The organism is Maribacter sp. ACAM166 (genome assembly GCF_005771495.1).
Classification (GTDB): Bacteria; Bacteroidota; Bacteroidia; order Flavobacteriales; family Flavobacteriaceae; genus Maribacter.
The window spans coordinates 1-57,671 of record NZ_VAUW01000022.1 but is presented as its reverse complement, the minus strand read 5'-3'; the positions used below and the strand labels follow the sequence as shown (position 1 = coordinate 57,671).

The 57,671-nt window shown below is 35.5% G+C and carries 52 protein-coding genes and 1 tRNA gene (1 of these 53 running past the window's edge); 25 read left to right on the top strand and 28 right to left on the bottom strand.

Going from position 1 to position 57,671, the window contains the following annotated elements; all coding sequences use genetic code 11:
* The 5 genes from ES765_RS14295 to ES765_RS14275 form a co-directional block, all read right to left on the bottom strand.
* On the bottom strand, nucleotides 1-1,108 hold the 5' portion of the coding sequence (locus ES765_RS14295; protein ID WP_138114995.1) for a glycoside hydrolase family 88 protein. It extends 83 nt beyond the left edge of the window; the window shows 1,108 of its 1,191 coding nt (coding positions 1-1,108); its start codon is at nucleotides 1,106-1,108; its stop codon lies off the left edge, out of view.
* A gap of 11 nt (nucleotides 1,109-1,119) precedes the next feature.
* The gene (locus ES765_RS14290; RefSeq protein ID WP_138114994.1) at nucleotides 1,120-2,127 is read right to left on the bottom strand and encodes a 4-hydroxyproline epimerase; all 1,008 of its coding nucleotides are present in this window, start codon (nucleotides 2,125-2,127) and stop codon (nucleotides 1,120-1,122) included.
* A gap of 8 nt (nucleotides 2,128-2,135) precedes the next feature.
* The gene (locus ES765_RS14285; RefSeq protein WP_138114993.1) at nucleotides 2,136-3,872 is read right to left on the bottom strand and encodes a DUF885 domain-containing protein; all 1,737 of its coding nucleotides are present in this window, start codon (nucleotides 3,870-3,872) and stop codon (nucleotides 2,136-2,138) included.
* Nucleotides 3,873-3,883: 11 nt separating this feature from the next.
* Nucleotides 3,884-5,458, bottom strand: coding sequence for an aldehyde dehydrogenase (NADP(+)) (locus ES765_RS14280; RefSeq protein ID WP_138114992.1), 1,575 nt, complete (start codon nucleotides 5,456-5,458; stop codon nucleotides 3,884-3,886).
* A 115-nt stretch (nucleotides 5,459-5,573) separates the two neighbouring features.
* Nucleotides 5,574-6,491 carry a dihydrodipicolinate synthase family protein gene (locus ES765_RS14275; protein WP_138114991.1) on the bottom strand — a complete coding sequence of 306 codons (918 nt, stop codon included), beginning with the start codon at nucleotides 6,489-6,491 and terminating at the stop codon, nucleotides 5,574-5,576.
* Nucleotides 6,492-6,623: 132 nt separating this feature from the next.
* On the opposite strand from ES765_RS14275, the gene ES765_RS14270 reads away from it, so the two are divergent.
* From ES765_RS14270 to ES765_RS14235, 8 genes are all read left to right on the top strand, one after another.
* The gene (locus ES765_RS14270) at nucleotides 6,624-7,469 is read left to right on the top strand and encodes a helix-turn-helix domain-containing protein (RefSeq protein WP_138114990.1); all 846 of its coding nucleotides are present in this window, start codon (nucleotides 6,624-6,626) and stop codon (nucleotides 7,467-7,469) included.
* Nucleotides 7,470-7,557: 88 nt separating this feature from the next.
* A tRNA-Leu gene (locus ES765_RS14265) sits at nucleotides 7,558-7,641 on the top strand.
* A 110-nt stretch (nucleotides 7,642-7,751) separates the two neighbouring features.
* On the top strand, nucleotides 7,752-8,651 hold the full coding sequence (locus ES765_RS14260) for a MerR family transcriptional regulator (RefSeq protein WP_138114989.1): 900 nt from the start codon (nucleotides 7,752-7,754) through the stop codon (nucleotides 8,649-8,651).
* A 14-nt stretch (nucleotides 8,652-8,665) separates the two neighbouring features.
* Entirely contained in the window at nucleotides 8,666-10,123 is a 1,458-nt protein-coding gene (locus ES765_RS14255) for a phytoene desaturase family protein (protein ID WP_138114988.1), read from the top strand.
* An 8-nt stretch (nucleotides 10,124-10,131) separates the two neighbouring features.
* On the top strand, nucleotides 10,132-10,971 hold the full coding sequence (locus tag ES765_RS14250; protein WP_138114987.1) for a phytoene/squalene synthase family protein: 840 nt from the start codon (nucleotides 10,132-10,134) through the stop codon (nucleotides 10,969-10,971).
* Nucleotides 10,971-11,417: a sterol desaturase family protein gene (locus tag ES765_RS14245; RefSeq protein ID WP_138114986.1), complete on the top strand. Its 447-nt coding sequence runs from the start codon at nucleotides 10,971-10,973 to the stop codon at nucleotides 11,415-11,417. Before ES765_RS14250 ends, ES765_RS14245 begins: the two co-directional genes overlap by 1 nt.
* A gap of 2 nt (nucleotides 11,418-11,419) precedes the next feature.
* Nucleotides 11,420-12,898 carry a 1-hydroxycarotenoid 3,4-desaturase CrtD gene (gene crtD, locus ES765_RS14240; protein ID WP_138114985.1) on the top strand — a complete coding sequence of 493 codons (1,479 nt, stop codon included), beginning with the start codon at nucleotides 11,420-11,422 and terminating at the stop codon, nucleotides 12,896-12,898.
* The gene (locus ES765_RS14235) at nucleotides 12,891-13,526 is read left to right on the top strand and encodes a carotenoid biosynthesis protein (protein WP_138114984.1); all 636 of its coding nucleotides are present in this window, start codon (nucleotides 12,891-12,893) and stop codon (nucleotides 13,524-13,526) included. Before crtD ends, ES765_RS14235 begins: the two co-directional genes overlap by 8 nt.
* A gap of 2 nt (nucleotides 13,527-13,528) precedes the next feature.
* Here ES765_RS14235 and ES765_RS14230 read toward each other — a convergent pair whose 3' ends face one another.
* The 6 genes from ES765_RS14230 to ES765_RS14205 all read right to left on the bottom strand — a co-directional run bounded on the left by ES765_RS14230 (nucleotide 13,529) and on the right by ES765_RS14205 (nucleotide 20,612).
* On the bottom strand, nucleotides 13,529-14,158 hold the full coding sequence (locus ES765_RS14230) for a DUF3291 domain-containing protein (RefSeq protein ID WP_249356453.1): 630 nt from the start codon (nucleotides 14,156-14,158) through the stop codon (nucleotides 13,529-13,531).
* Nucleotides 14,159-14,231: 73 nt separating this feature from the next.
* A complete protein-coding gene (locus tag ES765_RS14225) occupies nucleotides 14,232-14,786 on the bottom strand; it encodes a TlpA disulfide reductase family protein (RefSeq protein WP_317131419.1) in 555 nt (184 codons plus the stop codon).
* A gap of 77 nt (nucleotides 14,787-14,863) precedes the next feature.
* A complete protein-coding gene (locus tag ES765_RS14220; RefSeq protein ID WP_138114981.1) occupies nucleotides 14,864-17,137 on the bottom strand; it encodes an aconitate hydratase in 2,274 nt (757 codons plus the stop codon).
* 185 nt (nucleotides 17,138-17,322) lie between these two features.
* Nucleotides 17,323-18,276 (bottom strand): AAA family ATPase, encoded by a 954-nt coding sequence (locus ES765_RS14215; protein ID WP_138114980.1) that lies wholly within the window; start codon nucleotides 18,274-18,276, stop codon nucleotides 17,323-17,325.
* 4 nt (nucleotides 18,277-18,280) lie between these two features.
* On the bottom strand, nucleotides 18,281-19,762 hold the full coding sequence (locus ES765_RS14210) for a peptidylprolyl isomerase (protein WP_138114979.1): 1,482 nt from the start codon (nucleotides 19,760-19,762) through the stop codon (nucleotides 18,281-18,283).
* A complete protein-coding gene (locus tag ES765_RS14205) occupies nucleotides 19,713-20,612 on the bottom strand; it encodes a peptidyl-prolyl cis-trans isomerase (protein ID WP_138114978.1) in 900 nt (299 codons plus the stop codon). Before ES765_RS14205 ends, ES765_RS14210 begins: the two co-directional genes overlap by 50 nt.
* Nucleotides 20,613-20,820: 208 nt before the next feature.
* On the opposite strand from ES765_RS14205, the gene ES765_RS14200 reads away from it, so the two are divergent.
* The 4 genes from ES765_RS14200 to ES765_RS14185 all read left to right on the top strand — a co-directional run bounded on the left by ES765_RS14200 (nucleotide 20,821) and on the right by ES765_RS14185 (nucleotide 24,404).
* Nucleotides 20,821-21,060 (top strand): hypothetical protein, encoded by a 240-nt coding sequence (locus ES765_RS14200; RefSeq protein WP_138114977.1) that lies wholly within the window; start codon nucleotides 20,821-20,823, stop codon nucleotides 21,058-21,060.
* Between the two features lie 15 nt (nucleotides 21,061-21,075).
* On the top strand, nucleotides 21,076-22,203 hold the full coding sequence (locus ES765_RS14195; RefSeq protein ID WP_138114976.1) for a serine hydrolase: 1,128 nt from the start codon (nucleotides 21,076-21,078) through the stop codon (nucleotides 22,201-22,203).
* Nucleotides 22,204-22,226: 23 nt separating this feature from the next.
* Nucleotides 22,227-22,970, top strand: coding sequence for a 23S rRNA pseudouridine(2604) synthase RluF (rluF, locus tag ES765_RS14190; protein WP_138114975.1), 744 nt, complete (start codon nucleotides 22,227-22,229; stop codon nucleotides 22,968-22,970).
* Nucleotides 22,971-23,090: 120 nt separating this feature from the next.
* On the top strand, nucleotides 23,091-24,404 hold the full coding sequence (locus ES765_RS14185; protein ID WP_138114974.1) for a carboxypeptidase-like regulatory domain-containing protein: 1,314 nt from the start codon (nucleotides 23,091-23,093) through the stop codon (nucleotides 24,402-24,404).
* Between the two features lie 71 nt (nucleotides 24,405-24,475).
* On the opposite strand, the gene ES765_RS14180 is transcribed toward ES765_RS14185, so the two are convergent.
* Together ES765_RS14180 and ES765_RS14175 are read right to left on the bottom strand one after the other, a co-directional pair.
* Nucleotides 24,476-24,988 (bottom strand): fasciclin domain-containing protein, encoded by a 513-nt coding sequence (locus ES765_RS14180; protein ID WP_138114973.1) that lies wholly within the window; start codon nucleotides 24,986-24,988, stop codon nucleotides 24,476-24,478.
* Between the two features lie 599 nt (nucleotides 24,989-25,587).
* A complete protein-coding gene (locus ES765_RS14175; RefSeq protein ID WP_249356450.1) occupies nucleotides 25,588-27,798 on the bottom strand; it encodes a RecQ family ATP-dependent DNA helicase in 2,211 nt (736 codons plus the stop codon).
* 171 nt (nucleotides 27,799-27,969) lie between these two features.
* On the opposite strand from ES765_RS14175, the gene ES765_RS14170 reads away from it, so the two are divergent.
* The 4 genes from ES765_RS14170 to lptB are packed head-to-tail and all read left to right on the top strand — an operon-like array spanning nucleotide 27,970 to nucleotide 30,931.
* Nucleotides 27,970-28,947, top strand: coding sequence for an SIS domain-containing protein (locus ES765_RS14170; protein ID WP_410504630.1), 978 nt, complete (start codon nucleotides 27,970-27,972; stop codon nucleotides 28,945-28,947).
* The gene (gene tatC / locus ES765_RS14165) at nucleotides 28,947-29,786 is read left to right on the top strand and encodes a twin-arginine translocase subunit TatC (protein WP_138114971.1); all 840 of its coding nucleotides are present in this window, start codon (nucleotides 28,947-28,949) and stop codon (nucleotides 29,784-29,786) included. Before ES765_RS14170 ends, tatC begins: the two co-directional genes overlap by 1 nt.
* Nucleotides 29,787-29,788: 2 nt before the next feature.
* On the top strand, nucleotides 29,789-30,139 hold the full coding sequence (locus ES765_RS14160; RefSeq protein ID WP_138114970.1) for a carboxymuconolactone decarboxylase family protein: 351 nt from the start codon (nucleotides 29,789-29,791) through the stop codon (nucleotides 30,137-30,139).
* A gap of 51 nt (nucleotides 30,140-30,190) precedes the next feature.
* On the top strand, nucleotides 30,191-30,931 hold the full coding sequence (gene lptB / locus ES765_RS14155) for an LPS export ABC transporter ATP-binding protein (protein ID WP_138114969.1): 741 nt from the start codon (nucleotides 30,191-30,193) through the stop codon (nucleotides 30,929-30,931).
* Between the two features lie 301 nt (nucleotides 30,932-31,232).
* On the opposite strand, the gene ES765_RS14150 is transcribed toward lptB, so the two are convergent.
* The 12 genes from ES765_RS14150 to ES765_RS14095 form a co-directional block, all read right to left on the bottom strand.
* On the bottom strand, nucleotides 31,233-31,814 hold the full coding sequence (locus ES765_RS14150; RefSeq protein WP_249356447.1) for a low molecular weight phosphatase family protein: 582 nt from the start codon (nucleotides 31,812-31,814) through the stop codon (nucleotides 31,233-31,235).
* Between the two features lie 474 nt (nucleotides 31,815-32,288).
* Nucleotides 32,289-32,576, bottom strand: coding sequence for a DUF4345 domain-containing protein (locus ES765_RS14145; protein WP_138114968.1), 288 nt, complete (start codon nucleotides 32,574-32,576; stop codon nucleotides 32,289-32,291).
* 66 nt (nucleotides 32,577-32,642) lie between these two features.
* Nucleotides 32,643-33,926 (bottom strand): MFS transporter, encoded by a 1,284-nt coding sequence (locus ES765_RS14140; RefSeq protein WP_138114967.1) that lies wholly within the window; start codon nucleotides 33,924-33,926, stop codon nucleotides 32,643-32,645.
* Entirely contained in the window at nucleotides 33,923-34,318 is a 396-nt protein-coding gene (locus ES765_RS14135) for a GyrI-like domain-containing protein (RefSeq protein WP_249356444.1), read from the bottom strand. Before ES765_RS14135 ends, ES765_RS14140 begins: the two co-directional genes overlap by 4 nt.
* 87 nt (nucleotides 34,319-34,405) lie before the next feature.
* Nucleotides 34,406-34,921 carry a GNAT family N-acetyltransferase gene (locus tag ES765_RS14130; RefSeq protein ID WP_138114966.1) on the bottom strand — a complete coding sequence of 172 codons (516 nt, stop codon included), beginning with the start codon at nucleotides 34,919-34,921 and terminating at the stop codon, nucleotides 34,406-34,408.
* Between the two features lie 12 nt (nucleotides 34,922-34,933).
* Entirely contained in the window at nucleotides 34,934-37,114 is a 2,181-nt protein-coding gene (locus ES765_RS14125) for a B12-binding domain-containing radical SAM protein (RefSeq protein WP_138114965.1), read from the bottom strand.
* Between the two features lie 47 nt (nucleotides 37,115-37,161).
* Nucleotides 37,162-38,106: a tRNA dihydrouridine synthase gene (locus tag ES765_RS14120; RefSeq protein WP_138114964.1), complete on the bottom strand. Its 945-nt coding sequence runs from the start codon at nucleotides 38,104-38,106 to the stop codon at nucleotides 37,162-37,164.
* Nucleotides 38,107-38,128: 22 nt separating this feature from the next.
* Nucleotides 38,129-39,211, bottom strand: a complete 1,083-nt coding sequence (locus ES765_RS14115; protein ID WP_138114963.1) for a hypothetical protein — start codon at nucleotides 39,209-39,211, stop codon at nucleotides 38,129-38,131.
* Nucleotides 39,212-39,231: 20 nt separating this feature from the next.
* A complete protein-coding gene (locus tag ES765_RS22960) occupies nucleotides 39,232-39,522 on the bottom strand; it encodes a carboxypeptidase-like regulatory domain-containing protein (RefSeq protein ID WP_138114962.1) in 291 nt (96 codons plus the stop codon).
* A 23-nt stretch (nucleotides 39,523-39,545) separates the two neighbouring features.
* Nucleotides 39,546-40,604 carry a flavin monoamine oxidase family protein gene (locus ES765_RS14105; protein ID WP_138114961.1) on the bottom strand — a complete coding sequence of 353 codons (1,059 nt, stop codon included), beginning with the start codon at nucleotides 40,602-40,604 and terminating at the stop codon, nucleotides 39,546-39,548.
* Nucleotides 40,605-40,634: 30 nt separating this feature from the next.
* Nucleotides 40,635-41,150, bottom strand: a complete 516-nt coding sequence (locus tag ES765_RS14100; RefSeq protein ID WP_138114960.1) for a DinB family protein — start codon at nucleotides 41,148-41,150, stop codon at nucleotides 40,635-40,637.
* A gap of 20 nt (nucleotides 41,151-41,170) precedes the next feature.
* Entirely contained in the window at nucleotides 41,171-41,908 is a 738-nt protein-coding gene (locus ES765_RS14095) for a CDP-alcohol phosphatidyltransferase family protein (protein WP_138114959.1), read from the bottom strand.
* 245 nt (nucleotides 41,909-42,153) lie between these two features.
* Here ES765_RS14095 and ES765_RS14090 point away from each other — a divergent pair, with 245 nt between their 5' ends.
* The 9 genes from ES765_RS14090 to ES765_RS14055 all read left to right on the top strand — a co-directional run bounded on the left by ES765_RS14090 (nucleotide 42,154) and on the right by ES765_RS14055 (nucleotide 54,837).
* Entirely contained in the window at nucleotides 42,154-43,338 is a 1,185-nt protein-coding gene (locus ES765_RS14090; RefSeq protein WP_138114958.1) for a DUF4105 domain-containing protein, read from the top strand.
* A gap of 17 nt (nucleotides 43,339-43,355) precedes the next feature.
* Nucleotides 43,356-45,227 (top strand): ABC-F family ATP-binding cassette domain-containing protein, encoded by a 1,872-nt coding sequence (locus tag ES765_RS14085; protein ID WP_138114957.1) that lies wholly within the window; start codon nucleotides 43,356-43,358, stop codon nucleotides 45,225-45,227.
* A gap of 599 nt (nucleotides 45,228-45,826) precedes the next feature.
* The gene (locus ES765_RS14080; RefSeq protein WP_138114956.1) at nucleotides 45,827-46,264 is read left to right on the top strand and encodes a hypothetical protein; all 438 of its coding nucleotides are present in this window, start codon (nucleotides 45,827-45,829) and stop codon (nucleotides 46,262-46,264) included.
* A 30-nt stretch (nucleotides 46,265-46,294) separates the two neighbouring features.
* Nucleotides 46,295-46,441 carry a hypothetical protein gene (locus ES765_RS21780; protein ID WP_171017308.1) on the top strand — a complete coding sequence of 49 codons (147 nt, stop codon included), beginning with the start codon at nucleotides 46,295-46,297 and terminating at the stop codon, nucleotides 46,439-46,441.
* 154 nt (nucleotides 46,442-46,595) lie between these two features.
* On the top strand, nucleotides 46,596-47,171 hold the full coding sequence (locus ES765_RS14075) for a cob(I)yrinic acid a,c-diamide adenosyltransferase (RefSeq protein WP_138114955.1): 576 nt from the start codon (nucleotides 46,596-46,598) through the stop codon (nucleotides 47,169-47,171).
* A gap of 136 nt (nucleotides 47,172-47,307) precedes the next feature.
* Nucleotides 47,308-47,532, top strand: a complete 225-nt coding sequence (locus ES765_RS14070; RefSeq protein ID WP_027064442.1) for a DUF2795 domain-containing protein — start codon at nucleotides 47,308-47,310, stop codon at nucleotides 47,530-47,532.
* Between the two features lie 219 nt (nucleotides 47,533-47,751).
* Complete coding sequence (gene secA / locus ES765_RS14065) at nucleotides 47,752-51,114, top strand: preprotein translocase subunit SecA (RefSeq protein WP_138114954.1); 3,363 nt, start codon at nucleotides 47,752-47,754, stop codon at nucleotides 51,112-51,114.
* Nucleotides 51,115-51,914: 800 nt separating this feature from the next.
* Nucleotides 51,915-53,135 carry a sensor histidine kinase gene (locus ES765_RS14060; RefSeq protein ID WP_138114953.1) on the top strand — a complete coding sequence of 407 codons (1,221 nt, stop codon included), beginning with the start codon at nucleotides 51,915-51,917 and terminating at the stop codon, nucleotides 53,133-53,135.
* 112 nt (nucleotides 53,136-53,247) lie between these two features.
* Entirely contained in the window at nucleotides 53,248-54,837 is a 1,590-nt protein-coding gene (locus tag ES765_RS14055; protein WP_138114952.1) for an amidohydrolase family protein, read from the top strand.
* A 166-nt stretch (nucleotides 54,838-55,003) separates the two neighbouring features.
* Here ES765_RS14055 and ES765_RS14050 read toward each other — a convergent pair whose 3' ends face one another.
* The 3 genes from ES765_RS14050 to ES765_RS14040 all read right to left on the bottom strand — a co-directional run bounded on the left by ES765_RS14050 (nucleotide 55,004) and on the right by ES765_RS14040 (nucleotide 57,434).
* A complete protein-coding gene (locus ES765_RS14050) occupies nucleotides 55,004-55,261 on the bottom strand; it encodes a hypothetical protein (RefSeq protein WP_138114951.1) in 258 nt (85 codons plus the stop codon).
* Between the two features lie 512 nt (nucleotides 55,262-55,773).
* The gene (locus tag ES765_RS14045) at nucleotides 55,774-57,123 is read right to left on the bottom strand and encodes a DEAD/DEAH box helicase (RefSeq protein ID WP_138114950.1); all 1,350 of its coding nucleotides are present in this window, start codon (nucleotides 57,121-57,123) and stop codon (nucleotides 55,774-55,776) included.
* 155 nt (nucleotides 57,124-57,278) lie between these two features.
* On the bottom strand, nucleotides 57,279-57,434 hold the full coding sequence (locus ES765_RS14040; protein ID WP_249356456.1) for a PLDc N-terminal domain-containing protein: 156 nt from the start codon (nucleotides 57,432-57,434) through the stop codon (nucleotides 57,279-57,281).
* Nucleotides 57,435-57,671: the final 237 nt, after the last annotated feature.

Here is a 57,671-nt window from a genome sequence, read left to right as displayed (position 1 = left end):
CTTTAGGAAGATGACCTGTAGAATGTTTTAAAAGAAACCCTTCGTTCGTTCCTAATTCAGCCAAATAAGGCTCCTTACTCAACGTTTCGACTATTGTATTTGCCTCATTTTTATATACTGAATTCAAATCACCGTCAACAAAAGTACTGAGTTCATAAAGTGCCGATGCCGTTATTGCCGCTGCAGATGCGTCACGTGGTGTTAGTTTTGTAACAGGTGCATTAAAATCCCAATATGGTACTTTATTTTCAGGTAGATTTGTGTGGTTCATAATGAACCCTGCTATATTTTTTGCTTGATTCAAATATTTCAAATCCCTAGTTTCTCTAAACATCACGATATAACCATACAAACCCCAAGCTTGCCCCCTAGCCCACGCTGACTCATCTTTATACCCCTGTGCGGTATTCCGCTTTAAAACTTCTCCTGTTTCGGTATCATAGTCTAACACATGGTATGAGCTAAAATCTTTTCTATAATGATTGTCCATCGTCATATCTGCATGCGTAACGGCAATAGTGTAAAAAGTAGAATCTCCAGAAATTTTAGTTGCCTCGAATAACATTTCTAAGTTCATCATATTATCAATAATTACAGGGCACTGCCAACGGTCGTTAGATTCCCATGACTGTATGATTCCTGCCTTTGGTTTAAATCGAGAGGAAAGCGATTTAGCAGCTTGAACCATAACTTTCTCATAAGCCTTATTATCCATATACTTTAACGCATTGCCATAACTATCCCCAATCATAAAACCAAGGTCCTGGGTACCTTCCCAATATTGTAAAGTATCCAAAAGTTTGGTGTAGTATAGGGCTCTATCCCTCCATTCCTCATTTTTTGTTAGTCCGTACAAATTCCACATGGATCCTGGGTGAAATCCGCTAGTCCAATCATACCTGCCAACCCTATGTAACTTGCCGTCAACAATGGTTCTAGGCATAGGCGTATCAGAGTCCACATATTTTATGGCATTACGATATAAATGCTCGTATTGGGTCGAAACTTTATCTAATAGGGGAACAGGTTTTTCAGGGTTTACTTTTTTTTCTTGACAGCTTACAACTGCTATTAACAGCAAAACATAATATAAACTATATTTTTTCATTGGTTAATTATTTAAATTACTTGAAAGCCATAAGCATAAGGATCATCATCATCAATCGTTATCGTATTTTGACCGTAAATTTTCGCCCATCCTTTAATACTCGGAATGATAGCTGGTTTGCCTGCCAACGTAGTTTCCGCTTCAACACGACCTATAAATTGAGAACCTATAAAACTCTCATGTATAAAATCTTCCCCTAAATTCAACTTTCCCTTTGCGTGCCATTGTGCCATTCGCGCTGAGGTACCTGTACCACATGGTGACCGATCAATTGCCTTATCGCCATAAAACACAGCATTTCTTGCTGTTGCAGTATCAGATATTGTTTTACCTGTCCATAACATATGACTTACATTTCTAATAGATGAATCTTCTGGATGGATAAATACATCTGGAAATTTCTCATTGATTTTCTCCCTAATTTCTTGACTGAATTGAATCAATTTACTAGCAGAAAAATCTTGTATTCCTGAAAAATTATCTTGAGGATCTACTATAGCATAAAAATTTCCTCCATAGGAAACATCAAAAGTCAATTCACCTAAATCTGATGACACTATGGTCAAATCGGTTGCCGTTAAATATGACTTTACATTCGTTAATTTCACCCAGTCAACTTTACTACCGGTTTGCTGGTAGGTGATTTTCACCAAGCCTGCAGGTGTTTCCATCCGTACTTCACCTGGAAATTTCGGAACAATCAATCCCTCTTCAATACCAATTGTAATTGCACCAATTGTTCCGTGCCCACACATCGGTAGACAACCACTGGTTTCTATAAATAAAATACCAAAATCATTATCAGAATTACTTGGTGGATAGAATATGCCACCACTCATCATATCATGCCCACGAGGCTCAAACATCAATCCTTTACGTATCCAATCGTATTCTTTTAAGAAATGTTGTCGCTTCTCGCTCATGGTCGCTCCTATTAAATCAGGACCGCCTTGTTTAATGACCCTTACGGGATTGCCACACGTATGGGCATCAATACAAACAAATGTATTACTAGCCATAAAAAATACTATTTAGCATGATTAATATAGGCATTTACCCTGCGTTCCAATATGGGTAGGGTTACCGTACCCTGTTCCAATATAACTTCATGAAAATCTCGAATACTAAATTTATCGTTTAAAGCCTCTTGAGCTTTTATACGCAACTCCCTAATTTTCAATTCTCCCATTTTGTACGATATCGCTTGACCGGGCCAAGCGATATAACGATCAGTTTCGGTATAAATCTCGTGTTCTGATAGTGCCGTATTATTCATCATATAATCGACAACAGCATTTCTACTCCATCCCTTGGCATGAATACCAGTATCTACCACTAATCTACATGCCCGCCACATTTCATAGGTCAACTTACCAAACTCTTCATATGGCGTTCGGTAAATACCTAATTCATTACCTAAAAACTCGGTATACAATGCCCAACCCTCTCCATAGGCTGATAAATACATATCTTTTCTAAACTGCGGAATACTGTCACCTAACTCCATATTCAAACTGCCCTGTAAATGGTGTCCAGGCACTGCTTCATGAGCGGTAAGTGATGGCAAAGTGTACAAAGGCCTACTATCCAATTTATAGGTATTCACCAAATAAAATCCCGGTTGGGTTTCTGATGAAGGACCCGAATACCTGCCACCAGTATATTTCGGAGCAATGGCATCGGGAACCTTTATAACACCGTATGGTCGTCTTGGTAAGGTCTTAAAATACTTTGGTAATTCTGCATCTATGCGTTTCGCAATATCTCTTGCGTGCATTAAAAGCTCATCACCTGTTTTGACATAAAATTGAGGGTCGGTTCTCAAAAAACTCAGGAAATCAGAAAAGCTTCCTTTAAAATCAACCTCATCAATAATAGCTTCCATTTCAGACTTGATACGAGCAACTTCCGACAAGCCAATTTTATGAATATCATCTGCCGTATATTTATCTGTAGTTGTGTAGTAGTTGATTCTATTCTGATAAAATTCTCTACCATTAGGAGTTTCTGATACACCAATAGTAGTTCGTGTAGCTGGAATATATTCGGTCTCAAAAAAGATTTTAATTTTCTTGAATGCTGGTACAACCTTACTCATAATGATTTGCTGTGCAGCAACGATAGTCGAATCTTGTTGCATTTTGCTCATTACCGCAGGTAAATTCAGAATAGGCCCATAAAAACTACTTTGCGAGTAGTCTGCAACAATATGGGTATCGTAGGTTGATTCATATCCTTTGAAAATAACTTTAGGCTGTGATACCCCTTTCTCCAATCCCTTTTTTAACAATACAAGATGCTCATCGACATAAGTAGGAATTGCATTGAGCATTTTCAAATACCTCTCAGCATCCGCGAACGTCAAAATTGGTTTAATCCTGTAATTAAGGTTTAAATGAAAACCCTGATCCGCCTGTATCGGGTTTAAGTACATTTCGTACCGAAACTCATCCACTTGATTTTGAAGTTGAAACCTTAAAAGCTCAGAAGAAATCAAATCAGTTTCCGAAAAATATGCCTTGTCTAAATCATTTAATCGATTCAACTGATTTTTTGCGAATTCAGCATCTTTCTTTTCTAACGATTCTTGATAAGCACCTAATGGATATACGGTTCTATCATAAGAATGATACCCTTCTACATCTGCAATTATTTTAGACAACCACTGTTCACTTTCTTGAGCTTGGCAAAACGAAGTAAAAATTACAAACGAAAAAAAAATAGTCGTTAAAGCATCTCTGTAAACACATTCCAAGCTTCTCATAAACATCTAATTTATTTGATATAACTCCCCTCTTCCAAGCGCACTATGCCTAACGGATTTTCATCTTGCAAGGCCTGTGGAAGAAATCTATTCGGCCAGTCTTGAAAAGAAACCGGACGCACCCATCTTTTTATAGCTGAAGTACCTACTGAGGTAAATCGGGCATCAGTAGAGGCTGGAAAAGGCCCGCCATGCACCATAGAAGAACAAACCTCAACACCTGTTGGCATGCCATTAAACAAAATTCGTCCTACCCTATTTTGAAGTCCGTCTACAATCTCTTCGTAGGTTTTAAGTTCGTCTTCAGACCCTAAAATAGTTCCTGTCAATTGCCCATCTAATTGATTTAATATCTTTTCTAATTGAGAAGCATCATCACAACTAACCACTACAGAAAATGGTCCAAAAACTTCAGTATGAAGTTTTGTATTTGATAAAAAATCACTCCCTTTTACTTTTAGTATTGTCTGACTTCCAATATTCTTATCGGTAGGTTTATCATAATCCGCCACAATGGTTACACCATTTTGCTCGGATAATTCTTTTTTACCCTCTTGATATTTAGCATGAATAGTTGGATGCAACATACACGTTGGTTCCAATTTTAGAATTTCTTCTGATAAGGTAGAAATGAACGAATCTAAATTGTCACCTTTTAAACCCAAAACCAAACCAGGGTTTGTACAAAATTGACCTGCACCCATAGTTATAGATGATGCATATTTAGTTGCCCAAACATCACTATCATTTTCAAGTGCAGACGGAAGAATAACAACAGGGTTTATACTACCCATTTCTGCAAACACCGGTATTGGCTCATCACGTTCGTTAGCCAACTTATAAAGCGCCATACCTCCTTTTAAACTTCCTGTAAAACCAACAGCTTTAACCTTTGGATGTTTCACCAATTGCTGCCCAACGGCTATACCACTACTATTCAAATTAGAAAAAACACCATTAGGCATTCCTGTTTTTTCGGCAGCTTTTATAATGGCAGAAGCAACCAATTCTCCTGTTCCTGCATGCATCGGATGGCTTTTAACGATTACTGGACAACCAGCTGCTAAAGCACTTGCCGTATCACCACCAGCAGTTGAAAATGCTAATGGAAAATTACTCGCTCCAAAAACCACCACGGGACCTAATGGAAACAACATTTTTCGAATATCAGATTTTGGCATTGGCGCTCTGTTAGGCTGACCCTTTTCAATTACCGCTTCTACCCATGAGCCATCTTGTAACAATGTTGCAAATGACCGCAGTTGACCCATTGTACGACCACGTTCTCCGCGAGCTCTACCTTCTGGTAAACCAGATTCTTTACAATAGGTATGTATCAATTCATCTCCCAAAGCCTCAATTTCATCAGCTATAGCGTTCAAAAACTTGGCTTTCTTACTTCCAGAAAAGTCTTTATACTCCTTATATGCTTCTGTTGCCAAATCAACGGCTTCATCTATTTCAGCCGATGTAGCCTCAAAAAATGTCCATTCCGTATCCTTGTTTTCTTTCGGATTGAATGTTTTATACGTATGATTTCCTTTTTTTGACAACGTATTACCTATCGCATTTGTTCCACTTATCATATTCAGTTATTTACGGCATTACTCAAAAATAAAGAAAGGAGTAATACCAACATTCAATTCTTTTAGTACAGTTCAATTTTAACGTCATTAAATTGAACTATAATACTATACTTATTTAGTTAATTCCTTTGTAAGAAGGCAGTGTTGGTCTTGATGCCATACCTGCTTTAATAACAGCTTCAACTCGTTTACGTTCGGCACCGATTAAAGGTAACCTTGGGGCTCGAACAATCTCGGTACCAATACCTGTTGCTACTTCTGCCATTTTTATGTTTTGTACTAATTGCGGACTAATATCTAATTCTAATAAAGGTAAAAACCATCTGTAAATTTCCAAAGCCTCATCAATTCTTCCTGCTTTGGCTAATTCAAAAATAGCACAAGTTTCTGCTGGAAAAGCACATACCAAACCTGCAACCCATCCATCGGCACCCATCAAAACACTTTCTAATCCTAAGGTATCAACACCTGTCAAAACCTTTAAACGATTTCCGAATCTTGATTTCATACGTGTGATGTTTGAAATATCTCTTGTAGACTCTTTAACCGCTTGAATATTATCGCACGACAATAATTCATCGAACATGTCTAACGTCACCAGAATACCATAATCAATAGGATTATTATAAATCATTATTGGTAGGTCTGTACTATTGGCGGTTTCCTTAAAGTACGTAACCGTCTCATGGTCATTTGCTTTATAGCGCATTGGTGGTAACATCATTAACCCAGTTGCGCCACATTCTTCAGCCACTTCTGCAGCGTGTATAGCTCCCTTAGTTGTTTGTTCCGCTATATTTATAATTACCGGCACCTCACCCTTAACAAGCTTTACGGTCTCCTTCATTAATATTTTTTTCTCCTCATAGGTGAGCGTGCTGGCCTCTCCTAAAGTTCCACCTAAGATAATACCGCTAACACCAGCATCTAACTGGGCTTTGATATTGACTGAAAACATATCTAGATCCAATTCGTCTTTGTTGGTAAATTTTGTGGTAACTGCAGGCATAACACCTTTCCATGATATACTCATCTTACTTAATTTTTAGTGATACACAAAAATACTAGTACAACCTTAGAATCAGTATCATCATATTAGCCAAACTTGGTACTATTTTACCCTATTATTTAATTTTAGACAAAAAATATGATAACTTAGATGTAAATGAAAGTATATCCTTTTAAGATACCCAAACCTGTAGATGAACATTTAATTGTTCAAATTGATAAGGAACCTATCTTTTACAACCGACTACACCAACACGAAGAAATTCAAATAAGCCATATCGTAAATGGTACAGGAAAATTATTGGTAGGAAATAGTATTCATCAGTTTTCAGAAGGAGATACTTATGTTATAGGGAGTAATCTTCCGCATATTTTCAAAAGCATACCTGGCGAATTCGATGCTCATATGGTTACCGTTTTCTTTACTAAAAGCACATTCGGAACCGATTTTTTTAATTTGCCCTATTTCAAAGAGCTAAAGCACTTTTTCTATAACTCAAATTCGGGATTTAAGGTTTTATCCCAGAGACATGAAATCAGCAAAACTATCTTAAAGTTATCTCTCCAAGAAAAGTTGGAGCGATTTGTTTCTTTTTTAGGATTACTAGACCATTTGGGCAAGGTTGAAATGGAACCTTTGAGTAAATTTATTTATTCAAAGACCTTATCCTCAACTGAAGGAGAACGATTACAGGTCATTTTTGATTTCGTATTTAAAAATTTCCAACATCCTATTGCGTTAGAAGAGGTTTCTAAAATGGCTTTTATGACGCCGAATGCCTTTTGCCGATTCTTTAAACAACGTACCAATAAAACATTTTTTCAATTCTTGATTGAACTAAGAGTAGCACATGCTTGCCAATTACTCAGCACTAAAAAAGAGTTAAATATTAATCTAGTTTCCGATTTATCTGGGTTTAATTCCATTTCGAACTTCAATAAAAAATTTAAAAAGATTAAAGGAATCACTCCAACGCAATACCAGCAATACCATTTGATATAGAAATACACCTTTCATGTATTTATTATCACCAATAAATTTTAAAATGAAAGATAGGTTTCTATATTTGCGCTTCTATCATAATACAATGGCCCACGTGGTGAAATTGGTAGACATGCTACCTTGAGGGGGTAGTGTTCGTAAGGACGTGCTAGTTCGAGTCTAGTCGTGGGCACAAAAGGTTAGATTTTACATCTAACCTTTTTTATTTTGATAATTTTAACTTCTATCTAGTAGTACATAAATCTATAAATTGTAGATTTGTTTAATCCTTTTTTGAAAAACATGAACAATGTAAAAAAGCAATTTAGTATTAGGGATTTAGAAAACCTATCTGGTATTAAAGCGCATACTATACGGATTTGGGAAAAAAGATACAATCTTCTTAGTCCAGAACGTACAGATACCAACATAAGAAGTTACAGTCTTTTAAGTTTACAAAAACTACTTAATGTAACATTACTTTATAACAATGGGCAAAAAATATCTAAGATTGCAAAAATTTCAGATAGCGATATACCCTATGTTGTTAGAGAAATTGTAGCGAAACATAGTCATAAAAGCCATGCTATAAATGCATTTAAACTGGCTATGGTAAATTTTGACCAAACGATGTTTTTTAACACCTACAATGCACTTTTAAGTGAAAATTCATTCAGAGAAATTTTCAAGGAAACTTTTGTGCCGTTGTTGAATGAAGTAGGCCTATTATGGCAAACAGACACCATTAGTCCTGCACATGAGCACTTTATAAGTAGTTTAATAAAACAAAAAATACTTATAAACACTGAAAAATTACAACACCTAAATCCAACAAAAAAAGATAAAGTTTTCGTGGCATTTTTACCAGAAAACGAAATACATGATATTGGGCTTTTGTATCTTAACTATGAAATAATACTTAAAGGATATAAGTGTATTTATCTTGGGCCAACTATACCTATGGAAAATCTGGAAGATATTCTTAAATACTTTGACGATATTTATTTCATATCCTATTTAACTGTTTTCCCAGAAAAAGACCGTATAGATAAGTACTTAGAAGATTTTACTAAACTAGTTTCTGAATATAATAATCCAAATTTATGGTTGTTAGGAAGGCAAACTCATTTCATAAATCAAGAGACTAAACCAACGTTCTGTAGAACATTTTCGTCTATAGATAGTTTAGTAAGTAATTTATAAGTCTAATAATATTCATGGGAAAAAATTGTATCGTTATTGGTTCTGGTTTCGCATCATTGTCAGCAGCCTGTTACTTGGCAAAAGATGGGTGGAACGTTTCTATTTATGAAAAAAATGACACCATCGGTGGTCGGGCGTCACAATTTGTGAAAGACGGTTTTACTTTTGATATGGGACCAAGCTGGTATTGGATGCCAGATATATTTGACAAATTTTTTGCCGATTTCAATAAAAAAACATCAGATTATTATCAACTTGACAAACTAGACCCTGCCTATAAAATTTTCTTTTCTGACGATATTATCACTATTGGTGATTCTATGGATAAAATTTGTGCAGAATTTGAACGTATTGAACCAGGTAGTTCGAATGAACTTAAAAAATTTATTGGCGAAGCACAAGAAAATTATGACATTGCCATTAATAAGATTGTTTTACGACCAGGTCTTTCTCCATTAGAATTGGTGACGAAAGAAACGATTCTCAAAGTAGACCGGTTTTTTAAAACTATTAGTTCTCAAGTTCGTAAGCGTTTTAAAAATCCAAAGCTAATATCTACGTTAGAATTCCCTGTTTTGTTTCTTGGTGCTAAGCCCAGCAACACTCCATCATTCTATAGTTTTATGAATTTTGCTGATTTCGGATTAGGTACATGGCATCCAAAGGGAGGTATGTTCGAAGTTATAAAAGCGATGCATAGTCTAGCTTTAGAACTGGGCGTGACCTTTACAACCTCAAAACCTGTAGACAAAATTTTAGTGGAAGATGGTAAAGCTGTAGGAATTTCAGCTGGAGGAGAAACCTTTACAGCAGATGTTGTATTGAGTGGAGCCGATTATCAACATTCAGAAAGTTTGTTAGATAAGAATCAGAGACAGTATAAAGCGAACTATTGGGAGAAAAAAGTATTCGCCCCATCCTCTTTGTTATTTTATATAGGGTTCGACACCAAATTAAAAAACATAGAACATCATAATCTCTTCTTCGATACAGATTTTGAATTACACGCAAAAGAAATCTACGATGACCCTAAATGGCCGTCTAAACCTTTATTCTATGCAAACTTCCCATCTTTAACAGATGCTAGTATGGCACCACAAGGCTGTGAGACAGGTTTTTTCTTAGTTCCTATAGCACCTGGTCTTGAGGATACCGAAGAACTTAGGATGAAATATTTTGACTTGATTTTGAATAGATTTGAAAAAAGAACAGGTCATAAGATTAGAAATAATATTATATTCAAGGAAACTTTCTGTGTTAATGATTTTATTGAGCGCTATAACTCGTATAAAGGAAATGCATATGGAATGGCAAACACACTAACACAAACTGCATTTTTAAGGCCTAATTTAAGAAGTAAAAAAGTAAAGTTTTTATATTTTACAGGACAACTGACTGTACCTGGACCCGGAGTTCCACCTGCATTAATCTCCGGTAAATTAGTGTCAGAATTAATTACAAAAGATAATTAGTTTAGCACATGAAAGGAACTTTTGATCAAGTATCGTACGAATGTAGTAAAATCGTTACCGAACGATATAGCACATCGTTTGCCCTAGCCACAAAGATGCTACATTCATCTATACGAGGCCATATTTACAATATTTATGGTTTTGTTCGCTTTGCGGATGAAATTGTAGACACATTTCATGATTATGAAAAACAAGTGCTTTTTGATAAATTTGAACAGGAACTAGAGGCTGCCCTGAAAGATAGAATTAGCCTAAATCCTATCTTAAATTCTTTTCAACATACTTTTCATACTTATGACATTCCTAAGCATCTTGTAAATTCGTTTATGAAAAGTATGCGAATGGATTTAGTTAAAAATATTTACCGTACCGATACCGAATACAAGGAATACATTTATGGATCTGCAGATGTGGTAGGCTTAATGTGTTTAAAGGTCTTTGTTAAGGGCGATGTTGAAGCTTACGATCATTTAAAAGAATCGGCAATGGCCTTGGGTTCTGCTTTTCAAAAAGTAAATTTCTTGCGTGATGTAAAAGCTGATTTTGAAGAATTGAATAGATCCTATTTTCCGAACACCAATTTAAAAGAATTGGATGAAACTTCTAAAAAAAGAATTGTAGAGGAAATAAAGGCAGATTTCAAATTGGGATATAAAGGTATTATCGGCTTACCAAATGAGGCTAAATTCGGTGTATACACTGCTTATAAATATTATTATAAATTGCTGAAAAAGTTACAGAATACACCATCCTTAGAAATAAAAAATGCTCGGATACGTGTACCAAACTATCAAAAATTCGGCCTCTTGGCGAGGTCTTATGTGAAATATAAAATGAAATTAGTATAATGGATGTATTATTTTGGATTTTGATTTTTCTGGGAACATTCCTTTTTATGGAATTTATGGCGTGGTTTACCCATAAATATATCATGCACGGTTTTCTATGGAACTTACATAAGGATCACCACAATAAGGATCATGACTCTTGGTTCGAAAGAAATGATACTTTTTTTATTTTTTATGCTATTGTTAGTATGTCCTTATTTTATTCTGGTGCGAGTGGGTTCTGGTATGGTTATCCTTTAGGATTTGGGATTCTAGCGTATGGTATAGCCTATTTCTTAGTACATGATATATTTATCCACCAACGTTTTAAACTTTTTAGAAACGCCAGTAACTGGTACAGCAAAGGTGTTCGAAGAGCTCATAAAATGCATCATAAACATTTAGGCAAAGGTGATGGGGAATGTTTTGGTATGCTGTTCGTACCATTCAAATACTTTAAAAAGTAAAGATGCCAAAAGCTCTGGTTATAGGTGCCGGTATTGGGGGCATTTCCAGTGCATTACGTTTGCGTAAAAAAGGGTATCAAGTAACCGTAATTGAAGCGAATAATTATCCGGGAGGAAAAATACATGCTATCGAAAAAGATGGATATCGTTTTGACTTGGGCCCATCTTTATTTACCATGCCGCACCTAGTTACTGAACTATTTGAATTGTTTCATAAAAATCCAAACAATCATTTTCAATTCAAACGAAAAAAAACGATTTGCAATTATTTTTGGGAAGACGGTCATCGCTTTACGGCAGCATCCAATAAAAATGATTTTATAACCGAAGCCGCCCATAGTTTTAACGAACCAACACAAAATATATCTAGGTATATTAAGAAAAATAAAAAAAAGTATGATTTAACAGCCCCTATTTTTTTAGAAAAATCCCTTCACAAATTAGGAACTTATTTATCAGTTCAAACTTTAAAATCCATTTTTCAAATTGGTATTCTAGATATAAATTCTACGTTGAACGAAACTAATAAAGATTTTTTTGACAACCCAAAACTGGTACAATTATTCAATCGCTTTGCAACGTATAACGGGTCATCACCTTATAAAACACCAGGAATTATGTCCATGATTCCCCATTTAGAAATGGACTTTGGAACATTCTTTCCTAAAGGGGGAATGCATCAAATTAGTTTAAGCTTGTATAAGTTAGCACTAGATGAAGGTGTTATTTTCAAATTCAATGAAACAGTACAAGAGATTACTATAGCACATAATAGAGCAACCGGAGCAATCTCAACAAAAAACAGTTACAAAACTGATTGCGTCATTTCTAATATGGATATCTATCCAACATATAAGCGCCTATTAAAAAATCAGAAGGCTCCTGAAAAAATATTATCTCAAGAACGCTCAAGTTCAGCCCTTATTTTTTATTGGGGAATTAAAAGAGAATTTCCAGAATTAGACTTACATAATATTTTTTTTAGTGAATTCTATGAAAAGGAATTTAATGCCATTTTTAATGATAAATCATTATTTAATGACCCTACAATTTACATCAATATAACTTCAAAAGACAACCCATCAGATGCTCCTCAAGGAAGTGAAAATTGGTTTGTAATGATAAACGTGCCAGGAAATTATGGCCAAGATTGGGGAGTTTTAAAAACACAAGCTCGTCGAAATATTATATCAAAAATTAATAGGATTCTAAAAGTTGATTTAGAAAGTTTAATCACTACAGAACATATACTAGACCCTGTAGGTATCGAGAAAAATACAAGTTCGTACCGAGGGGCATTGTACGGGTCAGCCAGTAATAACAGATTTTCTGCGTTCTTAAGGCATCCTAATTTCTCAAATTCGATTAAAAATTTATACTTCTGCGGGGGATCTGTTCACCCAGGTGGGGGTATCCCCTTATGTTTGCTATCTGCAAAAATTGTCGCTGACCTAGTACCTAAATCAGAGAAATATGATTGAGGTCATTAGAAAAAATAAGGTGTGGTTAAGTGTTGGTATAATATGGTTATTTCATATTTCTGCAATTATCGGAATTTCATTAGGGAATTTAGACTGGTTTATTGAAAAAACTCCCATAAATCTCGGACTCTCGTTTTTTCTATTTTTAGTTGTATATCCAATAAACAATATAAAAAAGCTAAGTGCTCTTAGTTTATTTTTTATCGGTGGTATGCTTGCAGAATGGCTTGGTGTAAATTATCAAATCTTATTTGGGGACTATGAATATGGCCGAAATTTCGGGCCAAAACTAGATGGAGTACCCTATTTAATTGGAGCCTACTGGGCGCTATTAACATTCATTACTGCGAGTATTTTAGACCTTACCCAATTACCGTTCAGAATTAAAGTCATAGGTGCTGCAGGTTTAATGGTCGTACTAGATTTTTTTATGGAAAAAAGTGCACCTACTTTTCATTTTTGGACTTTTACAGGAGGTATGCCAACTTTTGAAAATTATTGGACCTGGTTTCTATTGGGAATCATCTTTCAAGTCGTTCTAAAACTTTTAAAAATTAAGGGAAACCAGATGTTCTCACTTAATCTATATTTGGCCCAACTTTTTTTCTTTTTATTCTTTTATTTCTAATCTTAAAATGGCAAATAATCAATACCATTCCAACTTCCTATAGATTTATAAGGTTGGAACCGAGAAAATAGTTCCTCACTATACCATTTCAATTCTTTTGTTTTAGCTATAGCCCTTGAATGCTCCTTACTACCATACGCAAATTGCATCAGAGAATCCTTGTCCTTCCAAATACTAAAAGTAGCCATTTGCAAGAAAGGAACCTCACCAATTCCTTTTGTATAAATCAATCCGTTATTATGCGCTAATGGCCTTTGAGAAGTCGGAACATACTTCCAAAATTTATGTAAAAATCGAATTTTTATCGTTGCTCTGGTTATAACCGCTACAAAAGGATTATCGGTACTAATAGTTTTACTTTCTATGAAGGGGTTTTTACCAGACCAATACCCTCTTGATTTGGTGTTCTTTAAGAATAGCGTATAACGCTTTTCTGACTTTTTGAGGTATCTTTCAATCAATTGAGATGTGTCAAAAAAGCTATTTGCTACTTCCTCATTCTCCCAAATTTGCAGTAAAACATAAACTGACCAATCTGCAAAAGGATTGAAACCATCCTTACCGCTTCCCATAAGTTTATACTCTTGAAGACCTCTTACTTTTTTCAATGGCTTATGTGCAAATTGCATCATTCCAAAAGCCCAAATTTTACTAAGAAAAGTGTTATATCTGAAGAAAGTTATGGTTGTAACTTGAGACATCTGATTATTCGGATATCAATTCACTTAGTAGTTTGTCCACTTTCCCATTATCCCAATCGGCAATTGCATTTTGGTGCACAACTATAAAACCTTTTTTGTCCAAAACATAAGAACCTGGTGACTTTAACAATGTCAAAGGACTTGGTTCTCCAATTATTTGGTAGGTAACAGGAAAAGAATATCCTTCCTCTGCCATGAAAAGCTCCACAGGAGCCCTTTCTTCATTGGTTATTATATATAGCTTCATGTTGTCACCATAAGCTTCATACAGGTGTTGAATATCCTTTAATTGCGCTTGTGAGGGCATGTGCCAAGAAGTCCAAAAGGTTATAAATACCACCTTTCCTTTTGCTTCCTGAAAATTGAAATATTTCCAATCGTTATCTTTTAGTTTCCAATCATAATCTGTGATATGACCCCTTTTTTCAGGTTTAATTATTGTTGGTGAAGTGGCAAAGAGCCTATTCAGTATAATTTTACTGTAATCACCTAATGGTGTAACAAAAAATGAAAGTACAAAAGCAATAATCAGTAAGGTAAAAACCGTTTGTCTTTTCATTGAAATTAAATCTGCTCAAAACTAAAAAACTCCTGAATAGTATCAGGAGTTTTATTCACTTATTTTAAACTACTGTTTTAAGCAACGTTTTCTCTTTTGATTACATTAAGTGCAGAACCTTCTCTATACCATCCAATTTGAGCGGCATTGTACGTATGGTTTGCTTTAATGGTATCAATACTTCCGTCATCATGTAGTATTTCTATTGTCAATGGAACATCTGGAGAAAACTTTTCAATATCAACGAAATTAAACGTATCGTTCTCTTGAATTAAATCGTAATCATTCTCATTTGCAAATGTCAAGCCCAACATGCCTTGCTTCTTAAGGTTTGTCTCATGAATACGTGCAAAAGATTTCACCAATACGGCTGCGACACCTAAGTGACGTGGCTCCATTGCCGCATGCTCTCTAGAAGAACCTTCACCATAGTTATGATCTCCTACTACAATTGTTTTAATGCCCTTAGCTTTATAAGCTCTTTGGGTATCAGGAACACCGTCATACTCACCAGTTAATTGGTTCTTAACAAAATTTGTTTTCTTGTTATATGCATTAACAGCTCCAATCAAACAGTTATTTGAAATATTATCTAAATGGCCTCTATAACGTAACCAAGGGCCAGCCATAGAAATATGGTCTGTAGTACACTTACCAAATGCTTTAATCAATAATTTAACTGATTTTAATTCCTCATCCTTTATAGGCTGAAATGGCTCCAATAATTGAAGACGCTCAGAATCAGTTGCCACTTTGACCTCTACGGAAGAACCGTTCTCACCAGGTGCAAGATACCCTGCATCCTCTACTGCAAAACCTTTTGGAGGCAATTCCCAGCCTGTTGGCTCATCAAATTTAACTTCCTGACCATCTTCATTGATTAGCGTATCTGTAATTGGATTAAAATCTAATCTACCTGCTATAGCAATTGCGGCAGTAATTTCTGGAGAGGCAACAAAAGCGTGTGTATTAGGGTTACCATCTGCACGTTTCGCAAAGTTTCTATTAAATGAATGAACAATACTGTTCTTTGGTGCATTTTTAGGATCACTATAACGCGCCCATTGCCCTATACAAGGTCCGCAGGCATTGGTAAATATCTTAGCGTCCAATTTCTCGAATATGCCAAGAATACCATCACGAGCAGCTGTATAACGCACTTGTTCAGAACCAGGGTTAATCCCTAATTCCGATTTCATTTTCAAACCTTTATCCAATGCTTGTTGCGCTATGGATGATGCTCTTGATAAATCTTCATAAGAAGAGTTGGTACAAGAACCAATAAGACCCCACTCAACCTGTAAAGGCCAATCATGGCTCGTTGCCTTCTCTGTCATATCCTTACCTACTTTAGTAGATAAATCTGGAGTAAACGGTCCGTTTAGTAAGGGGCCTAATTCTGAAAGATCAATCTCAATAACTTCATCGAAATATTTTTCTGGATTTTCGTAAACCTCTTTATCAGCAGTTAAGTATTCCTTTACATTATTAGCAGCATCTGCAACATCTGAACGATCCGTAGCTCTTAAATAACGCTCCATTGACTCGTCATAACCAAAAGTTGATGTTGTTGCACCAATTTCAGCACCCATGTTACAAATAGTACCTTTACCAGTACAAGAAAGGGCAATGGCACCTGGTCCAAAATATTCAACTATAGCGCCTGTACCACCTTTAACGGTTAAGATTTCAGCTACTTTAAGAATAATATCCTTTGGAGCCGTCCAACCAGAAATTTTACCGACCAACTTTACTCCTATTAATTTTGGAAATTTTAATTCCCAAGCCATACCTGCCATAACATCAACAGCATCAGCACCACCAACACCAATAGCGACCATTCCTAATCCACCTGCATTAACGGTGTGAGAATCTGTACCAATCATCATACCTCCTGGAAATGCATAATTCTCTAATACAACTTGGTGAATAATACCTGCACCTGGCTTCCAAAAACCAATTCCGTATTTATTGGAAACTGATTCTAAAAAATCAAAAACTTCAGCACTAGTTGAGTTAGCTGATTTCAAATCTGCCTCAGCACCACTTTTTGCTTGAATCAAGTGATCGCAGTGAACTGTTGTTGGCACAGCCACTTTTGGCTTACCTGCTTGCATAAATTGCATTAAGGCCATTTGTGCCGTTGCATCTTGACAAGCGATACGATCTGGGGCAAAATCAACATAATCTTTACCTCTAGTAAACGTTTTAGTTGGCGTACCATCCCATAGATGTGAGTATAAAATTTTCTCAGATAGGGTTAGTGGTTTTCCGACAATGCTTCTCGCTTTGTCAACACGTTCCGCCATATTGGCGTAAACCCCTTTAATCATATCAATATCAAATGCCATTCTTTATGTTATTTTAAGTTAACGCAATTGGGTAAATTTAAGAAAATCTATAATGCAATTTAAATTAAACAAGTATGATTAATCGCTTTTTAATAAATGAAGTGAAAATATGAATCGAATCCTAACGGAAAGATTGTTTTATTTCTATGATAAACAATATTAATACTAGTGTATAAAGCGCTGAACTAGAGTAGATTATCAATTATATCTTCCTCGGTGATACCCTCCGCTTCTGCTTTATAATTTTTTATGATTCTATGACGAAGAATTCCTTTGACTACGACATGAACATCTTCAATATCGGGGGAAAACTTACCGTTAACAGCAGCATTTGCCTTAGCTCCCAATATTAAATTTTGAGATGCCCTTGGGCCAGCACCCCAATCTAAATACTGTTTCACATACGCTGAAGCAGAATCTAAATTTGGTCTGGTACTGTTCACTAATTTAACGGCATACTCGACAACATTATCCGCTACAGGAATTCTACGAACCAAATTTTGAATCTCAATAATTTCTTGAGCGTTAAAAAGTGGACTTACGACTTGCTTTTTATCAGCAGTTGTATTTTTTACAACTTGAATTTCTTCAGCAATTGAAGGATATTTCAATTCAATTGCAAACATAAAACGGTCTAATTGGGCTTCTGGCAAAGGATAGGTACCCTCTTGTTCAATTGGATTCTGAGTAGCCAAAACAAAATATGGTAATTCAAGCTTATGTTGATGCCCAGCAATGGTAACCGCTCGTTCTTGCATTGCCTCTAATAATGCCGCTTGGGTTTTAGGAGGTGTTCTATTGATTTCATCAGCCAAAACAATATTCGAAAATATTGGACCTTTAATAAACTTAAAATTTCTGTTTTGATCGAGAACCTCGCTTCCAAGAATATCACTCGGCATTAAATCTGGAGTAAATTGTATTCGCTTAAAATCAAGACCTAATGCTTGTGCAATGGTATTTACCATTAAAGTTTTTGCTAAGCCCGGCACACCTATTAATAAAGAATGACCGCCTGTGTATATCGAAAGGAGTATTTGTTCAATTACGTCTTCTTGACCTACAATAATCTTAGCTATTTCCTTTTTAAGCGCAACATGTTTTTCAACTAGGCGTTCTATAGCGGCAACGTCTGACATATTTTTATTCCTTTATCCAGTTGTTAGCGAATTCACAATCCTTGTTTTCATCGTTTACACTTATATAGGTTTCCTCAATATGCTCTTCCATCCATTTTTTGATGGCATTATATTTTTTTTCGGTAAGTGCCAATTCTTGAATCTTAGTATAATCCTTTGAAAAGTCTGCTACATGCTCATCGTATCTATTGGTAATCTTTAGAATTTTATATTTAGGCGCACCACCGCGAGGGTCTTGCTCTAAAACAGGATAGGTGATTTCATTATCTTTTAAACTCTGAACTTGATTGTATAAGGTAGGATCCATTTTCGTTAATTCGAAACGTGAGCTAAAATCTTGAGGGTTTCTTAATAGTCCACCGTCAAACTTGGTTTCCTTTTCATCTGAAAAATTTAGGGCTGCTTCAGCAAACGTAAATTCCTTATTAATTAATTTTTCACGAATACTGTCTAATTCAGACTTTGCTGCATCAAGAACATCTTGAGAGATTTCTGGCTGAACTAATATATGCCGCAAATCCAATTCTTGTCCTCTTATTTTCTCTATAAAAATAATATGGTAACCAAAAGTAGTTTCAAATGGCTCTGACACCTCACCCTCCTTTAGACTAAAAGCTACATCCTTAAACTTCTTATCAAATCCGGTGTCTTTGGTAATACTATAAAAACCTCCTTTTGATTTTGAACCAGGATCTTGTGAATATAGAATTGCCTTCACACTAAAGCTAGCATCATTATCTTCAATATCAGCTTTTATTCGATTTAGTTTATCAACAACCTTTTGCTTCTCTTCTTCCGATGGCTTTGGCTCTTTGGTTATTTGTGCAATTTCTAATTCTGCACCAAAAACAGGCCGCTCATCTTCAGGTATTTTATTAAAAAATTGACGAACTTCTTCTGGAGTAATCTCAATCTCTTTTATAATATCTTGTTGCATACGTTCCGATAACATACGCAATTTATTAATCTTATAAAGTTCTTCCCTAAAACTAGACTCATCCTCCTTCTTGTAATATTTCAAGACCTTGTCCATGGAGCCTATTTGCTGTACCAAAGACTGCAATTGGCGATCACCTGTAGCGTTAACTTCATCATCTGAAACTAAAATACTATCCTGAACAGCCTGATTAGCATATAACCTATCCTCCATCAATTTACCTAAAAGTCCACAATGACTAATATCATCTGCAGAGGCACCTTGACTCTTAAGATCGATTAATGTTTTTGCGATATCGGAATCTAAAATCACATAATCGCCTACAACTGCAGCAATACCATCTAATTTGATTCGCTTAAAATTATTCGAAGAATCTTTTTTCACTCCTGTTGCGTCCGCAACAGCTTCTATTGGCTCTACTTGATTATCGGGAACAATAGGAATGGAATCCTGTGCTGTTACAACACTGGAAAACAGTATAACCAAACCGATATACATACTATTTTTTACTTTCGAAAACTTCAAATTCTTTATCCTTGATTGCTTCATCTAATAATTCAGTTTCTAATTTACGCAGGTAGTCCATTTTTCTGCGGCTTAATAAAACTTGTTCTATGGTAGGCCTTATAAATGACAAAGGTGCTATATCGTTGATATCCTTTGTTTCTTGTATTTTGCCCAAATATACCCCGATTGAATCCTCCAATTCAAAAAATTGTGAGTTTTTTAAGTACTTATCGGCATTTTCAATTGTGATCGGTGGTATTTCTTCGAAAATTCTGGTGTAACGTACCCAAATAGAATCGTTAAAATTAAGCTTGTTGAATTGCACACCTATGGAATCTAAATAACGCACATCCGCTACCTTGAAACTTTTCAAACGCTTACTAACCTCATCTTTGTCCAAAAATCCTTTGGGCAAGGCAACAAATCGAATTCTTGCTATTCTTTCTTTAAGTTTGAAATTTTCTTTCCCTTGTTCGTAAAAAGCTTTTAACTGAGCAGTAGTAATCACCGAATCGCTAGCTTGAGACACCAAGGCTTCTTTGTAGGCACGTGTATATAAATCGGTACGATAATCATCTACTAAAGCATTGTATTGAGCCAACTTATCTTCAGATAGGTTAATTTTTGCTTTGGAAAGCAACAGTTGCTTAGAAGCCCAATTATTAATATAGTTGGATGCAAAAGAAGCACTATCCCCTTTACTCATGTTTTCCGTAATAAGTGGAGCTAAATCTTTTTGATATAAAAAAGCATTACCGACCCTAGCGATAGGATTCTTCTGCACCTCCTTTTTGAATAGGTTCGAACAAGAAAATACGACTAAAGAAAGCACACCTAGCACTAAAACAGGGGATACTTTATCGATTAGAATTTTTGGTTTATTAGAAAACATCGAGCAAAAATAGCAATTACCCTCTCGTGTGCAAATGCTTATTGATTTACTTAACACAATTTTAGGGGCTACACTAGAAAATAAATGCCTTATTTTCAATCGAAAGCCAACTTTTACACCATGGTAATCTGTCACTAAATAGAATACGAACTGATGAATTTTAGGTAAATTTGCCTATGTATTCGTTTAACTTAACAATTCACATTCCTTGAACAGAAAAATAAAATTAATTTGGGATTTTAGAGGTCCCGATTCACTTAAAACAGCCGAACATCACGAGAAACATTTAAAAGAGTTCATCTCCACGGAGAACACTGCATTGAACATTACTGGTTTTAAAGAAATCAATGATATGTTCAGCATAGCTTTTATGGTGGTAGAAGAAAAAGAAATGATTTCTCTTAGGGATATACTTAAACCACATCGTGGTGAAGTATTTGTTTCCTAATCAAAACAAATTGTCATGAAACAAATCATTCTCTTTTTTTATGGTGTATTTCTACTATCGTGTTCACAGCACCAACCAGATTTAAACCCATTAGAGATGGTCTTATCTTCTGATAATTCAAAAATCAAGAAGGTTATGGATAGTGTTGATCGCTATCAGGTTCAAATTCGATATACTCAAATCGATAGAAAAAACGACACCATAATCTTTACCGATTACGATTTTCAAGTAAATGATAGTATGTATTTTTACCCGGCAAGTACGGTGAAATTCCCCACAGCAGTGTTGGCCCTTGAACGGCTTAACCAAACAGACACCCTATCATTGCAGACCAATTATTATATCGAAGGTGACACTATCGAAAGTACCGTCGCCAGAGATTTATCTGAAATTTTTGCCATAAGTGATAACTTGGCAAATAATAGGCTGGTTGAACTTTTAGGGCAAGATGTCATTAATGCGACATTAAAAAACAAAGGAATTGCCCCCGTTCGCATTGCGCATCGATTAGGGTCTCACTTAGATAGTTTTAAGACCAAGCCACTAATCCTATATTTAAATGACTCTACGACAGGTATCACCACTCCAACTATAAACACCCCACCTATTGAGTTAAAACTTAACCAAATTAAAAAAGGTACTGGTTATTTTAAAGATGACGTTCTAATAAAAGACCCTTTTGATTTTAGCTTAAAAAATTATTATCCGATTTCGTCACAACATACACTACTTAAAAGAGTGATTTTTCCGCAAAATTTTGAACTATGGGAACGTTTTGATATTAGTGATAATCAACGTCAACATTTACTAACCACCATGCATACCGTTCCGCAAAAAGTAGGCTACGATTCAAAAACGTATTATGATGGGTACTGTAAGTTTTTTCTATACGGAGACACAAAAAAAGATATACCTGTTCATATCGAAATATATAATAAGGTAGGCTTTGCATATGGGACATTAACCGATTGTGCCTATATCAAAGACACTAAAAATGATATTGACTTTCTATTGACTGCTACTATTTTAGTTAATAAGGACGGAATATTCAATGATGATGTTTATGAATATGATGAGATCGGTATACCTTTCTTAGCACAATTGGGACGTGAAATCTATCAACAGGAATTAAAACGGAAATAATACCGGCAACAATTAAACAAATCATGCAAGACAATAGCAATAAAACAAGAATTAACAAATACCTAAGTGAAGCAGGTTATTGTTCTCGTAGAGCAGCAGATAAACTTATTGACCAAGGTAGAGTTACTATAAATGGTGAAGTACCAGAGATGGGCACTAAAATATCTTCAGACGATATTGTGAAAGTTGATGGTGAATTGATTAAGGGTCCGAAAGGAAAATCAGTGTATTTAGCATTCAATAAACCTGTAGGTATTGTCTGCACAACCGATACCGGTGTTGAAAAAGACAATATCATTGATTTCATTAACTATCCCAAACGCATTTTCCCAATCGGCAGGTTAGACAAACCTAGTGAAGGATTAATTTTCCTCACCGATGATGGCGACATCGTGAATAAAATTTTAAGGGCTCGAAACAATCATGAGAAGGAATATCTTGTAACGGTCGACAAACCGATTACAATAGAATTCCTTAACCGTATGCGAAAAGGAATCCCCATTTTAGATACGGTTACCCGAGAATGTGAAGTTTTTGAAGTAAGCACATATCAATTCCGTATCCTACTAACACAAGGCCTAAACCGACAAATTAGACGCATGTGTGAGTATTTGAACTATAGAGTAAAAAAATTAAAGCGCATAAGAATTATGAATGTTCTACTAGATGTGCCTGTTGGAAAATGGAGGAATCTTACGGAAGATGAGTTGAAAGAAATCAATAGACTAGTTGATTCTTCTTCCAAAACATTCGATAGTAACAACTAATCAATAGGTGTTAATCGTTATAACATATTCTACTACTAAAAAGGTAGAGTAGCACAATAAACAGTTAAAATCATACCGTAATATACTGAAAAACATTATCTTAATAAGAAAAGAAGGGTTATGAAAAAGGAACAATCTATCATATTAAGACGATATAGTTACAGCATCTTATTAATTACATTTCTTTTTTTCGGTACTGGAGGTAATTTGGTTTTGGCACAAACTTCTAATTTCACAGAGTACTCTGGTGAGATTCTCGATTCGAGCAACAACAAACCATTAGTATTTGCCACCTTGAGCATCGACGGAACCAATGTTAGCACCATCACCAACTCAGAAGGTGAATTCGCATTAAAGGTACCAAAAGTAAATATCAACGGTAGTCTCACTATTGCTTTCTTAGGATATAAAACAAGGCGTATCGAAATTGCTCAATTAAAAAAAGAGAAAAATAAAATTTTGATGGACGAATTTGTCATGGCACTTTCAGAAGCAAGAATAGATGCACCTAATGATGCTAAAGCTCTGGTAATCGAAACTTTGGACAAAAGAGGAGAGAATTATCTAAATGAAAATACGGTTATGACGGCCTTTTATCGGGAAACTATTAAAAAGAGAAGAGCAAACGTTAGCCTATCTGAAGCAGTAGTCAATATTTACAAAGCTCCATATTCATCTAATAAAAAGGATGCATTAGAACTATATAAAGCTAGAAAAAGTACCGATTATAGTAAATTAGATACGGTAGCCTTAAAATTACAAGGAGGTCCTTTCAATACGTTATTTGTAGATATGGTTAAATATCCAGATTATATTTTCACACCAGAAACTTTAACATACTATAATTTTTCGTTTGATTCTTCAACACGGGTAAATAACCAATTAATCTATGTTATTAACTTTAGCCAAAAACCGGAAATTGTTAATCCACTTTATACAGGTAAATTATATATAGATGCGGAGAATAAAATTTTGACCAGTGCTATTTATTCCCTGAATATAACAGATAGAAGATTGGCTGCACAAATGTTCGTACGCAGAAAACCAAGAAATGCAGAGGTTTGGCCCACCGAAGTTTCATATCGAGTTGATTATCGTGAGAAAAATGGCAAATGGTATTATGGCTATAGCAATGTACTTTTAGAATTTAAAATTGATTGGGATAAGCGTTTGTTCAATTCAGTCTATAGTATGAGTTGCGAAATGGCAATAACAAATTGGGAACCTAATATTGATAATGTTATACCTAGGTCAAAAAATAGAATTAAAACCTCAATAATCTTAAGCGATGAAGCTATCGGTTTTGCCGACCCCAATTTCTGGGGAGCGTATAACATTATTGAACCTGAGAAATCTATTGAGTCTGCCATTAGAAAAATTCAACGCCAGCTACGAAGAGATAAATCATATACAGATGGCACTTCTAAACCATGATGTAAACAAATAATTAAGCAAAAAAAATCCCGTTCATACATTAGAACGGGATTTTTAATTGTGGAATTATTTTATTTAGGCATAACAACCGTATCAATAGCATGTATAACACCATTACTAGCGGCAACGTCTGCTATTACTACAGTAGCCATATTTCCTTTCTCATCTTTCAACATAACTTTATCAACCGATAAGGATAATGTAATTGTTCCTCCCTGAACAGTTTTCACTGCAAATGACCCTTTATTTGCTTTTATTGCCTTAATCACATCGCCAGCCTTATACTTTCCAGCCACTACATGATAAGTCAATAACCCTGTCAATGCACCTTTACTTTCAGGTTTCAATAAATTTTCCACAGTACCGTCAGGCAAAGCGTCAAAAGCACTATTCACCGGTGCGAAAACCGTGAATGGACCTTCACTGTTTAGTGTTCCTACCAAATCAGCCGCTTTAATTGCAGTTACTAGGGTAGTAAAATTTTCGTTACCCGCAGCAACACCTACAATGGTTTCAGATTGCGCAAAAGAAGTTGCAACAAATAATAAAAGTGCACTTACTGTTGTAATTTTTAAAATTTTCATAGTTATTTTTTTTAGATTCATGTAAATGTAGTTGCTTACTCATCAAAAGAATCTTAATTTTTGTTTAATTATTTGTATAAAATGTTAAACATTATATAATTAGTTTTTACAACCTTAGCAGCAAAATTAAATAGCATCAAAACATTTATTTTTCGTGAGTGCACCCAAAGTGTTCAAAAAAACTTGAAAAATTTTTAACAAAAATAAATCTTATGTCTGCAAATAAAATGTGGTCATTAATCTTTACACAGTAAATTAAGTATAGCCTGTGTAATTTAAGAACGTTAATTATGCAGATAATCGCAATTATCCTATGACTACCGTTCTAAGTGAAAACAATACTTTAAAATAGGAAGTGCAAATTATACTGGTGCTTTCTCCGGGTAGAAAAACATTAAAACCCGAATTCTTTCCCAGGGGGGAGACTATAATACCTTGAAATACATAATTGGAAATCACTTTTCCATTTGAGATGTGTTTTGCCCACTTCTAAAAACCATTTATATTTGATATAGTCTTAAAGACGTCCATCTAAATAGACAAAGAATGAAGTGAGCACTTTTTAAAAACCCCGCAAAACAATATGGTTTTTGAATAGACTAGTTGGCTACCTCGCTTATAAATTTTAATCGGTATAAACGCAGTTCCTCCTCTTCATATTCACCATCGAACTCAGTCATAGCCTCTTCAAGGTCATCGGTATCAGCTTCTAAAAAGTAATCATGAATTTCCTCTTGTTGGTCATCATCCAAAATTTCGTCAATCCAATAGTTTAGGTTTAATTTAGTGCCACTGAAAACTATTTGTTCCATTTCTTTAAGTAATTCTGGAATCTGTAATCCTTTGGAGGAAGCAATATCAGATAAGGGTAGCTTTCTGTCTACATTCTGAATTATATAAAGCTTTAAAGCAGAATTTACACCCGTACTTTTCACCACCAAATCAACGGGTCGAATAACTTCATTCTCCGTAACATAGGTGTTAATAAATGCAATAAATGGTTTACCGTATTTTTTTGCTTTCCCTTCACCTACACCATGTATAGTTAATAATTCTTCATGAGATATAGGATATTTCAAAGCCATATCTTCTAAAGAAGGGTCTTGAAAAACTACAAATGGCGGTACTCCTGATTTTTTGGCCTGCGCCTTTCTTAAATTCTTTAATTGTTTTAAAAGACGCTCATCTGCAATGCCACCCACTTTTGCAGCACCCACTATAGCATTATCATTTTCAGCATTGTAGACATGGTCTTTCGTCATCATAAATGAAGTAGGCTTCTTTAAAAAGTCTTTTCCATTTTCCGTAAGATGCAAAACTCCATATTGCTCTATTTCCTTTCGCATAAACCCGGCCACCAAGGTTTGACGCACTAGGGCCATCCAGTAACTCTTATCCTTATCAGAACCTACACCAAAGAAGTCTTTTTGATCGGTCTTATGCGATGATATAATGGCATTGGTTTTACCTATTATGGTATTTACGATTTCTTTTGATTTGAACTTTTCGCTAGTGCCTTGTACAACTTTAAGCAATTTCAAAACATTATCCTGTGCTTCTTCCTTTTCCTTCGGGTTTTTAGTATTATCGTCCATTTCGGCACCTTCACCAGTAACATCATCAAATTCCTCCCCAAAGTAATGTAGCATAAACTTACGTCTAGACATAGACGTTTCAGCATAAGCCACAACCTCTTGCAATAATGCGTTACCAATTTCTTGCTCGGCAACCGGTTTACCGGACATAAACTTCTCTAGCTTTTCAATATCCTTATAAGAATAATATGCTAAACAATGCCCTTCTCCCCCATCTCGACCAGCTCGACCAGTTTCCTGATAGTAACTCTCAATACTCTTAGGGATATCGTGGTGAATGACAAAACGAACATCTGGCTTATCTATTCCCATTCCAAAGGCTATGGTCGCAACAACAACATCAACATCTTCCATCAAGAACATATCTTGATATTTAGACCTCGTTTTCGCATCAAAACCTGCATGGTAAGGAACTGCACTAATACCGTTCACTTGTAACATCTGTGCTAATTCTTCGACCTTTTTACGGCTTAGGCAATAAATAATACCCGATTTACCAGAGTTTTGCTTTACAAACCTAATTATATCAGCTCCTATATTCTCGGTCTTGGTGCGTACCTCATAGAAAAGATTAGGTCTATTAAAAGAAGCCTTGAATAATTTAGCTCCACCAATCCCTAAATTCTTTATAATATCTTCTTGTACTTTCGGTGTAGCAGTTGCAGTAAGGCCTATAATTGGAATATTATCGGCCAATCGTTCCACAATTGATTTAAGATTACGGTACTCTGGTCTAAAATCGTGTCCCCATTCAGAAATACAATGCGCTTCATCAACCGCAACAAAAGAAACAGTCACAGATCGCAAAAATTCAACGTTTTCCTCTTTGGTCAATGACTCTGGGGCAACATATAACAATTTGGTTATTCCATCGGTTATATCTTGTTTTACCTGCTTAATTTCTCCTTTATTCAAAGAGGAGTTTAATACATGTGCAATTCCATTTTCAGAAGAAATACCACGAATGGCATCTACCTGATTTTTCATCAAAGCAATTAAAGGAGAAACTATAATTGCCGTACCCTCTTGCATTAGAGCAGGTAATTGATAGCAAAGTGATTTACCACCACCAGTGGGCATAATCACAAAAGTATTATTACGTTGTAAAACATTTCTGATTACTTCTTCTTGAAGTCCTTTAAACTGAGAAAATCCGAAAAACTTTTTTAACGATGCATGTAAGTCGGTATTATCAAATTCTTTACTGTGTGTCACATTTAACATTTAAGGAAGGCTACTTATATTAAAACTCATAAGTGAACAAAATTATTATCAACTAGACTTAGCTGTGCTAAATTCTTATGCGATAATCAGCATATAAAATTAAGTTTGTTTAATTTCGTAATCTTAAAGGTAACACATTCTTTTAGGAATACAATTCATAATTTGAATAATAGATTGACAGCGACGCACACCATTATTGACTTGGCTAAAAAAACCATTGAAACTGAGCGTGATGCCATAGCACATCTCTCTACACTTTTAACAGCTGACTTTGCGCATGTTATAAATTGTATTATTGAATCTAAAGGCCGTGTCATTATTTCAGGAATTGGTAAAAGCGCCATTATCGCTACAAAAATTGTGGCCACCTTGAATTCTACAGGTACCCCTGCAATTTTCATGCACGCAGGCGATGCAATTCATGGAGATTTGGGAACTATTCAAGAGAATGATGTGGTAATTTGCATTTCAAACAGTGGCAATACACCAGAAATAAAAATGTTGGTTCCATTAATAAAAAGAGGGTCCAATAAATTAATTGCCATGACTGGTAATATTGACTCTTTTTTAGCAAAACAAGCAGATTTTATTTTGAACACTTTTGTGGAACGAGAAGCATGCCCAAATGGATTAGCACCAACCACTAGTACGACCGCGCAATTGGTAATCGGAGACGCTCTTGCCATTGTCCTTTTAGAGATAAAAGGATTTAGTAGTACAGATTTTGCAAAATATCATCCTGGTGGTTCACTAGGCAAAAGACTATATTTAAGGGTTTCAGACCTAGTCGGTAAAAATCAAGTTCCCCAAGTACAAAAAGATGCAGAGGTTAAAAAAGTTATCGTAGAAATTTCTGAAAAAATGCTGGGTGTTACTGCCGTTCTTGATGATAAAAAAATCATTGGTATTATAACCGATGGCGACCTAAGACGTATGCTAAATAAGCACGACAATATTAAAGGGCTAACAGCGGAAGACATCATGTCGACCAACCCAAAAACAATTTCCGCCGATACTTTAGCTATAAAGGCTTTGGAGTATATGCAACAAAAAGGTATTTCACAATTACTTGCCATGGACAATGACACGTATGTTGGTGTTATTCATTTACATAATTTAATAAACGAAGGTATTTTATAATGGGTTCCAAAACTACAACGCCCCACAACGAGATGTCATTTCTCGACCATTTAGAAGAATTAAGATGGCATTTAATACGATCTACATTGGCAATAGTCATTATAGGATCTGTGGCTTTTTTAATGAAAGATTTCATTTTTGACACAGTCATATTCGGCCCTAAGAAAATGGATTTTCCAACCTACAAGCTATTTTGTGACATTGCCACATATTTCGGTTTTGATTCTGCCTTTTGCGCAGATAAATTACCATTTACCATACAGAGTAGGTTAATGTCTGGACAATTTTCTGCACACATTTGGACTTCCATTTGGGCAGGTTTCATCATGGGGTTTCCTTATGTATTGTATGAATTATGGAAATTTATCAGTCCTGGACTTTATGAAAAAGAACGTAACAGCTCAAGAGGTTTTATTTTAATCGCTTCCTTATTATTCTTTATGGGCGTTTTGTTCGGCTATTATGTCGTTGCCCCATTGTCCATCAACTTTTTAGGCACCTATCAAGTAAGTGCAGAGGTGACCAATGAATTTGATTTGGCCTCGTATATTTCTACCGTAAGGGCATCGGTAATTGCCTGCGGTATATTATTCGAACTGCCGATTATAATTTTCTTTTTGACAAAAGTGGGACTGGTAACCCCAGAAATCATGAAGAAATATAGAAAGATTGCACTTGTACTTGTTTTAATACTATCTGCAGTTATTACACCGCCAGATGTTGCGAGTCAAATCATTGTAGCAGTCCCTGTATTAATATTGTATCAAGTTAGTATCTATATTTCTAAGATGGTACTTAGAAAAGAAAAAAGGAAAGAAGAAAAAAGGAAAAAGAAATAGCGATGTCAAATCAAATTGAAGAATTTAATGCCTACCGTTCTAAAATGAACGAAAAGCTGTTGGGAGACAATAATAAAATCATTAAGCGAATTTTTAATTTAGACACCAATGCTTTTGCTCCTGGAGCTTTAGACGTAAAAACCAAAGAATTGCTAGGTCTTGTGGCTTCTGCCGTACTTCGTTGTGATGACTGTGTAAAATATCATTTAGAAAGTTCACACAAAGTTGGTGCTTCGAAAGAAGAGGTTATGGAAACTTTAGGTATTGCTACCTTGGTGGGTGGTACTATTGTCGTCCCCCATTTAAGAAAAGCTTATGAGTATTGGGAAGCATTAGAAAACCAGCAAGGTTAAATAAACCCTAATTTATTTTCTAACCAATCAATATCGTATAGATTTGAAAATATGAAGTTACGCGCCGAAAATATCATGAAATCCTACAGAGGTCGTAGGGTGGTTAAAGGGATTTCCCTAGAGGTCAATCAAGGGGAAATCGTTGGCCTATTGGGACCAAACGGTGCCGGTAAAACAACTTCATTCTATATGATTGTAGGGCTTATTAAACCCAACGGAGGCCGTATTTGGTTAGATGATATGGAAATCACTAAATACCCTATGTACAAACGTGCACAGAACGGTATTGGTTATTTAGCGCAAGAAGCATCTGTTTTTAGAAAACTAAGTATTGAAAAAAATATATTGAGCGTACTTCAGTTGACCAAACTGAGTAAAAAAGAACAGCACATGAAAATGGAGTCGCTCATTGAAGAATTTGGTCTAGGCCATATTCGTAAAAGCCGAGGAGACTTACTCTCTGGTGGGGAACGTAGAAGAACTGAAATTGCACGTGCATTGGCGACAGACCCAAAATTTATTTTGTTGGATGAACCATTTGCAGGAGTTGACCCTGTGGCCGTAGAGGATATACAGCGCATTGTGGCGCAATTAAAGGATAAAAACATAGGCATCCTTATTACCGACCATAACGTTCAGGAAACGCTTGCTATTACAGAGCGCTCTTATTTGATGTTCGAAGGTGGTATCTTAAAATCTGGTGTTCCAGAAGATTTGGCGGCTGATGAAATGGTGCGTAAGGTCTATTTAGGCCAAAACTTTGAACTACGTAAGAAGAAATTGGATTTTTAGAAGTTCTGAATTAAAGGTTTTACCTTCAAAACCGAATAGGTTTGAAATTATAATTTCTTTTGACCTGTTATACTATCATCTATCCATTCTTTCAATTGTTCTAGAGAAAATTGAGCCTCTGCATATGATGGATGTCTAAAAATGATTTCTAAAATTTGATGTTATACTTATATGACGATTGAATATTGTGAAATTGGACAATAATTTTGTGTTACGAAAATGGCTCTAGCTACTCTAAATCCTCATAGTAATGCATCCTCTAACAAGCTTTTAAATATGCCAAAGAGGACTGAGGCCACTACTAACCCACAACCAAACAACACCAAAATAAATGTGCCAAAAATATTCGCCAAAGTATTCCTGAAACAACTTCACTAATTAATTTTAGAGAATACAACTGCTCAGCTATTTCTAGACTACGTTCTTTATGTTTTTCTATTTGTAGCGTGGTACCATCAAAGGCTTTGGGGTCATCAAAGGTGAAAAGAAGCCTTTTTTCAGTGCCAGGAATAAAAGGACAATTTTCATATGCATCACTGTAGGTCATAATTGCAGCAAAACTAGCTGACGGATTAAATTCATTATCATAAGTTTTTGAAAAGCCAATTATCGGGTGTGCATTTCCGCCATATTTAATGGCATAAACAGTCTTGTTTCCTTTCGAAATCTTAGCACTCTTTAACCCGCTATCTTCCGGCGTTTCTAGAACTTTCGGAAAAAGTGCAGTCGCTTCAGTTCCACCAGAATAACAAGTTACATTAGAGATCTGAAAAGAGGTAGCCATTACCTGTGACCAAATCTGAGAGAGATGACTTCTGCGGGAATTGTGCGTACAGACAAAATTTAAATTAATGGGCTCATCATCATTCTTTTTTCCTTGCATATAATCAATGATGCCCTGTAAAATCAACCGACGCTCATTGGTTGGTACGTAGGTTCTGAATTCTTTTATCTAACTCTTTATTTCCTTGTACATGAATCAACTTATTTTAAATAGTAAGAATACAACTAATTAAATGATGATTAGAGCTCCTAAAAAACCATACCTATTATCTAATATTAGGAATACCATTTTACGCATACAATTCACTTCTTGTATGTAGTTTAATAAAAACAACGGGTTAACCAAAACGAGTGTGAATTTGAGTGTTTTTTAGAAAAATAATGTAGCCAAAATATATCGAGAATCAGTTTAGGCCTTAAAAAGTTCTCAATATTTATGATGAGCATTGCAGAAGTGTACCGCATTTTCCATTGAAATATTTGAAAAATTCTACACTCGAATTGACACCTGTTTTAGACTATCTAATTAAAATGTACAACAAATTAAAATTATATAATCTCCATCCAAAATAAATCATTCGTATTTATTAAGGTTGTATAACCCCCATCCAAAGAACAAGAGTTCTAATAGCAAGGCAGGAGTTAACAGTACAGATACTCCGTCGAAAACCGTACTTACAATTCTTCCTAAGGAAACACCTCCCATAAACAATACATTACAAAGGGTAGCACCATACCAAAATTTTGATTTGTAGGCTCCTATAAGCCAAAACACTCCAATTCCCAAATAAATACCCATAACGGCACGCAACATATTCTTCAACTCCAACGACGCTACATTAAAATCTAGAATCATGGGCATCAAAACAGAAGGATGCCCTCCATAACCAAACCTGCTATGATGACTATTATACCGGAAAGTAAAAGATTAAGATTTTTCGGCATGTTCATTTTTTCGTTTACCATAAAGCTGAAAATATCTAAATGCGGCTAGACCTCCAATAAATGAAAAGAATGCCAGCATCCAAAACACATGCTGGTGTCCTTCCAGCCCCGGAGATGCATCCAATAAATACCCCATAGCCGGACCTGCAAATATATCGGGAGTATACCCTATTAGAGATATTAACCCCACAGCTGTTCCCGTTAAAACTAAAGGTATCTTTCCGCTCTGCATTACGGCAAAATAGAGTGCACGCGCTGCATAAACTCCGATCGCCACGACCAATATTGAAAGAAGGAAAACGAAATGCGAGGTATTGGCCACCAATCCTGTGGCAAAAATCACAGCACCAAAAAAAGCGATGATAAAACTAATAAACAGCCATAAGCTAGGTTTAGAACGGTCTGCTAACACCCCTATTAAAATCCCCACAACGGGTCGTACAAATAACAAAAAAGTACCAACCTGCGCCGAGCCAACCTGATCAAATAACATGACATCTTGGGCATAAAGAGAAAAAACGTCGGTAATTTTATAGCCAACATACGCACAAAGAATAATTACCATCAACAGTGCAACTGAAGGTAACCGAACCACCTCACCTATTTGGGAAATGGTAATTTTCTCTACAAAAATTTCTTTTTCTTGGTGTTCTGGTAATTTCATGAACATCCAAACAAATACACCTACCACAGCTACGATTACCGCCGAAGTTAAAATCACATACCGAAAGGCAAATCTACTTTCTTGCAGCGTGGCAATTTCTAAATTTTCAGTCAGAAAAAAGGAAAATACTAAAACGCCCATAGTACCAAAAAGAGCGCCAACCAAGCCTCTACCTCCATCTAATAAGCCGAATGCTTTACCTTGTGCTTTCTCACCACCCCAAACGCGTGTAGCTTTTATCATGGGGGACCAGAACAAAAATATGGTGGTAAAACCCCAAAAACCATAAAGTATCTGAAGTGTTGAGTACGCTGGAAAAGTAGCAAAGACAAAACCTCCTAAAGCCGTCATCCAAAGCGCTATGGCTATTAGTTTTCTAGGTGGGTATTTATCTGCCAAAGGTCCTCCAAAAAGATAAGAAACCAGTGCCACAAAACCATATACTGAAAAGCATAGGCCTAGATCCACATTATCCAACTCAAATACTTTTAAGACCGTAGGTCTAAAAACACGTGGTAAAACAAAAGGTAGAATAAAAACGCTTTCCCCTGCTAGAATTAATAGAAATAGATAATACCAGGGTGCTTTTTCGGGTGCTTTCATTTATTTTTAATCGGAATCCAAATCTCCTCTTCAGAGGTCAGATCATTATTTTTGTACATGGCTCCCAAAACTTCAAAATGTGGACGGTCGTCCAACTGATATTTGGAATTGGAAATCCATTCTCCATAAATATATTGAAAAATATCGTGGGCTGAACCGGAGCCTTTATAGTCAAAAACCGCATGGACCCCTTCGGCTAGAGTAAAACGCTCCATATTATTAGGAATACTATCAATTGCATCAACCTCAACCCAAGCCCACTTAACGAATTCTGCTGTAGGATTGAAATTCTTAAAATATTTTTTAAGATACTCTTGTAAGGAAAAAAAATCTTCAAAATACTGTATTTGTGATTTCGTTACCTCGTTCCCTATAACCCTTCCAAAGCTCAAATGTAATAGTATTGACCAAGCTCATTCCCTGCGAAATACCAATTAGGCTTTTAGGTTCTAGTCTAATGATTCTAGGGGTAACATTCATTATCTATTCAAATCAATTTCAAACAAACAAGCAGGACCTTCTTTATAATGCGGTGGTAGAGCATCTACATTCGGTAATTCAAACATGCCTAGAAAATCAAATCCGGCATTGGTATAATGCTGGATTAGTCTTTTATTATAACCAATAGTGTCTAAACGAATATATTGTTTTTGATGTGCCCTTGCAAAATCCTGGGCCCAATGTACAATTGTACCTACAAAATTATGTCCTCTAAAATTTGGGTTTGTGGCAATACGATGAATATATATGGCAGCATGGGTATTTCGTTCCTCCCATATTTGTTCATCGGAAAAGGTGATGGCCCAAACGCAGGCAATTTTGTTATCAATAAGTAGCTTGAACTGCCTATTCTCTGCAATTTCGGTAAATACCATCGCACGGTCAAATTTAGGCCACACCACAACAGTTTTTTTACTTTTCTGATAGTCAGACGCTATACTGTACAACCTAAATATTTCGTCTATATCTTCTGTATTAGAATTTTCAATTCTCATATCAACATTAAATTATAAAATCAAAAGCCCATGCTCTCTCAACCCACGTATGGGTTTGGAATACCAGAAAAGTTCAAAATCCTCAAATTGTAATTCAAAATCAGATTTCAAGTGACCAAAAGTCATCATTTTATGTTCAGGTTTCATTTTGTTCAATGTGCTTACCAGCCATCGCCCTTTATCCTTTTCAACGGTTAATTTATACATATCAGATGTTGAATGGAAACCCAGTTCTAATTGTTCCCAAGTAGTTCCCTTTTTCTTTTTGATTCGTTCATTAACTACTGGCATAGCGCCTAACCATACAATTTTTGCTGATGTCTTTGTATTTAATTTTAAATCTTGCTGTAAACAAGTATAAATATAATCAGCAGCGATGGTCGTCGAAGGAATCTTAAAATCAAACCACTCTTGCAAGGTCATATCAAACCCGATACCGTGCATAAAGTTAAAGAGTGATTTTTTTAAACCAAAACTAAATTTACTATGATTAATTCCCGTTATATCTGCAAAGTCAATATCGTTGTTAGCAAAAGTGATGGTCTTCATAGCTGGAACAACTCCATATTCCTCTGGATTTAAACCTACCGGACTATGAGCAGTCAATGCAAATTGATGCCAAAAGCCAGATTGAATGATGCCGAGTTCAAATAACTGCCGCACCATTTCCAAGCTATCTACCGTTTCTTGAACGGTCTGGGTAGGATAGCCATACATTAAATAGGAATGGACCATAATATTTGCTTCGGTTAAATTTCGGGTTACCTGGGCAACTTGCTCTACCGTAACACCTTTATCAATTAGTTTTAATAACCGATCAGAAGCCACTTCTAATCCACCTGAAATCGCAATGCAACCCGATGCTTTCAACAAAAAGCAAAGGTCTTGTGTAAAGTTCTTTTCAAAGCGGATATTGGCCCACCACGTAATGGTTAATTTTCGTTTCAAAATTTCCAACGCTAAAGCCTTCATTAGCGAAGGTGGCGCAGCTTCATCTACAAAATGAAACCCGGATTCTCCTGTTTGAGCAATCAATGCTTCAATACGATCCACCAACAGACTTGCCGCAACGGGTTGATAAATTTTTATATAATCTAATGAAATGTCGCAAAAGGTACATTTACCCCAATAGCAACCATGAGCCATGGTAAGTTTATTCCAACGGCCATCACTCCAAAGGCTGTGCATCGGGTTAGCAATTTCTATGACCGAGATATAGCTATCCAAAAACAAATCTGAATAATCTGGTGTACCTACATCTTGTTGTTTATAATCTGGTCTTGAGCTATCATTTTTATATTTGACGCAGTCGCCTTCGAGAATAAAAGTCCGTTTTAGTTCCTTTCCTTTATTCACTACGTGATTATAAACCAGCTCAATTGGCAATTCGCCATCATCCAATGAAATAAAATCAAAGAATTCAAAAACACGTACATCTGTAATGCTTCGTAATTCTGTATTTGGAAAACCGCCACCCATGGCAATTTTAATGGCTGGATATTTTGTTTTAATAAATTGGGCACAACGAAAAGCACTATATAAATTTCCAGGAAAAGGCACTGAAAAACAAACCAGCTTAGGATTGATATTTTCTAGTAATTCCGCTAATAATTCTAGAGTTAAATCATCAATAAACGTTGGTTCATCTTTGAGATGGTCATATAATTCATCAAAGGAATTGGCACTACGCCCCAATCGTTCCGCATATCGACTAAATCCAAAATTAGGGTCGATACATTCCACTAGAAAATCAGACAAATCCTCTAAATACAACGTAGCCAAATGCTTCGCCTTATCCTGCATACCCATATTTCCAAAAGCCCATTCCAAATCATCTAATTGTTGAAAACGGGATGCACGTGGCAGAAAATTATCGGTACATAACTGTCGTGCAAGGGTGTCGTTCTTACCTTGCAAAAATAGAATTACCGCATCTAAGGTCTTCAAGTAGTCATTTCGAAGCGCATAAATTCGTTGGCAATTTTCAGAAACAATTACATTTTCTTCATTAGCCATTTCAAAAATCTTCTGAAATGTATCTTTATTGAACAAGGCCAAAATAACCTCAATCCCTAAATCGGATTGAAACGCTGAAATATCCTTGGTATTTAAAAACCCCTTTATATATGCCGTAGCCGGATAAGGAGTATTTAATTGCGTAAAAGGAGGTATAATCAATAAAAGGTCTTTCACAAACTGGTTTTAGAAGGAGGGTACAAAGGTAACGGAACCTGTATTGATTATTTAGCATTCAAGATTTCACGTACCGCTTGTTGATATGCTCTTGGATTATTTGCTTTCTTGATTTTTTTAAACGCTTTCTGCGGATTGGAGAAAGACTGCGAAAAATATTCCCAAAATCCCTGCATTTTCATTTTTATAGGCGTGGGACCAGACAAGGCTTCATCGTATTGCTTGTATATGGTATCATGGAATTCAGAAAAAATCTTCCATCTTTCTTTTGGATATTCCGTAGTATTGTTTTTAATCATGCTCGGTAAAAATGGATCGGCAATCAACCCCCTACCAATCATAAAATGGTCAATGCTTGGGAAACGTTCCTTCATTTCCCTATACTTGGTTACCGAAGTAATATCCCCGTTATAATATAATTTATGTTTGGTATTTTCAACACAACGCTGAAAGGCTTCTAAATCTACACCACCTTTATACAACTGTTTTCCTATACGTGCATGAATGGCAACATTTTTTAACGGATACCTATCCAAAATAGGAAATACATCTAAAATCTCTTCTGCGTTTTCGTACCCCAATCTCATTTTCATGGAAACAGTCACATTAGTTTCTTCATGAGCACGTTTTAAAATATGGTCTATTTTCTCCGGATTACAAATGAGTCCGCTACCCATACCTTGTTTTGTTACCATGGGGTATGGGCAACCTAAATTCCAATTCAGTTCTGTGTATCCCAAACTTTGAATATACTTCACCACGAACAAGAATTCATCAGCATCATTGGTCATCACCTGAGGTATTACTTCTAACGTAGTATTGTTCTCGGGTTGTAAATCTTTCTGGTACGAATTTTTTATAATCATCTTCCCATTCAACCGAATGTAAGGCGCATAAAAGGTATCGATTCCTCCAAAATAATGATGAAATGCATTGCGGAACCTAAAATCGGTGAAGCCTTGTAATGGAGAGGATAATAAGGTAATTGACATACTATTTATTATCGCTATATTTTTAGAAACTTTGAGTTCTGTTCACTTTAGTAATAGGTAATTCCCTTAGGTTTAACTTATATACTTTATCAGAAGGAACTTTTGAGAAATTTTTCATATAGAATCCTCCAAAGGCGTAAAGATATTCATTACGTACCACTATTTTCGGGTTTTCAGTAGAATCATCAACAAGGTATTCATTCAATAATTTTTCTTTACTATCGTAGGTCAATAATTTGCCCTTATCTAAAACATAAATGATATTTTCTTCAACCGTTAAACCAGGTCTATTCATGCCCTCAAAAAGAATTGCTTCGGTTCTAGACGTACCTTTAGGTATATTATAAACTTCAATTTCGCTCAACGCTCTTTTACTTGAACCTCCAATCATATAAATATTTTCGCCTATAAGAACTCCGTTAGTTTCTTTGGCTTTACTCAACGGTTCTAATTCATACCAAAAACCAGTTGAAAAATTATAAAGGTGAACTTTATCCGTCAATACCTTTTGACCATTAAAATCAATTTTGGTTGACCCGCCAAAAACAACCAAATTATTTTCAAAAATAAGAGAACCAAAATTTATTGCCTGGTGTGGGTTGGTTTTATCTACTGTTGTATTCTGCTCGCTTAAGCTTATCAATTCAATATCATTCTCAAGATATTCTCTTTGCATGTTCTTGGTCACTCTTTTTCCTCCTAGAACAAATATTTTATCATCGAATTCTACAGTGTTATGGTAAGCCCTTTCCTTCAAATCAAATTTTTCCTCTCTCCAAAAATCTGTGTCAAAACTATATGAAAAGGATTTTCCGCTATAATGCTCCCAATTTAAATTCGAAGAAGCTTTTTCAATTAAATCAGCAATTTTTGCCGTGGGGTCTAACAAAGTTGGATCATCTCCCAGTCGTCCCTGCAAATTCTTTTGTTCATATGATTCATTGCCTCCAATAACATATAATATATTTTCAGTTTTTGTCATCGACAAACCAAATGCATACAATGGAATCTTCATAGATGTTAGCTCTATAGGTCTTAATTTATTATTAAGCTTAAGGTCTGATTTCACTACAACTTCACTCAATTCTTCAGTAGCTTCTTTCATGTACACTTTAGAACTGTCCTTTAAAAAATCCTCAACGGAAAGCTTTTTTTTATAAATCCTAAATATTGAAATACAAGTGAATCATTCGGTTTTAGTTTTTTATCCAAAGTGAGAATAAAAAATCCTTTGCTATCCGTAACGGTACCGTTAGATGTCTCAGACAGAAATACAGCAACTTCTTCTAATGGTAATTTACTTATATTAGAAAACACATACCCTTCAATCTTCTGCGCACTCAATAATATTGGTGATATGACAAAAATTGTTATTAAGAATATCCTAAGAAATATTGAATCCAAACTTATTTTCATATTCAAATAATTGTATGAGCTAACTAAGTTTTAACTAATTTAATCAATTTCAAAGCAGTTTCAACCGCAAAAACTGCTCCTTCCATATACCCCGAATGGTGGGTTGAAGTTTCTGACCCTGAAATAAACAATCGATTTTCGAATAATGAATTTTGGTATAATGGGTGCCCGCCGTTTTGGTGCGGAAACAAATTATCTGCTTGATGGGCAGATTTGGTAAATTCTTCTTGAAACCACAAGGTTTCATGATACGATTCATAGTCCAACGCTTGTTCGCCGAATACCATTTTCAATTGTGCTTCTATTTTTTCGATACGCTGTTCTTTTGATACTCTAGCGCAACTGCCAGAAGCAAAACCAACAAGAGCGTACGATTGCTCCTCTAAATTAGATTGATCATAAAACTCGGTCAGCGGACCTACATTACTAAAGATAGTTCCTGATTTACCTTGTTCTCTCCAAAATGGATTTTTATACGTAAAAGCTATTTTTATGGAGTCTTGCATCCATGTATGTGTTTGTTCGGCTAATGAACTAATATCGCTGGCTAATTCAGGTGAGAATTTAATTTGATTTATCAATACTGCAGGTGGCAACGTAGTAATTACAAAATCCGCTTCTAGATTTTGTACAGTTGTAGTTACTTGCACCTTATCATTTTGAAAGTCAATTTCTAAAACAGGCTCGTTTAAACGGACTGTATTTGGTTTCAACTTATTATAAATTGCCTGTAATAAATCAATCGTTCCATTTTTGAATCTGTAACTAGGGCTGTCATTCGGCACCTTTATTTCTTGAGGCGGAACATTCGAAAAGGTTTGAAAATAAGAAATACCGGTTAGAAATTGCTCAAAATAAGGAATCTCAAATTCAGTTATAAGCTTCAATAACTGATGATGGGTTTCATTGAACCAAGTCGCTCCCATTTCAACTTTAGCACTACCCGATTGCAATGTATGAATTCTACCACCAATTCTGTCTCGTGCTTCTACTAGTGTAACAGTATAACCAAGTTGTTGCAGTCGGTATGCGGTTAAAAGTCCGGTTAAACCCGCGCCAACTATAAGAACCGATTTGTTCATTATTCGTATTTAATTCTGATTACAATCTGCTTATATAGCATTCGATTTTAAGACGCTTACGGTAACCAATAACTGCCCAATATGGCGCTGACTATGTTCTGCTGCATGAAATAACAAACCTAATACTGTCGTCGGTAGTTTTTTTCTACCCACTGTTCTTTTATTTGCTAAACTATCTTCTGGTAGCGTCTCAAAATAACGTAAAGTTTCGGCAACCTTTGAAGAAAAAAGCGCTTGTAAGTCTTCAACATCCGTTGCTAAATTAAAAGAGCCTTCTTGTTTCAAGAATTTAAACTGTTCTTCAGATAGTGATTCACCCTTTGCATAGGTCAACAGTCGGTCTAAAACTCCCGTTAAATGATTCATGTGAAAACCCACAGAAGCACGACCACTCGCTTTTGCCCACAATAATTCTTTAGGAAAATCAGCGGTATACTTTTTTAATTCCCGCTCAGATTGCAACAACGCATGGGCTGCTGGTTGTAAAGCATCGAGTATATTCGGTAATGTTCCACTTAACCAAAATTCTAAATTCTCATCTTCCATAATCATATTCATTTAAAACATTACAGTCTCTCCTCTACAAAAGAACTTACTACATAAAAAAGAATTATCAAAGGAATAGCTAAATATTGCATAGTTACAAGGAGCACTACGCTAATGATTAAAAAAATATAACGCATGGCATTATCCTTAAAGCTTGTGTTCTTAAACTTCAAAGCGAACAATGGCAAACTACAATTTAGTACATAAGCACTTAAAAGGGTTAACCCAATTAAAAACCATTGGTTGAGAATGATACTATTTAAAAAATCATTATTCTGATACAATAATATAAGCGGTAACGAAAGTATCAATAACGCATTGGCAGGAGTTGGCAAACCAATAAAGGATGATGTTTGATTTTCATCTAAATTAAATTTTGCCAATCGATAACCGGATGCCATGGTGATGATAAATCCAATAAATGGTACTAGGTGCATCAACTTAAACTCACCCGAATTCATAAAAAAGTGAGATCCGTCTCCCCATCCGTCCGTTTGTGACATGGCTAATAATTGAAACATTACGATTCCTGGTACTAAGCCACTAGTTATCATATCTGCCAAAGAGTCTAATTGCAGTCCCAATTCACTCTTTACATCTAGAACCCTAGCCGCCAATCCGTCAAAGAAATCAAAGAAAATACCTAGCGCAACAAATAGTGCAGCGATTTCCAATCGGTTCAAAACTGCAAAAACAGTAGCTACACAGCCACAGAATACATTCAATAAAGTAATAAAATTAGGGATATGTTTTTTCATGGCATTCTCACTTTGGCTGAAACAAATGTTTACGAATAAAGTATAGAAAAATAGAATTTTCCCATACTTTATCGGCCATAAAAATAACATAATTCTATTGGTTCTTTGTTCTAAACCAAGAAAGTAAAATTAGTTTTGAAATGGAGAAGTTGATAACTTCTTACACTACCGGGAAATTATAGAACCTTTTAGGATTAAATCTGTTATTATTCGCATCTTTGCAGCTGCTTTCAGTACGCAAAAGTATGTTCAAAAAAATCATTTTTTCTTTATTACTATTCCTAGCTGCGATTTTGGGTCATTCCCAAGGTGCGGAACTATCTCCATTATCGAAAATAAGCGTATTGACTGTTGGAACTGGTGAAGATTTAGCTGCCAAATTTGGACATAGTGCGATTAGATTACAAGACCCTACTTTGGGAATTGATGAAGTGTATGGGTATGGAACGTATGATTTTGAAGACCCTAACTTCTACCTCAATTTCGTTCGTGGTAAATTGGCTTACACCATTTCTAGGATGCCATTTAAATACTTCGATAAGTCATATCAAAAGGATAAACGATGGATTAGAGAACAAGTATTAGATTTAGACGTAGAACAGCGCACTAAAATTGTCGCTTTTTTGGAGCACAACTTGCTGCCAGAAAATAAAAGATATAAATACGATTTCTTATTTGATAATTGTGCTACCAGAATACCTATGGTCTTTGAAAAGACTTTAGGGAGTACATTTAAATTCGATTACGATTACCTAGAAAATCGATCTACGTTTCGGGAGTTAATCCGTTTGAAACTAAACCCTAACACTTGGTCTAATTTCGGAATTGACTTAGCACTGGGCTCAGTAATTGACCGAAAGGCTACACCTTATGAGCATTTGTTTTTACCTATTTATGTGTACCAACAAATGCAGCATACAACCCTAAATGACAAACAAATAGTTAAACAAGAATCTGTTTTATTGGATATTCCAGAACAAGACGATAATTCACTTTTTATTTTGACACCCGCCTTTTGGCTTGGTCTTCTTTTGACTCTTGTCATTTGGATTACCTTAGCAGATTATAAAAACAAACGACGAACCAAATGTCTAGATTTTTCGTTATTTATGCTCACAGGCTTATCAGGAATTTTAATCATATTCCTTTGGATTGGTACAGACCACTTGGCCACGAAATTGAATTATAATGCCTTATGGGCTTTTGCTCCAAATGCATTTATTGGATTTCTACTTATGAAAAGAGAAATGCCAAAATGGATAAGCATTTATTTGGCGCTGCTTCTCGTTTTATTATTCATTACCTGTTTGCTTTGGATATTAAAAATTCAAGTATTTTCTATACTGTTGATATTCATCATACTTGCTTTAGCAGTACGTTACCTATTTCTGTTGTATCATTTTAAAAATGTGAATCAACGTAAAAAATAAAAATCAAGATACCTTACATGAATCTACTTACCGTTGAAAATATTTCTAAATCCTATGGCGAATTGGTGCTTTTTGAAAACCTCTCTTTTGGGATCAACAAAAACCAAAAAATTGCCTTGATCGCTAAAAACGGTACCGGAAAAACGTCCATCCTTAATATTCTTTCGGGCGCTGATACTCCGGATACCGGACAAGTGAACTACCGTAAATCTACACGTGTTTCCTTTTTGGCGCAAGAACCAGTAATGGACCCTAATTTAACGGTCGAAGAAACGATTTTCGCCTCTGATAATGAAGTCTTACAGGTACTTTTAAATTATGAAAAAGCGTTGCTAAACCCGGAAGACGCTGATGCATATCAGAAAGCATTTGATGCTATGGATCGTTTTGAGGCTTGGGATTTTGAAACTCAATACAAGCAGATTTTATCAAAGCTAAAACTTGATGATTTACACGCCAAAGTGGATAAACTTTCTGGTGGACAAAAAAAGCGTTTGGCTTTGGCCAATGCACTGATTAATAAGCCTGATTTATTGGTGTTGGATGAGCCTACCAACCACTTAGATTTAGAAATGATCGAGTGGTTAGAAGAATTTTTTGCAAAAGAAAACATGACCCTTTTTATGGTCACGCATGATCGTTATTTTCTTGAACGTGTTTGTAATGAAATTATAGAACTAGAGAACGGTAAACTATATCCTTATAAAGGAAATTACTCTTACTATTTAGAGAAAAGGGAAGCCCGTATCGAACAAGAATCCGTAGAGCAACATAAAACAGAATTACTTTTTAAAAAGGAATTGGATTGGATGAGAAGGCAACCTAAGGCCCGTACAACCAAATCTAAGTCTAGAATAGATGATTTCACTACTATTAAAGAAAAGGCAAGTCAGCGAAGAAATGACCATCAAGTTCAATTAGAACTTAATATGGAGCGTGTAGGGAGTAAAATTCTAGAGCTCCACAAAATATCAAAATCCTATCCAGGTAAACCTATTCTAGATAAGTTTGAATACGTTTTCCAAAAAGGGGAACGTATTGGTATTATAGGTAAAAATGGAACAGGGAAATCGACTTTTCTAAATATTCTTTCCGGCCAAGATGAACCAGATGGTGGTAAAGTAGTCGTAGGCGATACTATTAAATTCGGCTATTATACACAAAAGGGAATCAAAATAAAAGAAGGCCAAAAAGTTATTGATGTCATTCGTGAATTCGGGGACTACATTCCTTTGATGAAAGGTAAACAGATATCGGCACAACAACTTCTAGAACGCTTTCTTTTCGATAGAAAAAAGCAATACGATTTCGTAGATAAACTGAGTGGTGGTGAACGTAAGCGTCTTTATTTATGTACCATACTAATTCAAAATCCTAATTTTTTAATATTAGATGAGCCTACCAATGATTTGGATATTGTAACGCTCAATGTATTAGAAAGTTTCTTGATGGATTTTCAAGGGTGTCTTTTGGTTGTTTCTCACGATCGTTACTTTATGGATAAAATTGTAGATCACTTATTTGTATTTAGAGGCGATGCGGTTGTTGAGGATTTTCCTGGGAACTATTCAGATTTTAGAGCCTATGAAGACAGCCAAATTCTAGAAAAAAGGGAACAAAAAGAGATTCAAACCTCGACAAAAACGAATTGGAAGGAACCTGATAATACTCCTAAAGTATCATACGCAGAACAGCAAGAATTCAAGAAACTGGAACGAGAAATCCAAAAATTGGAAAAACAGAAAGTCGTACTTCAAGGTAAGTTTACCGATGGCTCCTTATCCGGTGATGATATCAACGCACTATCCATTGAATTAAAAGAAGTAAATAGAACAATCGAGGGTAAGACAGAACGTTGGTTCGAGTTATCGGCACTTATGGAAAGCTAGGATTTTATAAAAACCAAATACGCATTTATCAGTAAGTACAATACTTCTGATAAATTATAGGTGGGCCAATTCTAACTTCTAACTAAGGTGAAATACCGCTCATCCATACATGACAAACAACATAGGTTTCTCCCGCTACTTAAGCGTTATAAACCTATGTTATGACATCAACAATCGTAGCAACTGCTCCCCTTTTTATTTTTTTTTGATCATGCCCAAGGTACAAGCACTGATGCTTTTTTAGTCCTAAAAAACACAACGATTGAGTCGATTCAAACAAACATCACTAAAACAATCTCTAACTAAAGGAAAAACAGAAATTACTAGATTATAAAAAAATACAAAGGCAAGTAAAGCGTTGATATTGACTGCCAAAACAAACTAACCTAAACTTGTATAGGTATAGAGTTAAAGCACTCTTTAATATTTAAGATTACTAATTTTATCCTTAATAATCAACTCCAGCATCACATTATATATCATGTTTCAATTTTAAGTTGCATCACAATTCTTACTTTTGAAAGAAAACGAATAAGTAACTAGTGTTTCGATTTATATCCTTTATTAAATTTTGTTTTTCAGCCACCAACCAACATGGAGTGCACTCACCATTCGTATATGACTATGTGACAAAATGCCTCTATAAAAAAAATAAGTTAAGATTACCTATCACCGAAAAAGTACTCATCAAAAGCATTTCTTATTTTGATTATAAGACAGTACGATTACTCGTTAACAATGAGGATATCGCACAAAAAATCAAAACAAATTGCCCAACGGTTTCATTGATTAACAACAACTCTGATGTGATTTTTGGGAATATAAATGACCTTCAGTCGAGTGACCTAGAGATTCATAAACTAAAAAGCATCACAATGTTAGTAGTAGATGGCATTCATAAGAACAAGAACACCCTAGAACGTTGGGAGCGACTAAAAGAGCTAGACTGTGTACGTGTCACTGTAGACATATTTTATTGTGGTGTTGTTTTCTTCAGAAAAGAACAGGTCAAAGAACATTTTAAAATTCGGATATAAACCAGTAATTTTAAGCCAAATCAATGTATAATGAATAATACTATTTATATAATTCTTGGTGTCGTATTTGCCCTTTATTTGGTGGTTACCATTACGAACAGGAATAAATCTAAAACGCGAAAATCAAAAACATTTATGAGTGATTATGAACGTAAGGATAAGAGAGAAAAAGAATAGGTTGATGGTTGATTACTTCGACTGCGCTCAGCACAAAGATTGATAGTGAAAAACTAAATTAAAATTGATTGCTATCTATTTTAAATATCAATAAAATCGAATCTTTTAATAGTATGCTTACTAATACATCATCACAAAAACGTTTATTAAAAAAATGAAGATATACACGAAGACAGGAGATGATGGTACCACGGGGCTTTTCGGTGGCACACGTGTCCCAAAGTATCATAGCCGAATTGAAAGTTATGGTACGGTAGATGAGTTAAACTCTTGGTTAGGCCTCATAAGAGACCAAGAAATTGACCCAAATAGCAAACAACAATTAATAAAGATTCAGAAAAGTCTATTTACCGTTGGAGCAATTTTAGCGACAGACCCACAAAAGGCGGTATTGAAAAATGGTGAACAGCGCTTAAAGATTCCTAAGATAGGGTCAGAAGAACTGCAATTTTTAGAGATTGCTATAGACGAAATGGATAGTCAATTACCTCAAATGACTCATTTTATTCTTCCCGGTGGTCACACGACCGTGTCATATTGTCATATTGCACGAACCGTTTGCAGAAGAGCAGAACGATTGTCAACTTTATTATTTGAAGACGAAGCTTTTGATGCGGCTGTGCTTTCTTACTTAAATAGACTTTCAGATTATCTCTTTGTATTGGCACGAAAATTGTCCAAGGATATACAGGCAGATGAAATAAAATGGATTCCTGAAAAAAAGGACTAATAAATGCCTAATTTATTCGTTATCAATTAATCAATGCAAAAAATAATTAGATAAAAAATTGAATTTTTGCTATAATTTCTTGGCTATCTCAATTTAAAAATTACTTTTGCAAAAATTTTAAAATCAAACAATTGCTATGTATTGGACATTAGAATTAGCATCGTATTTAAGTGATGCCCCTTGGCCGGCAAGTAAAGATGAGTTAATTGATTACTCCATCCGAACTGGAGCCCCGTTAGAAGTCGTAGAGAATTTACAATCTATGGAAGAAGAAGGTGGCGAGATTTATGAATCAATAGAAGAGATTTGGCCTGACTATCCAACGGAAGAAGACTACCTCTGGAACGAGGACGAATATTAATATTCGATATCATAATAACTACTAAAAAGTCTCCTCGGAGGCTTTTTTTTTATGTAATTTTGACAGGTTATTAGGTAAATCGGCTCAAAAACAAAGACTGGAATACCTTTTGCTATTTCACAACGTCGGCCATATTTGTCGACGCTATAATATTTTGAAAACTAACTTGGGTATTATTTTAGATACAAGGTGACTTTCAATTCTAATAGTTAAAAACATATGAGTTTCATAAATTCCATCCTAAAGGCATTCGTTGGTGACAAATCACAAAAAGATGTAAAGGAATTACAACCTTTAGTTGATCAGATAAAATCTTTTGAATCACAGATTGAAAGCCTAAGTCATGATGAACTTAGGCAAAAAACCATAGATTTCCGAAGAACCATACAAGATTCTTACAAAGAAAAATCTGACCAAATAAACACGTTAAAGCAAGAAGTAAAGAATTCAATAGATATTGATAAAAATGAGGATATCTATACTGAAATAGATAAACTGAAGGAAGAGGCTTATGCTATCTCAGAAGTAACCTTAAATGAATTACTACCCGAAGCTTTTGCCGTAGTTAAAGAAACTGCCAAGCGTTTCGCAAATAACGAAACGCTATCTGTTACCGCTTCCGAATATGACAGAACATTGTCAGGCACTAAGGACTATGTCACCTTAGATGGTGTTAATGCTATCTGGAAAAATTCTTGGGATGCAGCTGGTAAAGAAGTTACTTGGGATATGGTACATTATGATGTACAACTTATTGGAGGTATCGCATTACACCAAGGTAAAATTGCAGAAATGCATACGGGTGAAGGTAAAACCCTTGTTGCAACATTACCATTATACTTGAATGCTTTAAGTGGCAATGGTACACATCTAGTAACAGTAAACGATTATTTAGCAAAACGGGATAGTGCTTGGATGGCACCAATCTTTGAATTCCACGGACTTTCAGTAGATTGTATTGATCATCATAGACCAAATTCTGATGGTAGAAGAGCAGCATATAATGCAGATATCACCTACGGCACGAACAACGAATTTGGTTTTGACTACCTAAGGGATAACATGGCACATACGCCAAAAGATTTGGTACAGCGCCCACAGAATTATGCCATCGTAGATGAGGTGGATTCAGTTCTAGTTGATGATGCACGTACACCTTTAATTATCTCTGGGCCGGTACCAGAAGGTGATCGTCATGAATTTAATGAATTGAAACCTAAGGTTGGTGAAATCGTACAAAAACAACGTCAGCATTTAACTGGTATTTTGGCAGAAGCTAAAAAATTAATTACTGAAGGAGATACTAAAGAAGGTGGTTTCTTATTATTACGTGTTTTTAGAGGACTACCTAAAAACAAAGCGCTTATTAAGTTCTTGAGTGAAGAAGGTGTAAAGCAACTACTGCAAAAAACCGAGAATTTCTACATGCAAGATAATAATAGGGAAATGCCAAAGGTAGATGAAGACCTATTATTTGTAATCGATGAAAAGAACAACCAGATTGAATTGACAGATAAAGGCGTTGATTATATTTCTGGGGAAGGTAATAGAGACTTCTTTGTAATGCCAGATATCGGTGGAGAAATTGCGAAAATCGAAAATCAAAACCTTGAAATTGAAAAAGAGGCCGAACTTAAAGAGCAGCTTTTCAAAGACTTTACTATAAAAAGTGAACGTATACACACCATGAGCCAATTACTTAAGGCCTATACCCTTTTTGAAAAAGATACGGAATATGTGGTGATGGAAAATAAGGTAATGATTGTTGATGAACAGACTGGTCGTATTATGGATGGTCGAAGGTATTCCGACGGTTTACACCAAGCGATAGAAGCTAAAGAAAATGTAAAAATTGAGGCACTGACGCAAACTTTTGCCACGGTTACGTTACAGAATTACTTTAGAATGTATCGTAAATTGTCTGGTATGACAGGTACCGCAGTTACTGAAGCTGGAGAGTTTTGGGAAATCTACAAGTTGGATGTAATGGAAATTCCAACCAATAGACCTATTGCAAGAGATGACCGTAACGATTTGATTTACAAAACCAAGAGAGAGAAATATAATGCGATTATTGAGGAAGTTACCAAATTAAGTCATGCAGGTAGACCTGTATTGATTGGTACCACATCCGTTGAAATTTCTGAATTACTTTCTAAATTATTGAGCGTACGTAAAGTTCCTCATAATGTATTGAATGCAAAGCTTCATAAAAAGGAAGCAGATGTAGTTGCCGAAGCCGGTAATGCTGGCATTGTTACAATTGCTACAAACATGGCAGGTCGTGGTACGGATATTAAATTGTCTGAAGCTGTCATAAAATCGGGAGGTCTTGCCATTGTTGGTACAGAGCGCCATGATTCTAGACGTGTAGATAGACAATTACGTGGACGTTCTGGACGACAAGGAGACCCAGGAAGCTCTCAGTTCTATGTTTCTTTAGAAGATAACCTTATGCGTTTGTTTGGTTCTGACAGAGTCGCTAAGATGATGGATAAGATGGGCTTAGAAGATGGTGAGGTCATACAACATAGTATGATGACAAAATCTATTGAACGTGCCCAGAAAAAAGTAGAAGAAAATAACTTTGGTGTACGTAAGCGTCTATTGGAATATGATGATGTTATGAACGCCCAACGTGAAGTTGTCTACAAAAGAAGACGTCATGCTATACAAGGTGAACGTTTAAAACTAGACATTGCCAATATGGTCTATGACACCTGTGAAGTTATCGTTGATAGCAATAAGGCTGCCACTGATTATAAAAATTTTGAATTTGAACTAATCAAATATTTTTCCATAACATCCCCTGTAGAGGAAGCTGAATTTGGAAGCATGGGAGCTCAGGAAATTACCGGAAAAATTTATAAGGCAGCATACGAGTATTATAATGAAAAGATGGAACGCAATGCTTCATCTGCATTTCCTGTAATCAAAAAGGTACATGAAGATAATGCCAATAATTTTGAACGTATTGTGGTTCCATTTACAGATGGCATCAAAAGTTTAAATGTGGTCACCAATCTTCAAGAAGCCTATGACTCTAATGGCAAACAATTGATAATGGATTTCGAAAAGAATATATCATTGGCCATTATTGATGATTCGTGGAAAACACATTTACGTAAAATGGATGAATTGAAGCAATCGGTGCAATTGGCTGTTCATGAACAAAAAGATCCATTATTGATTTATAAGTTCGAAGCTTTTGAACTTTTTAAATCTATGATTGAAAAAGTGAATAAAGATGTGGTGTCTTTCTTATTTAAAGGAGAACTACCCTCAGAGAATACGAACGCTATACAAGAGGACAAAAACATACAACGTTCAAAAATAAATTTACAAACGTCTAAAGAGGAAATTCCTAATAGTGACGAATTAGCCTCGCGTAATAGAGCAGTAGGTCAAAATCAAGGACAGCGGCCTGCCGTTACCGAAACCATTACACGGGAACAACCTAAAATAGGTCGAAACGAACGAGTGACCATTAAAAATGTAATAAGTGGGGAAAGTAAAACTGTGAAATTTAAACAGGCAGAACCTCTTATTCAGAGTGGAACTTGGGTTTTAAATCAAGAATAACTTAAAATTATTTTTGAGTCGTCCTAAAGTAGGTTAATCTTTTTTAAAGAATTGATATTAAACCTGAGAAGCTGGCTTCTCAGGTTTTTGTTGTCTATTCAATTAAGTATTTCAATTGTTAGACTTAAATGTGGTCTTTTGTTATTACATGTATCGATTAATCCCTCGATGAGTTGTTTTAAGTCCCTCCCGTTATTGCTTTTATAAATTAGAAAGCCCCTTTCAATATACCCTTGATTTGTTCTGCTAATGCATTTTATTAGCAGTCATATCTATCTGTCATTGATGGTGTGATATTTCTTTGTCGCAGTTGTTTTTGATCTACTGCCTAACAAGACTGTACCCCCCTACCGTAATGATAGATCAGGTCTTCATTGGTCAATCTATTGTTATTCGCCATTTTCATTGCCTTTTTCTATTTGGGAAACAACTGCCAATTTAAAGCCCGAATTGCAATTAGGTAGAGTACGCTTATTTCCCGTAATCTTAAAATCTTTCATAAATAAGTCGATTTTATGTCAACGTATTTTAGGGCGGGACATATTCGTAAACACTAAACAATCGACCCATAGGGTAAAACTGCCAGCGGTAGAGATGGAGCCTCGTCCATTTTAATAGGTATTTAGAAAGAGAAAACGTTTAGCATCTAGAAAAGGAATCAATACTGGTGTTTAGACCGATCTTAAACCAAAAAAGAACGCAGTTGATAATAAAGATTACTTGAATATGATATAGTAAAACGAAAAAAACTAGTATAATGCTAAAAACATAATTAGATTTACAATAGATAAACAACACCTATGCCCGGATTTACCATTGACCAAGAGCGTCTACAGGATAAAACCAAACTTTTTTTAAGGGTAACTTATACCACAAGTATTTTCTCCATTCTATTTGGAGCATTTTGCTATTTTCTTTTAAGTATTACGGAGGTAATACCCTTTGCCCTTTTTGGCTTCGGAATTTTGAATATAATCAGCCTTCAGTATTTTAAGGTTCATAAAAATATTTTACCTACTTACAATTTTTCATCTATAATAGGGTTAATTGCCTCTTTTCTAGTGACGTTGTTTAGTGGTGGCATTCAAAGCCCTTTTATATTTATAATTCCACTTATTGCTTTTGGTGGGTTTATCAATAGTAGTAAATATGGTAAAATGTATCTCAACATAATAATCTTGCTTATATTAATAATATTCACTCAATCCATTCCTGAGTTAAAGGTTACGGAAAATGTGATACCCGAAAGTTCAAATCCTTTATTTAGTCTTATTTCGGTTTTATTCGCTGTTTTAATCTTAGGTAACACCTTTGGGAAAAGTTTATTAAAAACATACAATGCGCTCTATACTTCTAAAAAAGTAATGGCACTTCAAGTTCTTGAAAAAGAAAATTTATTAAAAGAGGTACACCACAGAGTAAAGAACAATCTACAGACAGTATCAAGCTTATTAAGCTTACAATCCCGAAATATTAACAACGGCCCAATGAAGGGTCTACTGAAAGGAACACAAAATAGGGTTATTGCAATGGCTATGGTTCATGAAATGCTTTATAAGCGTAATGACATGAGCTATATTGAATATAAATCATACGTACAAGATTTGAGTGCATACTTAATTCAATCTATAAAAGGTATCGATAACAATGTTGATTTAAAGATTGATATTCCAGAAATAAAATTAGGTATAGATACTGCTATTCCATTAGGCCTATTAATTAATGAAGCTTTAACCAATGCTTTGAAATATGGAATTGAAGGCGATGAAGAAGGAGAAATTCATATCATATTACACAAGGATAGTGAAAATAATAATTGCTATATTCTTGAGATTGGTGATAATGGGATAGGTTTTCCAGAAACCGTTAATTACAAAAACACTAAATCCTTAGGATTAAAATTAATCCATAATCTTACCCGTCAATTAAGAGGTACTATTGAACGGGATTCTTCTAAAAAAGGAACCAACTACATTATTAAATTTCATGAAATTAAGCAACAATTATCACCAGATGTTTAACCAAAGGAAGTTCTTAACTTTAAATTCACTTTAAGACAATAATGTCAGACTTGGCTAGTACCATTACTTGCAATCTATCTATATTTAAGGAACGAACTCAAACAACCACTTTATGTTAAGAAAAATAGTACTGACGACGGCAATTGTTTTAACCAGCTTGCTCACCATCAATGCACAATCACTTGAAGGCGATGGCCCACATTCTCAACTAATTATAAGGGGCGTCATGCTCATTAATGGAAATGGTGCTCCCCCACAAGGGCCTATTGACATTGTCGTTGAAAACAATATCATTAAAGATATAAAAGTAGTAGGCTATCCAGGGGTAGCAATCGATGACTCTAAACGACCACAACTAAAACCAGGAGGAAAGGAACTAGATTGCACAGGCATGTACCTGATGCCAGGTTTTATCGACATGCACACCCATATTGGTGGTGATGCACAAGGTGCTGACCCAGATTATGTTTTTAAATTATGGATGGCACACGGTGTAACGACGGTTCGAGAAGTTGCCGGTAGAGGTATCGATATTACACTAGATTTAAAACAAAAAAGTCAAAAAAATGAAATCATTGCCCCTCGTATTATCTCGTATACAGCTTTTGGGCAAACAAGTCAATCTTTTAACCCGTTAAACGATATTCCTATTTCTAATCCAGAACAAGCACGTGAATGGGTACGTGCCAATGCAAAAAAAGGTGCAGACGGTATTAAATTCTTTGGCGCTGAACCCACTATCATGGCAGCCGCTCTTGACGAGAATAAAAAATTAGGTCTTGGTTCTGCTTGCCACCACGCACAGATGAGTGTTGCTCGATGGAATGTACTTCATTCCGCACGAGCTGGCTTAACTTCAATGGAACATTGGTATGGCTTACCAGAAGCATTATTTGAGGATCGTACGGTACAGGATTTTCCCCTAGACTATAATTACCAAAACGAACAGGATCGATTTGAGCATGCCGGAAAATTATGGGCACAGGCAGCTGAGCCGTATTCTGAACATTGGAATAATGTTATGAACGAATTGTTGGAACTGGATTTCACCATGGACCCTACCTTTAATATTTATGAAGCAAGTAGAGATTTACAGCGGGCTCGACGTGCAGAGTGGCATGAAGATTATACGCTACCTTCCCTTTGGGAGTTTTATCAGCCAAGTAAAGTATCACATGGTTCTTACTGGCATGATTGGGGTACGGAGCAAGAGGTTGAATGGAAAAACAACTATAAACTTTGGATGACCTTTATCAATGAATATAAAAATAGAGGTGGACGTGTAACCACAGGGTCTGATTCTGGATTTATATTCCAATTATATGGTTTTGCGTATATACGAGAACTCGAATTAATGCGTGAGGCAGGTTTTCATCCGTTAGAAATTATTCAATCAGCAACCTTGAATGGGGCTGAAGCTTTAGGAATGGATGACAAACTAGGTTCTGTCACTATCGGGAAATTGGCAGACTTCGTAGTAGTAGAAGAAAATCCGCTTCAAAATTTAAAAGTATTATACGGTACTGGAGCAATTAAGCTTACCGAAGAGAATGAGGTGGTTCGTGTTGGTGGTGTAAAATATACCATCAAAGATGGTATCGTTTATGACGCAAAAGCCCTTTTAGCAGATGTAAAGCGTCAAGTAGATGAGGCCAAGGCAAAAAATAATTATAAAATTAGACAGCCTGGCATCAAGAATTAAAACTCCCTTTTGTTTACAGGCACTTTAATAGCACGAAGTTTCTTTTTGTTTTTTAAAGTAAAAGAAATAGCTGAAAGAACAAGTAGAGCAGATATTAAAAATGTAACTAACATCATAATTCAAATTTTAAAGGTGCTTCATTGCACCTTTTTTAATAGGGCAAAGATTATGCCAACTTACTGTAATTTGTTTTGGTAATGAAAGCTAATGCTCTATTCACTCTAGAATTTTTAGATTTATACAAACGTGCTACTGAGGTTTCAGTATTAATCGAAAACGTTTTCGTATCGTTAGTATTACTAAGGCCACTAACCATAACAATACCCATTTCAATAATGTCAACTTTATCATTTTGTTGTGGATTTTGCGCCAGTGCAATTGCGCTGGCAAAAAGGATTACCAATAAGGTGAATAGTGCTTTCATATCTAATCTTGAACAAGATAAAGATACCCTCAGCCTATCAACCGAGGCTATTGACCCGCTGAAATGCTTTAATTTTCGGTTACTGTAAAAATCATTGATGAAACATCAAAAAATATCGACAAATGGTTTTAGGGTACAAAACAACACACCGAATAGGTGTGCAGTTTATCGGTATTTCTCATTGACTAACCAAATAGCGTATGGTGAAAAATAAGATAAATCTGTAGGGTAATTAAAAGGTTTATTATGTGAAATAAGATACTACCACCATTACCCCGTTATGTATGTTGAGAGGATTATATTAAATAGCAGTGTCTGCACATGTGGTTTTTCGAAATACAATGAAGAAAAAATAACCGCCTGTCGAACAAATAGTTATTAAGATATATTTAATCTCCTTAAGGTTCTCGATACACTTGAACTGACATCCATTTATTAGTACTTTAAAATTTACAATGGGTTAAGCTTATTAGTATACGTTAATACGATTCTAAATAGTGAAGAAAGTAAGCTTATTTATTTTTTCGTTTTCCGAAATTTTTATCGCCACGGGTCTTTGGTTTAGAGTATTTCTTTTTGATAATACGTTTGTACGCTCCCCCTTGGTTCTCCTTCTTGTTTTTATCTGATTTTTCGTGAAAGCTAGCTCCACGCTCATCCTCATTAATATTTAATGGGTTCTCACGCTCCCTATGTTTAGGTTCCTCATCAAAAGTAAGCTTAGTTGCAATTGCTACATCTGCAGGTAAAGGCATTAGTTGGACTCCTTGACCCATTAAATTTTCAATAGCATCTTTATATTCATCTTCTGTAGGAGTAAATAATAAAAGGGAGGTTCCCTCCTTCTCTGCTCTACCAGTTCTACCGATACGGTGCATATAGTTCTCAGGATAAATTGGTGAATCAAAGTTGATGACATGTGAAATTTCCTGAAGGTCTAATCCACGTGCCATAACATCTGTAGTAACCAAAATACGGTTCTTGCCTTCATCAAATTGATTGATGGAACGCAACCTATAATTTTGAGTTTTATTCGAATGTATGATACAGATTTCTTCACTAAAAAATTCTGCTAGTTCTTTGAACAACAAATCTGCACTTCGCTTGCTAGATACAAAAACCAATACCTTGTGGTATTCTTCTTCCTTCTGTAATAAGCTCACCAACAGATTAACCTTCGTGTAGAAATTAGGTGTTGCATACCCTAACTGAGTAATATTATCTAGAGGTGTACCACTGACCGCAATAGATATTTTCTGCACTCCCACAAAAAAGTCGGAAATAAAGGCGTCGATATCATCTGTCATGGTGGCAGAAAACATGATGTTCTGTCTTTTATGTGGCAATAGTTCGAAGATATTGACCAACTGAAATCTAAAACCAAGGTCTAACATTACATCGACCTCATCAATGACCAACTTTTTTACGGATTTTAATTGAACTGCTTTGGTTAAAATCAAATCATACAATCGTGCCGGTGTAGCGACTAAAATATCGGTTCCAAGGGCCAAGGCATCTTTTTGCCGAAGCATACTCTTACCTCCATATACGCCCAATACTCGTATAGAAGCATATTTAGCCAGTTTTTCAGCTTCCTCTACAACTTGTACCACCAACTCACGCGTAGGCACCAAGATTATCACTTTCGGATGAATCTCTTTTGAAAACGATAGTGTATTTAAGATAGGTAACAAGTACGCAAAAGTTTTACCTGTACCCGTTTGAGCGATTCCAACCACATCACTACCGCTCATCACGACTGGAAAGGCTTGCTCCTGAATAGGTGTTGTTTGTTCAAAACCCAAATCAGCCAAGGCCTTCTCCAAGTTTTTGGAAATTTTTAAATCGGTAAACAAGGACATAAGTATGACTTTTGTATTAAAAATGCAAATCTATGCGGATTAGTTGACAATTCACGATAACTGAGACAATTATCGATTTTAACCTGATAGATTGACACTTTGAAACTCTATTAGCATTCAAAATCTCTTAGGTCAAATGTTAACTTGTCTAGAGTTTATATAACATTTCTAACAGACTTAATTCGTCTATTTTTTCCAGTAAAAAGGTAACGTAACGCACCTAAAAAAGGAAGGAAGAACACTATCAAAAACCACGTAGTTTTAGAATCATTTTTAAATTTATGTCGTAGAACATCCACTAAACAGTACATCCATAGGCCTAAAACAATCAGTAAAATCGTTTGCCAAGCCCATAGACCAAAAGAGAAGTCTGTGATATTATTTGCCATGGATGTATAGTATATAGTGTAATATCATACATTCTAAGTTCAAGTCATAAGTGCAACACGAATATTTAAAACAGATGGGGCTAGCCCCATCTGTTTTAGGCTCAATATTTATATTCGTTTTGATGAAACATTACAAACAATTGACCTTAGAGCAAAGGT

Excerpts from the sequence above, each read along its gene's own strand:
- ES765_RS14290 (WP_138114994.1), bottom strand. The coding sequence starts at position 2,127 with ATGGCTAGTAATACATTTGTTTGTATTGATGCCCATACGTGTGGCAAT.
- ES765_RS14285 (WP_138114993.1), bottom strand. The coding sequence starts at position 3,872 with ATGAGAAGCTTGGAATGTGTTTACAGAGATGCTTTAACGACTATTTTT.
- ES765_RS14280 (WP_138114992.1), bottom strand. The coding sequence starts at position 5,458 with ATGATAAGTGGAACAAATGCGATAGGTAATACGTTGTCAAAAAAAGGA.
- ES765_RS14275 (WP_138114991.1), bottom strand. The coding sequence starts at position 6,491 with ATGAGTATATCATGGAAAGGTGTTATGCCTGCAGTTACCACAAAATTT.
- ES765_RS14270 (WP_138114990.1), top strand. The coding sequence starts at position 6,624 with ATGAAAGTATATCCTTTTAAGATACCCAAACCTGTAGATGAACATTTA.
- ES765_RS14260 (WP_138114989.1), top strand. The coding sequence starts at position 7,752 with ATGAACAATGTAAAAAAGCAATTTAGTATTAGGGATTTAGAAAACCTA.
- ES765_RS14255 (WP_138114988.1), top strand. The coding sequence starts at position 8,666 with ATGGGAAAAAATTGTATCGTTATTGGTTCTGGTTTCGCATCATTGTCA.
- ES765_RS14250 (WP_138114987.1), top strand. The coding sequence starts at position 10,132 with ATGAAAGGAACTTTTGATCAAGTATCGTACGAATGTAGTAAAATCGTT.
- ES765_RS14245 (WP_138114986.1), top strand. The coding sequence starts at position 10,971 with ATGGATGTATTATTTTGGATTTTGATTTTTCTGGGAACATTCCTTTTT.
- crtD (WP_138114985.1), top strand. The coding sequence starts at position 11,420 with ATGCCAAAAGCTCTGGTTATAGGTGCCGGTATTGGGGGCATTTCCAGT.
- ES765_RS14235 (WP_138114984.1), top strand. The coding sequence starts at position 12,891 with ATGATTGAGGTCATTAGAAAAAATAAGGTGTGGTTAAGTGTTGGTATA.
- ES765_RS14230 (WP_249356453.1), bottom strand. The coding sequence starts at position 14,158 with ATGATGCAATTTGCACATAAGCCATTGAAAAAAGTAAGAGGTCTTCAA.
- ES765_RS14225 (WP_317131419.1), bottom strand. The coding sequence starts at position 14,786 with ATGAAAAGACAAACGGTTTTTACCTTACTGATTATTGCTTTTGTACTT.
- ES765_RS14220 (WP_138114981.1), bottom strand. The coding sequence starts at position 17,137 with ATGGCATTTGATATTGATATGATTAAAGGGGTTTACGCCAATATGGCG.
- ES765_RS14215 (WP_138114980.1), bottom strand. The coding sequence starts at position 18,276 with ATGTCAGACGTTGCCGCTATAGAACGCCTAGTTGAAAAACATGTTGCG.
- ES765_RS14210 (WP_138114979.1), bottom strand. The coding sequence starts at position 19,762 with ATGAAGCAATCAAGGATAAAGAATTTGAAGTTTTCGAAAGTAAAAAAT.
- ES765_RS14205 (WP_138114978.1), bottom strand. The coding sequence starts at position 20,612 with ATGTTTTCTAATAAACCAAAAATTCTAATCGATAAAGTATCCCCTGTT.
- ES765_RS14195 (WP_138114976.1), top strand. The coding sequence starts at position 21,076 with ATGAAACAAATCATTCTCTTTTTTTATGGTGTATTTCTACTATCGTGT.
- rluF (WP_138114975.1), top strand. The coding sequence starts at position 22,227 with ATGCAAGACAATAGCAATAAAACAAGAATTAACAAATACCTAAGTGAA.
- ES765_RS14185 (WP_138114974.1), top strand. The coding sequence starts at position 23,091 with ATGAAAAAGGAACAATCTATCATATTAAGACGATATAGTTACAGCATC.
- ES765_RS14180 (WP_138114973.1), bottom strand. The coding sequence starts at position 24,988 with ATGAAAATTTTAAAAATTACAACAGTAAGTGCACTTTTATTATTTGTT.
- tatC (WP_138114971.1), top strand. The coding sequence starts at position 28,947 with ATGGGTTCCAAAACTACAACGCCCCACAACGAGATGTCATTTCTCGAC.
- ES765_RS14160 (WP_138114970.1), top strand. The coding sequence starts at position 29,789 with ATGTCAAATCAAATTGAAGAATTTAATGCCTACCGTTCTAAAATGAAC.
- lptB (WP_138114969.1), top strand. The coding sequence starts at position 30,191 with ATGAAGTTACGCGCCGAAAATATCATGAAATCCTACAGAGGTCGTAGG.
- ES765_RS14150 (WP_249356447.1), bottom strand. The coding sequence starts at position 31,814 with ATGCAAGGAAAAAAGAATGATGATGAGCCCATTAATTTAAATTTTGTC.
- ES765_RS14145 (WP_138114968.1), bottom strand. The coding sequence starts at position 32,576 with ATGCCCATGATTCTAGATTTTAATGTAGCGTCGTTGGAGTTGAAGAAT.
- ES765_RS14140 (WP_138114967.1), bottom strand. The coding sequence starts at position 33,926 with ATGAAAGCACCCGAAAAAGCACCCTGGTATTATCTATTTCTATTAATT.
- ES765_RS14130 (WP_138114966.1), bottom strand. The coding sequence starts at position 34,921 with ATGAGAATTGAAAATTCTAATACAGAAGATATAGACGAAATATTTAGG.
- ES765_RS14120 (WP_138114964.1), bottom strand. The coding sequence starts at position 38,106 with ATGTCAATTACCTTATTATCCTCTCCATTACAAGGCTTCACCGATTTT.
- ES765_RS14115 (WP_138114963.1), bottom strand. The coding sequence starts at position 39,211 with ATGAAAGAAGCTACTGAAGAATTGAGTGAAGTTGTAGTGAAATCAGAC.
- ES765_RS22960 (WP_138114962.1), bottom strand. The coding sequence starts at position 39,522 with ATGAAAATAAGTTTGGATTCAATATTTCTTAGGATATTCTTAATAACA.
- ES765_RS14105 (WP_138114961.1), bottom strand. The coding sequence starts at position 40,604 with ATGAACAAATCGGTTCTTATAGTTGGCGCGGGTTTAACCGGACTTTTA.
- ES765_RS14100 (WP_138114960.1), bottom strand. The coding sequence starts at position 41,150 with ATGGAAGATGAGAATTTAGAATTTTGGTTAAGTGGAACATTACCGAAT.
- ES765_RS14095 (WP_138114959.1), bottom strand. The coding sequence starts at position 41,908 with ATGAAAAAACATATCCCTAATTTTATTACTTTATTGAATGTATTCTGT.
- ES765_RS14090 (WP_138114958.1), top strand. The coding sequence starts at position 42,154 with ATGTTCAAAAAAATCATTTTTTCTTTATTACTATTCCTAGCTGCGATT.
- ES765_RS14085 (WP_138114957.1), top strand. The coding sequence starts at position 43,356 with ATGAATCTACTTACCGTTGAAAATATTTCTAAATCCTATGGCGAATTG.
- ES765_RS21780 (WP_171017308.1), top strand. The coding sequence starts at position 46,295 with ATGAATAATACTATTTATATAATTCTTGGTGTCGTATTTGCCCTTTAT.
- ES765_RS14075 (WP_138114955.1), top strand. The coding sequence starts at position 46,596 with ATGAAGATATACACGAAGACAGGAGATGATGGTACCACGGGGCTTTTC.
- ES765_RS14070 (WP_027064442.1), top strand. The coding sequence starts at position 47,308 with ATGTATTGGACATTAGAATTAGCATCGTATTTAAGTGATGCCCCTTGG.
- secA (WP_138114954.1), top strand. The coding sequence starts at position 47,752 with ATGAGTTTCATAAATTCCATCCTAAAGGCATTCGTTGGTGACAAATCA.
- ES765_RS14060 (WP_138114953.1), top strand. The coding sequence starts at position 51,915 with ATGCCCGGATTTACCATTGACCAAGAGCGTCTACAGGATAAAACCAAA.
- ES765_RS14055 (WP_138114952.1), top strand. The coding sequence starts at position 53,248 with ATGTTAAGAAAAATAGTACTGACGACGGCAATTGTTTTAACCAGCTTG.
- ES765_RS14050 (WP_138114951.1), bottom strand. The coding sequence starts at position 55,261 with ATGAAAGCACTATTCACCTTATTGGTAATCCTTTTTGCCAGCGCAATT.
- ES765_RS14045 (WP_138114950.1), bottom strand. The coding sequence starts at position 57,123 with ATGTCCTTGTTTACCGATTTAAAAATTTCCAAAAACTTGGAGAAGGCC.
- ES765_RS14040 (WP_249356456.1), bottom strand. The coding sequence starts at position 57,434 with ATGTACTGTTTAGTGGATGTTCTACGACATAAATTTAAAAATGATTCT.